The organism is Buttiauxella sp. B2, assembly GCF_006376615.1.
GTDB lineage: Bacteria > Pseudomonadota > Gammaproteobacteria > Enterobacterales > Enterobacteriaceae > Buttiauxella.
The window spans coordinates 1-57,671 of the sequence record NZ_VEXQ01000021.1; the positions used below are offsets into that span (position 1 = coordinate 1).

The window sequence follows — 57,671 nt, forward strand, 5'->3', positions numbered from 1 at the left end:
AGGCTACTTAGCTCAGCTGGTTAGAGCACATCACTCATAATGATGGGGTCACAGGTTCGATTCCCGTAGTAGCCACCATATTTTTGGGGTATCGCCAAGCGGTAAGGCTCTGGTTTCTGATACCAGCATTCCGAGGTTCGAATCCTCGTACCCCAGCCAATAAGAAAAGCTCGCTCCGGCGAGCTTTTCGCATTTCTGTATCTGAAAAAAGCAAATAGAGCGGTTCTCCCGCTCTCGTTTATCTCACCGAATCATAATCCTAACGCATACTTCAACGCCTTACGTTTTAACACACCGCCGCGTTCAGCAGCCATTAATCCTAAGTTACGAATTACTCGCAACGGCCCCAGGCTATTGCTAAAACCGGCGTAGAACAGATCCATACCGCTTTGCATAAGGAAGTTATCCGCCTGCCTGCGCGTCTGGTAACGTTTTAACACTCGTGCATCCGCCCAGTTTTCACCGTAGCTGCGAGCGTTGATCATCACATCAAGCAATGCTTCCACATCGCGATAACCGAGATTTACGCCCTGTCCGGCTAACGGATGGATGGTATGTGCTGCATCGCCAATCAACGCCAGTCCCAGCTGGGTATAATGCAAAGCATGGCGGCGAGTCAGTGGAAATGCTCCGCAGGCAACTGGCGTAACTTTGCCCAAACGCTCGGGGAAATTAGCTTCAATCGCCTTTTGCAGTTGTGACATCGACATATTCTGCAACTGGCGAATACGTGCCGGTGTGTCATACCAGACCAGCGAAGCCCAGTTATCAAACAACGGCAAAAACGCGTGCGGCCCTGTTGGCGTAAAATGCTGCCAGGTGCTGTCACCAGGCGCATGCTCACTCTTCACCGTGATTAACATGCATGCCTGGCGATACTGCCAGGCATGAATCCCAATTCCCGCCCAACGACGAACCTTAGAATTCGCGCCATCTGCGCCAATTACCATCGGCACCGTTAATGTCTGCTCATCGGCAAGCTGTAACGTCCATTGCCCTTCGCCACCTTGCATGCCGGTAATTTTCGCAGGGCACAACAGCGTAACGTTAGGATGCGCTTCAAGCGCCTGCCACAACGCGAGCTGCAACACCTGGTTTTCAACCATATAACCAAGCTCGGGTAGCCCGAGTTCTTGCGCATTGAAGCTAACGTGCGCACTTTCCCATTCCCAGGTTTCAAGTTGGCGATAAGCATGACAGCGCATTGCCCGAATCTCATCCCAAACGCCGAGAGATTTAAGTAAACCGACCGACGCACTGCTGATGGCCGAAATACGCACATCGGGTTGGCTTGCAGGGTCAAATGCAGCTGGAGCCTGATGCTCAACTACCGCTACTTGAAAACCATTTTGCGCAAGTCCAAGGGCTGCGGCCGCACCAACCATTCCCCCGCCGACTACCGCTACATCAATTGGCTGATTCAACATGATGATTTTGTCCTTAAATTGTCTATCCTGATTCTACCGGATTTTCACCCAGGTTTCGTAGGCTGGTCACATCAAGGCCAAAGCATTACAATACGCCGCCTGAATTCCTGGCTTTAACTGAGCAATGGCAAGTCGATGACAAAAAAACTCCATATAAAAACCTGGGGCTGTCAGATGAATGAATACGATTCATCGAAGATGGCCGATCTGCTGAACAGCACACATGGCTATATCCTTACGGACAACCCAAAAGAAGCGGATGTATTGCTGCTTAATACCTGTTCGATTCGTGAGAAAGCCCAGGAAAAAGTCTTCCATCTGCTAGGCCGTTGGAAACTCCTAAAGCGCAAAAACCCCGACATCATTATCGGTGTCGGCGGCTGTGTCGCTTCCCAGGAAGGTAAGCTGATTCGTAGCCGCGCACATTATGTCGATATCGTTTTCGGGCCGCAGACACTGCATCGTTTGCCTGAAATGATCAACAAAGTTCGTGGCAATCGCAGCCCGATCGTTGACGTCAGCTTCCCTGAAATAGAAAAGTTCGACCGCCTACCAGAGCCAAAAGCTGATGGCCCAACAGCTTTCGTTTCTATTATGGAAGGCTGTAATAAGTATTGTACTTACTGCGTGGTGCCTTATACCCGTGGTGAAGAAGTGAGTCGCCCAGCCGACGATGTGCTATTCGAAGTCGCGCAACTCGCTGCACAAGGCGTGCGTGAAGTGAACCTACTTGGCCAGAACGTGAATGCTTATCGTGGTCCATCTTTCGACGGCGGAATTTGTTCTTTTGCTGAATTGTTGCGTCTGGTTGCGGCGATTGACGGTATCGATCGCATTCGTTTCACCACTAGCCATCCAATTGAATTTACTGATGATATCATTGAAGTTTATCGTGATACGCCTGAGCTTGTAAGCTTCCTGCACCTGCCGATTCAATGTGGTTCTGACCGCATTTTGAATTTAATGGGTCGCACTCATACCACGCTGGAATATAAATCGATTATTCGCAAACTGCGTGCGGTACGCCCTGAGATTCAGATTAGCTCTGACTTTATCGTAGGATTCCCAGGCGAAACCCAGCAGGACTTCGAGCAAACGATGAAAGTCATTGGCGATGTGAGTTTTGACGTGAGTTACAGTTTCGTATTCTCAGCACGCCCTGGTACGCCTGCCGCCGATATGGTTGATGACGTCCCCGAAAAAGAGAAATTGCAGCGACTGTATATTCTGCAAGAACGCATCAACCAACAGGCAATGGAGTATAGCCGTAAGATGGTTGGCACAACCCAGCGCGTCCTGGTGGAAGGCACGTCACGCCGAAACATTATGGAGTTGACCGGACGTTCCGAAAATAATCGCGGTGTGAACTTTGAAGGCTCACCGGAAATGATCGGTAAGTTTGTTGATGTAGAAATCACTGAGGTTGCTACTAACAACTCACTGCGCGGTAAAGTGGTTCGCACCGAAGACGAAATGGGGCTACGCATTGCTCAGTCTCCTGAGTCGGTGATTGCCCGCACCCGTAAAGAGAACGAAATCGGCGTAGGTATATACCAGCCTTAATTCCGCTCTGCTTTGCCTGTCGATTCGCTAACGCTGTGAGCCGACAGGCATTTTCATTGTTTGCACTTGCATTCTGAATCAGCCACCCAAATATCAAAAACCAGGCTTGCGCCATCAGCCCTTGCCGTAAATAATCTTTTTATGGCCAGCCCTTTTTATGGCCGGCAATAAATAGTGCAGCAATTTCTTCTACTGGCCCTGTGTGACCCCGAGGATAAGTTTGAATATTGAAACTCGTGAAATTACGCTAGAACCCGCAGACAATGCGCGTCTGTTAAGCTTGTGCGGCCCATTTGATGACAACATCAAGCAGCTGGAACGTCGACTGGGTATCGAAATCAACCGTCGTGACTATCACTTCAAGCTCTCGGGCCGCCCAATTTTGGTGAACGCCGCCGCAGATATTTTGCGCAATTTGTATGTTGATACCGCGCCGATGCGTGGCGAAATTCAGGATATCTCTCCAGAACAAATCCATCTCGCCATTAAAGAAATTCGCGTGCTGGAACAGTCAGCCGAAAGCGTTCCTGAGTACGGTAAAGCGGTGAACATCAAGACCAAGCGTGGCGTTATCAAACCGCGCACGCCGAATCAAGCGCAATATATCGCCAATATTCTGGACCACGACATCACCTTTGGCATTGGCCCTGCGGGGACAGGTAAAACTTACCTTGCGGTTGCTGCGGCTGTTGATGCGCTGGAGCGTCAGGATATTCGCCGCATTCTGCTGACCCGCCCGGCCGTTGAAGCAGGTGAAAAACTGGGTTTCCTACCCGGAGATTTAAGCCAAAAAGTTGACCCTTACTTGCGTCCTTTATATGACGCACTGTTTGAAATGCTTGGTTTTGAACGCGTTGAAAAGTTGATGGAGCGCAACGTTATCGAAGTCGCGCCACTGGCTTACATGCGTGGCCGTACGCTAAACGACGCGTTTATCATTCTGGATGAAAGCCAGAACACCACCATCGAACAAATGAAGATGTTCCTGACGCGTATTGGTTTTAATTCCAAAGCCGTAATCACCGGTGACGTCACCCAGGTTGACCTGCCACGTAGCACGAAGTCGGGGCTACGCCACGCTATCGATGTTCTGGCAGAAGTTGATGACATTAGCTTTAACTTCCTTAGTAGCGAAGATGTAGTACGCCATCCAGTTGTGGCACGCATTGTGAATGCCTATGAAGCGTGGGAAAACGCGGAACAGGTTCGTAAAGATGAACTCGCGGCAGAACGCAAGCGAGAAGCGATGGCGATTAACGCTGCCGCTCAGGAGAGCAAATGAGTCAGGTCATACTGGATTTACAGGTCGCGTGTGAGGATGCAAACGGCCTACCAACAGAAGTGCAGTTTCAGACATGGCTCGACGCGGTCATTCCACAATTTCAGGAAGAATCAGAAGTTACGATTCGCCTGGTGGACGACGCAGAGAGCCACGATCTGAACCTCACCTACCGTGGTAAAGATAAATCCACTAACGTGCTGTCTTTCCCGTTCGAAGCACCTCCGGGCATCGAACTGCCGCTTCTAGGTGATCTGATTATTTGCCGCCAGGTTGTTGAACAAGAAGCGAAAGAGCAGCAAAAACCGCTGGATGCACATTGGGCACATATGGTTATCCACGGCAGTCTGCATCTGCTTGGCTATGATCATATTGAAGATGAAGAAGCCGAAGATATGGAATCCCTGGAAACAGAGATAATGCTTGCTCTTGGGTATGCTGATCCGTACATTGCCGAGAAAGAATAGTCTCCGTAGGGATTAATACCGCGGAGCAAACACTAGCAGGCAGCGTACCATCAAGCCGCCTGCTATCGACTAATTAACCGAGGGGCCAAAAACCTAACGCCATGAGCGACGACAACTCACAAAACAGTGACACGCCTGCCAGTAAGAAGGGATTCTTTTCCCTGATTCTCAACCAGCTATTCCACGGTGAACCTAAAAACCGTGACGATCTGCTGACACTTATCCGTGATTCTGAGCAAAACGATCTTATCGATCAAGATACCCGAGACATGCTCGAAGGCGTTATGGATATTGCCGACCAACGCGTCCGCGACATCATGATCCCTCGCTCTCAAATGGTAACGCTCAAACACAACCAGACGCTGGACGAATGCCTCGATGTCATCATCGAATCGGCACACTCCCGCTTCCCGGTGATCAGTGAAGACAAAGATCATATCGAAGGGATTCTGATGGCCAAAGATCTGCTGCCGTTTATGCGCAGCGATACTGAGCCATTTAGCATGGAAAAAGTGTTACGTCAGGCAGTTGTTGTGCCGGAAAGTAAGCGTGTTGACCGCATGCTCAAAGAGTTTCGTCAGCAACGCTATCACATGGCGATTGTTATTGATGAGTTTGGCGGCGTCTCCGGGCTTGTCACCATCGAAGATATTCTCGAACTAATTGTTGGGGAAATTGAAGATGAGTACGACGATGAGGAAGACAGCGATTTCCGTCAGCTCAGCCGTCATACCTGGACAGTTCGTGCTTTGGCCTCAATCGAAGATTTTAACGATACCTTCTCTACCCATTTCAATGATGATGAAGTCGATACCATTGGTGGTTTAGTGATGCAGGCGTTTGGTCACTTGCCTGCCCGTGGCGAAACTATTGAAATTGATGGTTATCAATTCAAAGTCGCGATGGCAGATAGTCGCCGTGTTATTCAGGTTCATGTCAGAATTCCGGACGACTCGCCGCAACCGAAACTGGAAGATTAATTCAACGATGTCTATAGCCCTACTCCTTCAACGCCAGCGCATTCGTCTGCTGCTGGCGCTGCTTTTTGGTGCCAGCGGCACGCTGGCTTTCTCCCCCTACGATTTTTGGCCTGCTGCAATTATTTCTTTAGCCGGTCTTCAGGGGCTGACTCTTAATCGCCGCGCTATTCAGAGTGCCTGGATTGGTTTCTTCTGGGGGTTGGGGCTATTTGGTTCAGGTATTAACTGGGTGTATGTCAGTATCGCGCAGTTTGGCGGCATGCCTGGCCCAGTTAACATCTTTTTGGTGGTGTTGCTTGCCGCTTACTTGTCTTTGTACACCGGCTTGTTTGGCGGAATACTCAGTAAACTATGCCAAAAAACGACCTGGTGGCGCGTGGCGATTGCCGCCCCGATGCTGTGGCAACTCACCGAGTTCCTGCGCGGTTGGGTGTTAACCGGCTTCCCATGGCTCCAGTTCGGCTACAGCCAAATTGATGGCCCGCTGAAAGGCATCGCCCCTATTCTGGGCGTTGAAAGCGTTACGTTCTTGCTGATGATTATCAGTGGTCTGTTAGTGTATGCCTTGCATGAGCGTAACTGGCGTCCTGCTGTGATTGGCGCTGCATTGCTGGTGTTGCCGTGGCCACTGCGTTCCATCCAGTGGTATCAGCCTCAGCCTGAGCGAACCGTCGATGTGGCAATGGTTCAGGGTGATATCCCGCAATCCCTGAAATGGGATGAGAACCAGTTGCTGAATACGCTGAAGATTTATCTTGATAAAACTCAGCCGCAGATGGGGATATCCCAACTGATTATCTGGCCTGAATCTGCAATTCCTGACCTTGAGATAAACCAGCAGCAATTCCTGACGATGATGGATGACCTGTTGCGTTCTAAGCACAGTTCACTGATTACCGGTATTGTCGATGCACGTTTGAATAAACAGAACCGCTACGATACCTACAACACCATTATCACGTTGGGTGAAGGCAACCAGTACAGCTACAACAGCGCCGATCGCTACAACAAAAATCACCTGGTTCCGTTTGGTGAGTTTGTACCGTTGGAATCCATTCTGCGCCCGCTGGCCCCGTTCTTCGATTTGCCAATGTCTTCATTCAGCCGTGGCCCATATATACAGCCGCAGCTTGCAGCCAACGGGATCAAATTGACGCCAGCTATCTGCTACGAAATTATTCTTGGCGAACAGGTGCGTGATAATTTCCGCCCGGATACTGACTTCCTGCTGACTATTTCAAACGATGCGTGGTTCGGTAAGTCGATTGGCCCATGGCAGCATTTCCAGATGGCGCGTATGCGGTCGCTGGAACTGGGTCGTCCGCTGCTGCGTAGCACCAATAACGGTATTACCGCTGTGATTAATGCCAATGGTGATGTTGATGCGATGATCCCGCAATTTACTCGCCAGGTTCTTGAAGCGAAGGTTACACCAACGCGCGGTATTACACCGTACGCCCGCTTCGGTGACTGGCCGCTGTGGATTGCCACATTGGTATTTGGTTTCGCCTCTGTTCTGTTGGCACTGCGTACACGCCGCAAATCTTAATTTCCTACCCCCCTAAAAAATGGCCAGCTAATGCTGGTCATTTTTATTTCTGGCATAACCTTTGCAAAGATATTTGCGAATAGTTACTCATTAGAAGACGACAAAATGCTATGCCTGCAACCTGCGGGTAGCACGAAGCATTGGGTTGCACCAAACAATGACAGAGCGAGCACCAAAGTAGTGCAACGGAGTATTTTTGCCTTTAAACGGTGCGGCGCGCTTCGCAAAAACAAACATTTTGATAGCAAAATCTTTACATCAAGCTAGGTTAAATGTTAACAAAAAGGCGAAGATTTACCCTGATTTCGTAACACACAACAACAAAACAACACTCACAACGAGTATCAGTGCCAGATGGCACGAAGAATAAGGAGTTGGTAATGCAATTACGTAAACTAGCCTCAGCTTTGCTGGTTATCGGAATGGGTGCCGGGATCGCGCACGCAGAAGATGCCAAACCGGCAACCGCACAACAGGGTACGCTGGAAAAAATCGCTGCTAACGGCGTCATTGTGGTCGGTCACCGCGAGTCTTCCGTTCCTTTCTCTTACTACGATAACCAACAGAAAGTGGTCGGCTATTCACAGGATTACTCCAACGCCATCGTTGAAGCCGTGAAGAAAAAACTCAACAAGCCTGACCTACAGGTTAAGTTGATCCCGATTACTTCACAAAACCGTATTCCATTACTGCAAAACGGCACCTTCGATTTTGAATGTGGTTCAACCACGAACAACCTTGAGCGCCAGAAACAAGCCTCTTTCTCCGATACCATCTTCGTGGTCGGTACTCGTTTACTGGTGAAAAAAGGTGGTCCGATTAAAGACTTCGCTGACCTGAAAGGAAAAGCGGTTGTTGTGACCTCCGGTACTACTTCTGAAGTTCTGCTGAACAAGCTGAATGAAGAGAAGAAAATGGATATGCGCATTATCAGTGCCAAAGACCACGGTGATTCGTTCCGTACTCTGGAAAGTGGTCGCGCTGTTGCCTTTATGATGGACGATGCGCTACTGGCAGGTGAACGTGCCAAAGCGAAAAAACAGGATAACTGGGAAATTCTTGGTACTCCGCAATCTAACGAAGCTTACGGCTGTATGCTGCGCAAAGACGACCCAGAGTTCAAGAAGCTGATGGATGACACCATCGCACAGGCACAAACATCCGGCGTTGCCGCCAAATGGTTTGATAAGTGGTTTAAAAACCCAATTCCACCAAAGAATATCAACATGAACTTCGAACTTTCCGAAGACATGAAAGCCTTGTTCAAATCACCAAACGATAAAGCACTAAACTAATTAGAACCACAGGGGCCGGGATGACCCAGCCCTCTCGATTGACGAACCGAAGCTCGGACAGACTATGCGTCGGATGGCCGTTCCCCATCCGGCGTGAAAGTACCCCATAAATTTCAGGCTATGACCTGATATCGGGGTACAAGCTTCTCATCAATCTTCGAGGGTAGCGCAACTCGCTACCCTCAATTTTTTCCTGGAGTATGTTATGTCTATAGACTGGAACTGGGGGATATTTCTACAGCCCGCCCCGTTCGGCAACACCACCTATTTGGGCTGGATTTGGAATGGTTTCCAGGTCACCGTCGCCCTGTCCATCTGCGCCTGGATAATCGCTTTTCTCGTCGGCTCGCTGTTTGGCATCTTGCGTACTGTCCCTAATAAATGGCTTTCCGGTCTAGGCACACTTTACGTAGAACTATTCCGTAACGTGCCACTCATCGTGCAGTTCTTTACCTGGTACTTAGTGGTGCCGGAATTGCTGCCTGAAAATCTCGGGATGTGGTTTAAATCTGAACTCGACCCGAATGTGCAATTCTTTGTTTCGTCGATGATTTGTCTTGGCTTGTTTACCGCCGCTCGCGTCTGTGAGCAGGTTCGTGCTGCCATTCAATCACTGCCTCGTGGGCAGAAAAATGCCGCGCTGGCGATGGGCCTGACGCTACCGCAAGCGTATCGCTATGTTCTGCTGCCTAACGCTTATCGCGTCATCGTGCCGCCAATGACATCTGAAATGATGAACCTGGTGAAAAACTCGGCGATCGCGTCAACGATTGGCCTGGTCGATATGGCTGCTCAAGCGGGTAAATTGCTGGATTACTCCGCCCACGCCTACGAATCCTTTACTGCAATCACACTGGCATACGTGCTAATCAACGCCGTGATTATGCTGGTGATGTATGTGGTTGAACGTAAAATTCGCCTGCCTGGCAATATGGGAGGCAAATAATGTACGATTTTGACTGGAGCTCTATTCTCCCCGCCATGCCATACCTGATGCAGGGGCTGGTTATCACCCTGAAAATCACAGTTACGGCGGTTATCTTCGGTATCGTGTGGGGAACCCTGCTCGCAGTGATGCGTCTGTCGCCCATTAAGCCGATTGCCTGGTTTGCCAGCGCGTACGTCAACGTTTTCCGTTCTATCCCGCTTGTCATGGTACTGCTATGGTTCTATCTGGTAGTGCCTGGATTCTTACAAAAAGTACTGGGCCTTTCACCGCAAACGGACATTCGTCTGATCTCCGCAATGGTAGCGTTTTCTATGTTTGAAGCGGCCTACTATTCAGAGATTATCCGTGCAGGTATTCAGAGTGTTTCACGCGGACAGTCCTATGCCGCACTGGCGTTGGGAATGACCCACTGGCAGTCGATGAAACTAATTATCCTGCCACAAGCTTTCCGTGCCATGGTGCCGCTGCTGTTAACTCAGGGCATCGTGTTATTCCAGGATACTTCTCTGGTGTATGTTTTGAGCCTGGCTGACTTCTTCCGTACCGCTTCCACTATTGGCGAGCGTGATGGAACCCAGGTCGAAATGATCCTGTTTGCCGGTCTGGTGTATTTCGTAATCAGTCTTAGTGCCTCGCTGTTGGTCAGCTACTTGAAGAAAAGGACAGTGTAATGATTTCCCTGAAAAATGTTTCTAAATGGTATGGTCACTTTCAGGTGCTAACCGACTGCTCAACAGAAGTAAAAAAAGGTGAAGTGGTGGTGGTTTGCGGGCCATCTGGTTCTGGTAAATCGACGTTGATTAAAACCGTAAACGGCCTGGAACCGGTGCAAAAAGGCGAGATTGTGGTTAATGGTACGCAAGTGAACAGTAAGAAAACCAACCTTGCTGAGCTGCGTTCTCACGTCGGCATGGTGTTCCAACACTTTGAGCTTTTTCCACATCTGTCGATTATTGAAAACCTGACACTTGCACAAGTGAAAGTATTGAGACGCAACAAAGATGAGTCGCGAAAAAAAGGGCTTAAATTACTTGAACGCGTTGGGCTAACGGCGCATGCAGACAAGTTCCCAGCTCAACTTTCCGGCGGCCAACAGCAGCGTGTAGCGATTGCCCGTGCATTGTGCATGGATCCGGTGGCAATGCTGTTTGACGAGCCTACTTCGGCGCTTGATCCGGAGATGATCAACGAAGTGCTGGATGTCATGGTTGAGCTGGCAAATGAAGGGATGACCATGATGGTGGTGACGCACGAAATGGGCTTTGCCCGCAAAGTAGCGAACCGCGTTATCTTTATGGATGAAGGGAAAATTGTTGAAGACTCGAATAAAGAAGATTTCTTCAATAACCCGCAATCCGAACGTGCTAAAGACTTCCTGGCAAAAATCCTGCACTAACTCAGTGTAAATGCTCGCGCAATCACGGTTTCTTACAGTGATTGCGCGGCATAAACCATACCGCTTTACTTCATTGTCTCTTTCAACAGCGCGGTGACTTTTTTCATCGTCTGGCCAGCATCTTTCACATCTTTACCCTCTTGTTCCTTGACCCGCTTCTCCTGCACTTGCTGATAGTTGACCGAGGTTTCCCACTGAGCAACTTCACTCGCGTTCAGCTTGCGAATATGTGCACTATTATTCCGTAACTCTTCCACAACCGCATCAAAGCTACTATCCATTACCGAACCTAAGGTTTGATAAGCTTTTTCAGCAGCACTGCAAATGGCTTGCTTATCTTCTTCTGCAAGCTTATCCCAAGTGTTTTTGTTCATCACCAGCAGGTAAACATGCCCCAACCACAGATCTTTGGAGATCAATACATTTGGGGCATAGCGGTTCCTTCGCTGTGTAGTGAGGTTTAAGGTTCAAACGGTCGACGGCTGAATTGGTTATGCCCGCACTTAGGACAAACTGGCAGCACATCTGGGGTATAAATCGCAAGGTGGAAGTGACAGTTCTCACAGACCAGATTACCAAGCCCCACAACTTCACCACTGTGGTAAACACCGTGGTGATTGAGATCCTGAAAAACTTCACGCCATTCAAGCTGCGTTTTGTCGGTGATATCCGCCAGTTCTTGCCAGATACTCTCTTTAATGACGCGCATAAAAACGCTGTCTGTAAATTCATCCTGGCTTTCGTTGTAACTGCGAGCAAACTCTTCTAAATCTCGACGGACTGCACGCGTAACTTCGTCAACTTCGGTACGAGTTAGTTCGCCGGTTTCGTTCATGCGTTTGCGCGCACTGGCGACCAGTTCATCTATATCTCGCTCTCCATTGCGTAAGCGCTCGGTGAGTGAAGCCACCAGTTCACGGTAAAATTGAGCAACCTTGTTCATCGTCTGCCTGCCTCCTTGAAGAGATTCCTGCATTCAGTGTCATGTAACCTACTCTAATAGTAGACCTTAATCGGCCATCGCTTTGTTAGATTGCCCACATGCAACGTAAATAACTGCAAACGAGAAATGGCGCCACCGGCTGTTGAAAGGCTGTTTTGCCGCAGTCTTATCGGCTATGCTATGCGGATCTGAAATCTAATACGTAAAAAGCTACAACCTGTAGCTGTCTTTCATCACAGGACCACTGGCTGCCATGCAAGAGCAATATCGCCCGGAAGAGATAGAATCCAACGTACAGCTTCACTGGCAAGAGAAGCGTACTTTTGAAGTTACCGAAGACGAAGGCAAAGAGAAGTATTACTGCCTCTCGATGCTCCCCTATCCTTCTGGCCGACTACACATGGGCCACGTTCGTAACTACACCATCGGTGACGTTATCGCACGCTACCAGCGCATGCTGGGCAAAAACGTTCTTCAGCCAATCGGTTGGGATGCGTTCGGTCTGCCTGCGGAAGGGGCTGCGGTAAAAAACAACACCGCACCTGCACCATGGACTTACGACAACATCAATTACATGAAGAACCAGCTCAAAACGCTGGGCTTTGGTTACGACTGGAGCCGTGAGCTGGCGACCTGTACCCCGGAATACTACCGTTGGGAACAGCAATTCTTTACCCAGTTGTATAACAAAGGGCTGGTTTACAAAAAAACCTCCGCTGTTAACTGGTGCCCGAATGACCAAACCGTTCTGGCAAACGAACAAGTTATCGATGGCTGCTGCTGGCGTTGTGATTCCAAAGTTGAGCGTAAAGAAATCCCACAGTGGTTTATCAAAATCACTGCCTACGCTGACGAACTGTTAAACGATTTGGATACGCTTGACCATTGGCCTGATCAGGTCAAAACCATGCAGCGTAACTGGATTGGCCGCTCCGAAGGCGTTGAGATTACTTTCGACGTTGAAAACAGTGCCGAGAAACTAACTGTTTATACCACCCGCCCGGACACCTTTATGGGCGTAACCTATCTGGCAGTAGCTGCTGGTCACCCACTCGCGCAGCAAGCGATGGTGAACAACCCTGAACTGGCTGAATTCGTCGAAGAATGCCGTAATACCAAAGTTGCCGAAGCAGAAATGGCAACGATGGAGAAAAAAGGCGTAGCCACCGGTATTAACGCGATTCACCCACTTACCGGCGACACGGTACCCGTTTGGGTCGCTAACTTCGTGTTGATGGAATACGGTACCGGCGCCGTTATGGCAGTACCCGGCCATGACCAGCGTGACTGGGAATTTGCGACCAAATACGGTCTGCAAATCAAACCGGTTATTCTTCATGCCGATGGCAACGAGCCAGACTTGTCTGCATCAGCAATGACTGAAAAAGGCGTGCTGTTTAATTCCGGTGAATTTGACGGCCTGGATTTCCAGTCTGGCTTCAACGCCATCGCGGATAAACTCGCCGCTAAAGGTGTAGGTGAGCGCAAAGTTAACTATCGTCTGCGCGATTGGGGTGTTTCCCGCCAGCGTTACTGGGGTGCACCAATCCCAATGGTGACACTGGAAGATGGCACTGTTATGCCAACGCCTGCGGATCAACTGCCGGTTATCCTGCCAGAAGATGTTGTGATGGATGGTATCACCAGCCCAATCAAAGCCGATCCTGAGTGGGCAAAAACCACTATTGATGGCAAACCTGCACTGCGTGAAACCGATACCTTCGACACCTTCATGGAGTCGTCCTGGTACTACGCGCGTTATACCTGCCCGCAGTACGATAAAGGCATGCTAGATTCCAAAGCTGCTAACTACTGGCTGCCGGTTGATATCTATATTGGTGGCATCGAACACGCCATCATGCACCTGCTCTACTTCCGCTTCTTCCACAAACTGATGCGCGATGCAGGCATGGTGACCTCTAACGAGCCAGCTAAACAACTGCTGTGTCAGGGTATGGTTCTGGCTGACGCCTTCTATTACACCGGTGTTAACGGTGAGCGTAACTGGGTTTCCCCGGTTGATGCGATTGTTGAGCGCGACGAGAAAGGCCGTATTACCAAAGCCACTGACGCGCAGGGCAATGAACTGGTCTATGCTGGCATGAGCAAAATGTCGAAGTCGAAAAACAACGGCATCGACCCACAAGTAATGGTTGAACGCTACGGTGCTGACACCGTTCGCTTGTTTATGATGTTTGCATCACCTGCAGATATGACGCTGGAATGGCAAGAATCAGGCGTTGAAGGGGCAAACCGCTTCCTGAAACGTGTCTGGAGACTGGCATACGAGCACACCAGCCGTGGTGCGGCACCAGAGCTTGATATCGCTGCTCTGAACGAAGATCAAAAAGCATTACGCCGTGATGTTCACAAAGCTATCGCGAAAGTGACCGATGATGTTGGTCGTCGTCAGACCTTTAACACCGCAATCGCTGCCATCATGGAATTGATGAACAAACTGGCGAAAGCACCACAGGATGGTGACCAGGATCGCGCTCTGCTGAACGAAGCACTATTGGCGGTCGTTCGCATGCTTTATCCGTTCACCCCACACGTCTGCTTCGATATGTGGCAGTCTCTGGGCGGTGAAGGTGATATCGACAACGCGCCATGGCCACAGGCTGATGAAAAAGCGATGGTCGAAGATTCTGTGCTGGTTGTGGTGCAAGTGAACGGTAAGGTTCGCGGCAAAATCACTGTTCCGGCTGATGCAACGCAAGAACAAGTGCAGGAACGCGCAGGTCAGGAACATCTGGTTGCGAAATATCTTGAGGGTGTGACCGTGCGTAAAGTGATTTACGTTCCGGGCAAACTGCTCAATCTGGTTGTGGGCTAAGCGCAGGAGGAACCGTGCGACATCCCTTTGTCAGCTTGTTAGTTACTTTGGCGGTGCTTGTCACCGCTGGGTGTGGTTTTCACCTGCGTGGCAACACGCAGGTTCCGGATCAGATGAAAACCTTGATCCTGAACTCCAGCGATCCCAACGGCCCACTGACGCGTGAGATTCGCTCTCAGTTGCGACTTAACGGCGTAACGATTGTGGATGATACCGGGACGGGTGTACGCAAAGACATTCCTTCTCTGCGTATACTGGGAAGTACGATTGGTCAGGATACGGCATCCATATTCCAGGATGGGCGTACTGCTGAGTATCAAATGGTCATGACCGTTTCAGCACAGGTGCTGATTCCAGGCCACGATATCTACCCAATCAGTGTAAGAGTGTATAAATCATTCTTTGATAACCCTCTGACTGCTCTGGCAAAAGACGCCGAGCAAGACTTGCTTGTCAAAGAGATGTACACCACAGCGGCACAACAGCTTATTCGTAAGCTGACGACTGTGCACAGCGCTGACGTAGCTGAAACCAAAGACGCCGAGAAGCCGGTAAACAGCGCGACTTCGACACCGACTTCAGCAACGTCTGCTGGCCGTACGTCGACCACCCTTTCGGTCACATCTGGTAGCCAATGATTCGGTTGTACCCTGAACAACTCCGCGCGCAGCTCAATGAAGGGCTGCGCGCAGCGTATCTTCTGCTAGGCAACGATCCTCTATTGCTCCAGGAAAGCCAGGATGCAATACGCCAGGTGGCAAACACCCAGGGTTTCGAAGAACATCATACCGTTCAGATTGATGCCAGCACTGACTGGCAAGATCTGTTCTCGATTTGCCAGGCGTTAAGCCTGTTCGCCAGTCGCCAGACTCTCCTGCTACTGTTGCCAGAAAACGGCCCAAACGCCGCGATTAACGCACAGTTCGATATTCTGGTGTCGCTACTGCATGACGACATTCTGCTGCTAGTGCGCGGTAATAAATTTACCAAAGCCCAAGAAAACGCAGCATGGCTGGGCAAACTGGCCGATCGCAGCGTGCTTGTCACTTGCCAGACCCCAGAGCAGGCCCAATTACCACGCTGGGTTGCTCAACGCGCCAAACAGATGAACCTCACGCTAGATGATGCGGCAAACCAACTACTGTGCTACTGCTACGAAGGCAACTTGCTGGCGCTATCACAGGCTCTGGAACGCCTGTCGTTGATTTGGCCGGATGGTACCCTGACGTTGCCGAGGGTAGAGCAAGCGGTAAACGACGCGGCTCATTTCACCCCGTTCCATTGGGTGGATGCGATTCTGGCAGGGAAAAGCAAGCGTGCGCTGCATATCTTGCAACAGCTCAGGCTTGAAGCCAGCGAACCGGTAATTCTACTCCGTACTATCCAACGCGAACTACTGCAACTGGTTAATCTAAAACGCCAGTCGGCTCACACCCCGCTGCGTGCTTTATTTGACCAACAACGCGTATGGCAAAACCGCCGGGCACTGGTGACTGAAGCGCTTAATCGCTTATCCGTAGAGCAGCTTTATCAAGCCGTTCTTTTGCTCAGCCAAATAGAGCTGACGCTCAAGCAAGACTACGGACAATCGGTTTGGGCTGAACTTGAAGGGCTTTCCTTGCTGCTTTGCCATAAAGCCTTGCCGGAAATATTTATCAATGGCTAAGACTACGTCGCGTTTAATTGCATTGTATGGAGGGACATTTGATCCCATCCATTACGGGCATTTAAAACCGGTCGAAGCGCTGGCAAAACAGGTGGCTCTGCATCAGGTCACTATCATGCCAAACAACGTGCCACCGCATCGCCCACAACCGCGGGCAGACAGCCAGCAACGCAAAACTATGGTTCAGATTGCCATCGCAGGAAACCCGTTGTTTAAGTTAGATGACCGCGAGCTTCAGCGTGAAACACCATCGTATACCGTTGAAACATTGGAACAGTTGCGCGCAGAAATTGGATCTGAGCAGCCGCTGGCGTTTATTGTGGGCCAGGATTCTTTGCTGAACCTGCAGCGCTGGCACCGCTGGGAAACGTTGCTAACGTTATGCCACCTGCTTGTTTGCCAGCGTCCGGGCTATTCTGTGTCAATGGATACCATAGAAGAACAACAGTGGCTTGATGCGCATCAGGCTTCATCGGTTGAACAACTTCATACCCAGCCTGTGGGTAAAATTTACCTGGCACAAACGCCGATGTACGATATTTCGGCAACAGCCATCCGCCAGCGTTTAGAGCATCATCTGCCTTGCGACGACCTAATTCCCTCGGCAGTTGCGGAGTTTATTCGCCAGCATCATCTTTATAGTTAAGCACTCGCTGCAACGCACCTAATAACTTGTCGTTATCTGTCGGGCTTTTAATTGCCACGCGATAATAACTCGCATCCAGCCCAGGATAATTCGCGCAGTGACGAATCAAAATATTCTCTTCCAGCAGCGCCCGTTGAAGATCTAATCCGGCAACGTCACAACGCAGGAAAATATAATTCGCCCGCGGAGGCCAAACTTTAATTCCATGCAACTCATTCAAGCCGTTAAACAAACGTGGCTGTTCAGTGCTTAACCAACGATAACTCGCTTCAATATAAGTCTGATCGCTAAGGATCACTTCCCCAGCCAGTGCCGCAAAGGCATTAATAGTCCAGGGTTCTGTGCGTTCGCGAATACATCCAACGGTTGCGGTATCCGCACTCACCAGATAACCAAGCCGCAGCCCGGCAATGGCAAAAAATTTAGTGAGCGAGCGCAAAACATAAAGCTGAGTGAAACTCGAGAGGTGAGGAATTAAGCCTGATTCTTGCGGTAAAAAATCGAGGAAAGCCTCATCCACTATCAGCGCAATTTGGTTTTCGCGGCAGTGATGTGCGATAGCCAACAGCAACGGTTTATCGAACATCAGTCCAGTGGGATTATTCGGCGTACACAAAAACAGGCAATCAAGGTCGGGCGTTAATGCGCAAAGCAACGATTCATCGGGTTGCCAGCCCTGCTCTTCACTGAGATGGAAATCAGTTATCTCGCAGCCGACACGGGCTAATGCACGGCGATATTCAGCAAAACCCGGTGTCAATAATAAAGCCTTACGTGGCGCGAGCTGTTGCACCAAATTAAATATCAGCTCTGTTTCGCCATTACCTGCCAATACCCACTCCTTTGGGACTTGATGATGATTAGCTAAAGCCTGATGCAAGGCTCGATATTCAACGTCAGGGTAACGCTCAGCCAGCGCCAGGTTATCGGTGATCGCACGCTTTAATGAATCAGGCATGCCAAGCGGATTAATATTCGCACTAAAGTCGATAAGTAAATCTGCATCCACACCCATCATGGTTGCAGCTTCAATAATATTGCCACCGTGCTGACTACTGAACGCCATATCTTCCCCCTTAAAACAGACTTCAGAATTTGAGGTGCAATGATACACTTATGACCGTGTCAGCCACAGCCAACGTTTTCCCGGGGATTATATGAAATTATGGTTAGTGCGCCATGGAGAAACCCAGGCGAATGTAGACGGTTTGTACAGCGGTATTTCAGAAACCTCACTGACCGCAAAAGGCATTGTTCAAGCTGAAGCAGTCGGCAATATGTTAAACAATGTTGCCTTTGATAAGGTACTTTGCAGCGAATTGAGCCGTGCACAACACACGACTCAACTTATTCTTCAACAACGCAACGTTCCCGTTGTTACCGAACCCCGCATCAATGAAATGAATTTTGGTGACTGGGAAATGCGCCATCATCGTGACTTGCAACGCCAGGATGGCGAAAATTATGCGGCCTGGTGCAATGACTGGCAGAACGTCGTGCCCAAAAATGGTGAAGGCTTCCAACTATTTTCTCAACGTGTCAGCGAATTTGCCGCGTCACTACCTTTGCTGTCCAAACAAGAGAATGTTCTGATTGTTAGCCATCAAGGCGTACTAAGTTTGCTTATCGCGACCCTGCTCAACATGCCTCCAGCCTCACTGTGGCATTTTGTAATAGAGCAAGGGGCGTGGAGTTCTATTGAGATTAAGGATAGTTTTACCACCCTTCGGACCCTTAATAATCGCGCTATTTACACTCCTGCATCGTAAGTTGTATGTGTTGCAGTTATCGTCAACCATTGACACTACAGTCCAGGCTGTTATGCTCCGCTGCCATAATTTCCTGCCCGCAAGCATGACTTTCCAAAATAGTTTTACAAAAATGGCGATGCAAACCAGGTCACTCGGTGGGATGATATCCCGCTTTGAGCACCGCATTGCCGATTTGTCGGTAAAACTGCCCCATTTAATTTAATGGGTTTTAACGCGGGCTAAATCGAACACACTCTACTTTTCCCAGGGGGAACACTTGCAGGGTAAAGAATTTCAGGATTTCATCGTCGATAAAATCGACGACCTCAAAGGTCAGGACATCATTACTCTGGATGTTCAGGGTAAATCAAGCATCACTGATTGCATGATTATCTGTACTGGTACTTCTAACCGCCACGTTATGTCTATCGCAGAACACGTCGTAGAATCATCCCGCAAAGCAGGTTTTGATGCGCTGGGTGTGAAAGGTATTAACGCGACTGACTGGGTAGTTGTTGATCTTGGCGAAGTTATCGTCCATGTGATGCAAGAAGAAAGCCGTCAATTGTACGAATTGGAAAAGCTCTGGGGTTAATGCGTGAAGCTGCAACTAGTCGCAGTTGGCACTAAAATGCCTGACTGGGTACAAACCGGCTTTACCGAGTACCTGCGTCGTTTTCCTAAGGATATGCCATTTGAACTGGTAGAAATTCCTGCGGGAAAACGCAGCAAAAATGCCGATATCAAACGCATTCTCGAAAAAGAGGGCGAAATGATGTTGGCAGCGGCCGGCAAGGGCAACCGAATTGTCACGCTGGATATCCCGGGGCAACCATGGGATACGCCGCACCTTGCCGTGCAGCTTGAACGTTGGAAACAAGATGGTCGAGACGTCAGCTTGCTGATTGGCGGCCCGGAAGGTCTCGCCCCTGCGTGCAAAGCTGCCGCAGAGCAAAGCTGGTCGCTTTCCAATTTGACAATGCCACACCCCTTGGTTCGGGTGCTGGTCGCTGAGAGCTTGTACCGCGCGTGGAGCATCACGACCAATCATCCTTATCACCGTGAGTAGATATCGTCAGGTAGAACAAAGCTGCGGATGAAATTACAGAATTCTTTTCGTGACTATACAGCCGAGTCTGCGCTTTTTGTGCGCCGGGCGCTGGTTGCGTTTCTCGGTATTTTGGTGCTAAGCGGTGTGCTTGTCGCCAACCTTTATAATTTGCAAATCGTCCGTTTCACCGACTACCAAACTCGTTCCAATGAAAACCGTATAAAACTGGTTCCGATCCCGCCAAGCCGCGGGATTATCTACGATCGTAACGGCACACCACTGGCCCTCAATCGCACCATTTATCAGGTGGAAATGATGCCGGAGAAAGTGGATGACGTGCAGGCGACGCTTGAAGCGTTGCGCTCGGTGGTAGATTTAACTGATGACGATATTGCCAACTTTAAGAAAGAGCGAGCCCGCTCGCATCGTTTCACCTCTATTCCGGTAAAAACCAACCTCACCGAAGTGCAGGTTGCGCGTTTTGCCGTTAATCAGTACCGCTTCCCGGGCGTTGAAGTGAAAGGCTATAAACGCCGCTTCTACCCGTATGGCTCAGCGCTGACGCACGTCATCGGCTACGTTTCCAAAATCAACGATAAAGACGTTGAGCGTTTGGATAAAGACGGCAAACTGGCAAATTACGCTTCCACGCATGACATCGGTAAACTCGGCATCGAACGTTATTACGAAGATGTTCTTCATGGTCAAACCGGTTATGAAGAAGTTGAAGTCAACAACCGTGGTCGTGTTATCCGTCAGCTCAAAGAAGTACCGCCGCAAGCTGGACACGATATCTATCTGACTATCGACCTTAAGTTACAAAATTATATTGAAACTTTGCTAGCAGGGAGTCGTGCTGCGGTGGTAGTCACCGACCCTCGCACTGGTGGCATTCTGGCGCTGGTTTCAATGCCAAGCTATAACCCGAACTTGTTTGTCGATGGTATCTCAACCAAAGACTATTCCGGTTTACTTAACGACCCAAACACGCCGCTTATCAACCGTGCGACTCAAGGGGTTTACCCTCCTGCTTCTACGGTAAAACCGTATATGGCAGTTTCCGCACTTAGCGCTGGCGTGATTACCCGTAATACCTCACTGTTTGACCCAGGTTGGTGGCAATTGCCCGGTTCTGAAAAACGCTACCGTGACTGGAAGAAATGGGGCCACGGCCGCCTTAATGTGACCAAAGCCCTTGAAGAATCTGCAGATACTTTCTTCTACCAGGTCGCTTATGACATGGGCATTGACCGCATGGGCGAATGGATGAACAAATTTGGCTATGGCCACTATACCGGTATTGACCTCTCGGAAGAGCGGTCCGGTAATATGCCTACGCGCGAATGGAAACTTAAACGCTTTAAAAAACCATGGTACCAGGGCGACACCATTCCTGTGGGTATCGGCCAGGGTTACTGGACAGCGACGCCAATTCAAATGAGCAAGGCGATGATGATCCTGATAAACGATGGCGTTGTTCGCGTTCCTCATTTCCTGATGAGCACCACCGAAAATGGTAAGCAGATCCCATGGAAGCAACCGGTGCAACCGCCAGTTGGTGACATTCATTCTGGTTTCTGGGAAATTGCCAAAGATGGTATGTATGGCGTTGCCAACCGTCCTAACGGTACAGCACATAAATACTTTGCCAACGCACCGTATAAAGTTGCAGCGAAATCAGGGACTGCGCAGGTCTTTGGCTTAAAAGCCAATGAAACCTATAACGCTCATAAAATTGCTGAACGCTTACGCGACCATAAATTGATGACGGCGTTCGCTCCTTACGACAATCCGAAAGTTTCCGTCACCATGATTCTGGAAAACGGCGGCGCAGGCCCTGCTGTAGGCACCATCATGCGCCAGATCCTCGACCACATTATGCTCGGGGATGACAATACGGTACTGCCTACTGAAGCACCTGCTCCACCGGGAGCTGAGGATCAATAATCATGACTGATAATCCAAACAAAAAGTCGTTCTGGGATAAAATCCATATCGACCCGCTCTTCCTGGTCACCGTTCTGGCGCTGCTTGTCTTTAGTGCGCTGGTTATCTGGAGCGCCAGTGGCCAGGACATGGACATGATGGAGCGAAAGATTGGTCAAATCCTGATGGGGCTGGTCATTATGATCGTGATGGCGCAGATCCCCCCTCGTGTTTACGAAGGTTGGGCGCCCTATCTGTACATCGTCTGTATTATTCTGTTGGTGGCAGTTGATGCGTTTGGTGCAATTTCCAAAGGTGCACAGCGCTGGCTTGACCTGGGTATCGTACGTTTCCAGCCGTCAGAAATCGCCAAAATAGCGGTACCTCTTATGGTGGCGCGCTTTATCAACCGCGATGTCTGCCCGCCAACGTTGAAAAATACCGCGATCGCGCTGGTGCTCATTTTCATGCCGACGCTACTGGTTGCTGCTCAACCTGATCTCGGAACATCGATTCTGATTGCCGCATCCGGTCTGTTCGTTCTGTTCTTATCAGGTATGAGCTGGAAACTGATTGGCGTTGCTGTCCTGCTGGTTGCCGCCTTCATCCCGATTCTGTGGTTCTTCCTGATGCATGATTATCAGCGTGCTCGCGTGATGATGCTACTTGATCCAGAAACTGACCCACTTGGTGCGGGCTACCATATTATCCAGTCTAAAATTGCTATTGGTTCCGGTGGATTGCGTGGCAAAGGCTGGCTACATGGAACACAGTCGCAGCTTGAATTTTTACCCGAACGCCATACTGATTTTATCTTTGCGGTACTCGCCGAAGAGCTAGGTCTGGTGGGTGTTTTGGTATTACTGGCGCTCTATCTGCTACTCATTATGCGCGGTCTTGTCATTGCCGCTCGCGCGCAAACTACCTTTGGCCGTGTTATGGCCGGCGGGTTAATGTTGATTTTATTCGTATATGTGTTTGTTAACATTGGCATGGTTAGTGGTATCTTACCGGTGGTCGGCGTACCTTTGCCGCTAGTGAGCTACGGGGGCTCGGCCCTCATCGTTCTGATGGCCGGGTTTGGTATCGTAATGTCGATACATACCCACAGAAAAATGTTATCAAAAAGCGTGTAAGTGGATGAGGTGCGTAATGATTAAGCGTTGGCTTGGGATCTGTGTAGTCACTGCAATACTGGCTGGCTGCTCGTCTGATGATGGCGACCAGCAGCAGGTAAATCAGCAACCGCAACCGGCTGTTTGTAATGGCCCGACGGTTGAAATCAGCGGCGCAGATCCGCGTTTTGAGCCGTTGAATCCTTCGGTTAATCAGGATTACGAGAATAACGGTAAGAGCTACAAAATCGTGCAAAACCCGGCTAATTTCAGCCAGGCAGGTCTTGCTTCAATTTATGATGCCGAACCGGGTAGTAACCTAACCGCATCTGGTGAAGCCTTTGACCCATCGGCTATAACCGCCGCGCACCCTACGCTGCCTATTCCAAGCTATGCGCGTGTCACAAACCTCGCGAATGGCCGTATGATTGTCGTGCGCATCAACGACCGTGGCCCTTATGGCAATGACCGTGTGATTTCATTGTCCCGAGCCGCAGCCGATCGCCTGAATACATCAAATAATACCAAAGTGCGTATTGACCCTATTCTGGTAGCGCAAGACGGCACCATGTCAGGGCCTGGTACTGTATGTACGACTATTGCCAAGCAAACCTACGCCCTGCCCGCGCGTCCTGATTTAAACGGTGGAATGGGAAGTGCTTCTTCTGGAATGCCAGCAACAACGCCAGAAGGTGATGTGCGTGCTATCAGCAATTCAACACTGCAAAGTGAAGATACAACTGGCGCACCGGTCAGCAGCAGTGGTTTCTTAGGTGCTGCAACACCGCTGGCTTCAGGCGTGATTGAAACGGAGCAACCGCAGGTAGTGGCCGCTCCAGCTGCATCCGCAACGCCTGCTCAAACAACGGCTCCTGTGCAACAAACTGCACCGGTCACAGCACCTGGTTCAGTTCAAGGTAGCGTACACTCTGCTGCACCTGTTGCTAGCGCCGCAACCGGGCGATATGTGGTTCAGGTTGGTGCAGTAAGTGACCAGACCAGAGCAACACAATGGCAGCAGAAACTGAGCCAACAATTTGGCGTACCGGGTAAGGTTTCCAGCAATGGCACCATGTACCGGGTACAGCTAGGGCCATTTGGCAGCAAAGGTGAAGCCACTGCGCTGCAACAACGCTTGATGAGCGAAGCCCAGCAGCAATCTTTCATCACTAACGCACCCGCTATGTAAGTGGTTGTGTCTGGCATCCGCAGTGCGTCAATTAATGTAAATACCATTAACAAATGATGCGCAAAGACGGATGCCAGCAAAAATCGCTTTTGCTATAGTAAGGCACTTTTTTTATTCCCATCATGGATGTCGTTGTTCTAATCATGAAAACAGCCCCTTCTTTTCGTTTTGTTAAACGCCTGGCGCTATCTACGGCCCTAACTCTTTCGGCGATCGCTGCCGCACACGCTGACGACCTGAACATTAAAACCATGATTCCAGGCGTGCCGCAGATTGATGCAGAAGCGTACATTCTGATTGATTACAATTCCGGTAAAGTTCTGGCTGAATCCAACGCCGATACCCGCCGTGACCCTGCCAGCTTGACCAAAATGATGACCAGCTACGTTATCGGTCAGGCAATGAAAGCAGGTAAATTTAACGAAAGCTCAATTGTGACTGTTGGACAGGACGCATGGGCAACCGGCAACCCAGTATTTAAAGGCTCATCGTTGATGTTCCTGAAACCGGGGATGCAAGTACCAGTATCTCAACTGATTCGTGGTATTAACCTGCAATCAGGTAATGATGCTTGCGTTGCAATGGCCGATTTCGTCGCCGGCAGCCAAGATTCGTTCGTCGGCCTGATGAACAGCTATGTTTCTGCTTTGGGTCTGAAAAACACTCACTTCCAGACTGTACACGGCCTGGATGCAGAAGGTCAGTACAGCTCGGCGCGTGATATGGCTCTGATTGGCCAGGCGCTGATTCGTGACGTTCCAAACGAATACTCTATCTACAAAGAGAAAGAGTTCACCTTTAATAATATTCGCCAGACAAACCGTAATGGCTTGCTGTGGGATACCAGCCTGCAAGTTGACGGTATTAAAACTGGCCATACCGATGCTGCTGGCTACAACCTGGTGGCATCAGCTACTGAAGGCCAGATGCGCCTGATTTCCGCAGTATTAGGTGGACGTACTTACAAAGGCCGCGAAACTGAAAGCAAAAAACTGCTGACCTGGGGCTTCCGTTTCTTTGAAACTGTTTCTCCACTGAAAGCCGGTAAAGAGTTTGCTTCAGAGCCGGCCTGGTTTGGCGATAATGACCGTGCATCTCTGGGTGTTGATAAAGACGTCTACCTGACTATCCCACGCGGCCGTATGAAAGACCTGAAAGCCAGTTATGTGCTTAACAGTACTGAACTGCACGCGCCACTGCAGAAAAACCAGGTTGTGGGCACTATCAATTTCCAACTGGATGGCAAAACAATCGAACAGCGTCCTTTGGTCGTCCTCCAGGAAATGCCAGAAGGTAACTTCTTCAGTCGTATCATTGATTACATCAAACTGATGTTCCATCATTGGTTTGGTTAATAATTGAACACTTGAAAGAGTGGAAGTCGTCCCCATATACTATGAATCAAAGCAACTCCCGCCCCTGCTGGCGGGAGTTATCATTTTTAATGCCGTAACGCTGGAGCTACCATGAAAACCAATCTGAGAGAATTGCTCGAATTCCCGACTTCCTTTACTTACAAAGTGATGGGTCTGGCGAAACCTGAGCTGGTTGATCTGGTCGTTGAGGTGGTGCAGCGCCACGCACCAGGTGACTACACCCCGCAGGTTAAACCAAGCAGCAAAGGTAACTACCATTCTGTGTCAGTTACCATTAATGCGACCCACATTGAACAAGTTGAAACGCTGTACGAAGAACTGGGTAAAATCGAAATCGTTCGTATGGTGCTGTGATTTGTAAACTGCCCGGTCCCGTGGCCGGGTAGTGCTTTTCCTGCTGTGGTATACTCCCTCAACTTTCTAACCTGCCGGAGACGATGTTTTGTCTCAAGATACTATTCAAATCCGCCAACTCGGCCTGCGACCCTATGAACCTATTTCGCAGGCGATGCATGACTTTACTAATACCCGTGATGAAACCACCGCCGATGAAATTTGGCTCGTAGAACATCAACGTGTATTTACCCAAGGCCAGGCAGGTAAAGCTGAACACGTATTAGTTCCTGGTGATATCCCGGTAATCCAAAGTGATCGTGGCGGCCAGGTGACTTACCACGGGCCAGGCCAGCAAGTTATGTATGTGTTGCTCAACTTGAAACGTCGCAAGCTCGGGGTTCGGGAACTGGTCACCATCCTTGAACAAACTGTGGTTAACACACTTGCAGAGTTGGGTGTCGAAGCTTATCCACGTGCTGATGCGCCCGGTGTCTATGTCGATGGACGCAAAATATGCTCACTGGGTTTACGTATCCGGAAAGGTTGTTCATTCCATGGATTAGCATTGAACGTTGACATGGACCTCAGTCCATTTTTGCGAATCAACCCTTGCGGCTATGCGGGTCTTGAAATGACACAGGTCAGTGCATTACGACCGGGCGTTTCACTTGAAGATGTTCAGCCATTGCTTATTAATAAATTCATTGAATTGCTGAATAACCCCCCTATTAAATACACCTCCATTTAATACATTTATTATTCCAGTGGCTGCATCTTATTCAGATGCAGCCATTAATTCCTCATACCTCAATATCACTTTATGCTTTGTTTTATAAAATTTTAATAGATTAAGTAATAGGTTGTTTTTTATGCATTAACCAACAATGGTATCAACTCATTAGTTATCATATATTCAGGCTGAATATATTTATGGGTTCCCGTTTTTTGACCAACCAAGGATAGATGTGTCATGGGAAAAGACAAAAAATGATTTTCCACTTTCAATATGCTACGAAATATCAACCTCTCGGGAGCCGCTACAAGGTCGGTTCGCCAATTGTTAACGTTGAAAAGCGCACATTCCAACAACTCATTTACAATTCTTTCCCCATTTACTGCTCTGTCAGGCTGATTTATCCCCTTCAGTGATGATATACTTCAGGCGTTGTTAAAAAATAGTTGATAAATAAAACATTCGATTAGCCTGACTTCGTTATCAGCAACTGGAATACGTACGATATGAGTAAACCCATTGTAATGGAACGCGGCGTCAAGTACCGCGACGCCGATAAAATGGCTCTGATCCCGGTTAAAAACGTGGTGACAGAGCGCCAGGAGCTGTTAAGAAAGCCAGAATGGATGAAGATAAAACTTCCGTCTGACTCGACCCGAATTCAGGGTATCAAAGCGGCAATGCGTAAAAATGGTCTGCACTCTGTGTGTGAAGAAGCCTCCTGCCCTAACCTGGCAGAATGTTTCAACCACGGAACGGCAACCTTTATGATACTTGGTGCAATCTGTACACGTCGCTGCCCGTTCTGCGATGTTGCCCATGGACGTCCTGTTGCGCCAGATGCCAATGAGCCCGTTAAGCTTGCCCAAACTATCGCTGACATGGCATTGCGCTATGTGGTTATCACGTCTGTTGACCGTGACGATCTGCGCGATGGTGGTGCTCAGCACTTTGCCGATTGCATCAGTGCAATTCGTGAAAAAAACCCGAGCATCAAAATTGAGACTTTGGTACCAGACTTCCGTGGACGTATGGATCGCGCACTGGAAATTCTTACCGCAACGCCTCCAGACGTGTTTAACCACAACCTGGAAAACGTACCGCGTGTTTACCGTAAAGTCCGCCCTGGCGCTGATTACAATTGGTCGCTGAAGCTGTTAGAGCGCTTTAAAGAAGCACATCCTGACATCCCGACTAAATCAGGGCTGATGGTAGGTTTAGGCGAAACTAATGCCGAGATTGTGGAAGTCATGCGCGATCTACGCAGGCATGGCGTCACGATGTTGACGCTGGGCCAATATTTGCAGCCAAGCCGTCATCATTTGCCAGTACAGCGTTATGTTAGCCCTGACGAGTTTGATGAAATGAAAGCGGAAGCACTGGCGATGGGCTTTACCCATGCCGCTTGTGGCCCGTTTGTTCGTTCGTCATACCACGCTGACCTGCAAGCTAAAGGTATGGAAGTCAAATAACGATGTAACAAATCGTTACCTTTAATCTGCTATGAGCGCGCAAAAAACCGGTATAAAAATACCGGTTTTTTTATGTCTGGTCGAAAATTGAAGTCGGTATTAGTCTTTGTGCGTAATACGGTCCGCTGCTTCATCCGTATTGTTGGCAGACTTCGCGCTAGTCTCATCATCATTCATAGCTTTCTTGAAGCCCTTGATTGCCGAACCGAGATCGCCACCGAGAGTGCGCAACTTCTTGGTCCCAAATAACAAAACAATCAGCACACCGACTACCAATAACTTCGTAATACTAATCTCACCCATAGCAACCTTCTTTAATCACACTGGCCGTGAATACGGCGAATAATACACTGAGACAATTAACGGTCATTTTGTCGTGCGATACAATAGCAACCTGTAACAAGTTGAATCAAGATCTGGTCAAAAAACAATCACAACAACTGCGGTAAAGCAAAACGGCGATTTTTGAGCACTGGTAACATTGCCCGCACTTGGGTGAGATATTGGCTTTCCAGTTCAGCATATATCAAAGTCGGTTGCTGATTTGCTGCTGCAATCACAACACCAAGTGGGTCCACGATTCGACTGTGACCGATATTCTTATTACCGCATTCACCGGAAGCCACAACGTAACATGTAGTATCTAGTGCCCGGGCCGCAAGCAACGTTGACCAGTGCATCTCTTTATTCGGGCCACGTAACCACGCGGCCGGCAATACTAAAACATCCGCACCCGCCAGCGCCAGACTCAACGCCATCTCTGGGAAACGTAAATCGTAGCAGGTCATTAGACCTACTTTAAAACCTGCAACCTCAATCAATGGTGGCAAACAATCTCCCGCATCGACCAGCCGTGATTCTTGTACATTAAACGCATCGTAGAGATGAATTTTCTGATAGCGAGCAATCACTTCACCGCCGCGAATAGCCAGTAAGGTATTTGCCGCCCGCCCCGGTGTGGTTTTGATATGCAAAGTTAGTATGGTTGTCAGTTGATCATTACTGCTTTGCCCGCAAAGTCGTTCGATAAACTCTTCGTTCATCGTCTGCGCAAACTTCACCGACAAATCTGGGTCGTTATCATCACGAGCCAACACCGCCTCGGGCAACACAAGCAACTGCGCCCCTGCAGCTTGAGCTTGTGTCATATGGCTAAGACATGTTTGTACATTTTCCTGCCAGACCTTGCTCACCGCAAATTGACCTACTGCAACTTTCATTATTAACCCTCAAAAGGCTATGAATAATTTCAGTATATCGGGTGTGAAACTTTCCGTGCTGACGTTACACTCAAACACTTTCGAATTATAGCGAACAGGAATCTATCGTGTTGCAGATGCTATTTGCCGTATTTATTGGCGGTGGGACGGGGAGTGTTGTGCGCTGGTTGCTCAGTATGAAACTGAACCCACTCCATGGTGCCATTCCGATCGGAACGCTGACGGCAAACCTGGTTGGGGCTTTTATCATCGGGCTTGGGTTGGCACTTTTCACCAGAATGACTCATCTTGATCCCGTATGGAAGCTTTTGATTACTACCGGTTTTTGTGGCGGTTTAACCACGTTTTCAACCTTCTCGGCTGAAGTTGTGTTTTTACTTCAGGATGGGCGTTTAGCATGGGCTGGATTAAACATGCTGCTAAACCTTGCAGGCTCACTAACGATGACCGCTATCGCATTCTGGTTAGTTTCTTTGGCCTATGGCCAGTGATTAGCAACGCGTTAAGGTTAGCTTAATTTTTGTCTGCCACTCTGGACAAAAATTAGCGTGAGGCAAAATGATGAAAGAACGAGTTGCAGGTTGGACTGCGGTGCTGATGAGTACGCTGATTGTGATGTGCTTTGTGAAAGTTTATCTATTCCCCTGAATTTAGAGCAAAAAAAACCCGCCTTAGCGGGTTTTTATATTCTACTGGTAATGCCTTAGATAGGCATTACGTTTGCAGCAGATGGGCCTTTGGCACCGTTAGTGATTTCAAACTCAACGCGCTGACCTTCAGCCAGGGTTTTGAAACCATTGCTCTGGATTGCAGAGAAGTGTACGAACACGTCTTTGCTACCATCTTCCGGAGTAATGAAGCCAAAGCCTTTTGACTCGTTAAACCACTTAACGTTACCTTTAATCTTAGACATCTAAATTACCTTTACATGAAAAAACGACACAAATGCTGTGTCGAGCATCAGTACACCAATTGTGATGGATTTTGTCCAGCCCAGATTTGCTAAAAAGTGATAAAAACTGCAACCTCTTTTAAAATCTGTGCAGCAGCCCGTATTTTTGAACAGTGGATAGCAAACATCAGCGTTTTGTTTGTTTCCGGCCGGTTAGTACTTATCAGAATTGGAAGCGAAACCAAGCAAAGTAAACGTTACCGTTGTTATAAGTCCCTGGAATATAGGTCATCTGGAACGTTGCCGGGCCATAACCGACAGACGCTAAAGGTAGAATCACAGGAATCGGAATATAGTTCCAGTTATCACGTGCAGTCGCACCTAGCGTATAACCCAGACCCAGACGGAAGTTATCGTCTGTTAGTGGTCGCCAAATTTTCTCCCAACCATAGCCACCAATCGGTTCCCATTTATTAAAGGAATCTTTAAACACCATCAGATATAAACCGTGCCAGTTACCGCTGTCATCCCATCGCGTTTGCCCAAACCCAATGCCCCACGGGCGTTCGTTATAACGGTCTGTTTTTTCTTTGTCGTAGGCAAAACGGGCATGCCAGGTTATTGCTGGTACGTACAAATCATAATGTTGCGGTTCATTCCACGTTTCTGAAACGTTATCAGTCAACGTGTCCCAGGCATCACTTAATACACCATTTTGGCTTGCCATCGCAGCAGGCATTGCCATAAGCGGTGAGACAATAATAATAAGAGAAATGATAATTTTTTTTGTTAGAGTCACATTAATTTCCACACCAAAATCCAATATATAAGCTAGCAAATTATATATTAACAAAATCTCAATAAGCTTTTAGTAAATTCCTAAAACAGCTTCAACTTTGTCATTCGGACTAAAGAGAATGCTATTTTTGAATGTTTTCAGTACGAAAATAATTACCATAACAATTTTCTGAGAATCAAAAATGTTTGTATAACACACTGTTATTTATAGTATTTTCAATAAATCGCACATTACCTGGCTCACATGCATTGACAGCAATGGTGCAGTAATCATGCCACCCATCATCGGAGCGACTATGCGGTGCATCATTTCTGAACCGGTGCTATCACCCCTCATAATCGACAACAAGCGCGCCAAATTCGAAGCACTTCCCCCATTAATGCAATAAAGCCAACAACGACTGCTACGAACAAATTATGCCCCTGCAGATAGAGTACCCAGACTCCACCAATGAGTGAGAATAGCAAAACCCCCATTATTAATAATGCATTACTCAAGCGAGAAAATGTTACGTAGAGCAAGACGAAATTAATAACCAGCGTAAATGGTAAGACTATTCTCAATTAGGTGCTCGCACGTTGCAAATATTCAAATTGCCCGGACCACGATAATGATACTCCATTTGGTAATTTTACCTATTGAGCAACGGCACGTTGCATATCCTCTACGGCAGATTTTAAATCCCGCCCGCGTAAATCAACATAAATACAATTCGATAAAAATGTCACGCCCCGCTTTGCCAAACACGGTTACAACTTCAGGCACAGTTTTGATTCAGATGTCAGTTTGTTGCAGCAAAAGTGTCGGTGCCAGCAGCGCTATACGAAGATCCACTACGCTTGATGCAAGAGTACTGCCGCTGGCAACCGTTGCCTTTCTTCACAACACGGTGGCTATGGAAATCTCAGCGGCTGTTTGTTGGGCCATTGGCATCGACATTTCATGAGACATATCGGTCGAGGCGGCAGTATAAGAATCAGACTCTTTTATTTTAAAAGCTTTTTTAGCTGCTTTACACTCAGCCAGTTAATTAACAATTCCATAATATTTATTTAATTTAATAGCCTTCAAATGATTATTAATAGAACGATAAAGTGTATAAATATATAACGCCTATCAATAAGTAAATGCCATAATTGCCATGCTGCCTGCAAAAGTGTCATGGCAGCGTGACGAAACTTACTAAATTTGATGCTCATCAGGAATCTCTGCCAGCGATTCAGGCAGATTGGCACCGTTTTCGCTGACGACTGCAAAGCGTCTTATTATTTTTCAGGCATGGCGTTACGTTCAGGCTCGGTCAAAAGATGCCGACAGCCAAACGCAACAGGGGGCTTTAATGCTGACTATCATGGAATTACTTATTGGGGTTGTGGTTATTGTTGGTGTAGCTCGCTACATCATCAAAGGCTACTCCGCGACCGGCGTATTATTTGTCGGTGGTTTATTACTGCTTATTATCAGTGCATTGCTGGGTCATAAAGTATTACCGTCCAGTGCGGAAAGCACCGGTTATACCGTCACAGATATTTTTGAGTATGTAAAAATCTTGCTGATGAGCCGTGGTGGCGATCTTGGCATGATGATTATGATGCTATGCGGTTTCGCGGCTTATATGACGCATATCGGCGCGAATGACATGGTGGTAAAACTCGCGTCAAAACCGCTGAAGTTTATTAACTCACCGTACATTTTGATGGTTGCCGCCTATTTCGTAGCTTGCCTGATGTCACTGGCGGTTTCCTCTGCCACGGGTCTTGGCGTGTTACTGATGGCAACCCTGTTCCCGGTCATGGTTAACGTCGGTATTAGCCGTGGCGCCGCTGCCGCGATTTGTGCCTCCCCTGCTGCGATCATCCTGTCACCTACATCTGGCGATGTAGTGCTGGCGGCAAAAGCGGCTGAAATGTCACTGGTTGATTTTGCATTCAAAACAACAGTACCGATTTCTATCGCAGCGATTATTGCCATGGCGATTGCCCACTTCTTCTGGCAACGCTACCTGGATAAAAAAGAAAATATCAGCCATGAAATGCTTGATGTCAGCGAAATCCAGACCACTGCACCATCGTTCTACGCCATCCTGCCATTCGCGCCTATTATTGGCGTGTTGATTTTCGATGGTAAATGGGGCCCGCAGTTACACATCATCACCATTCTGGTTATCTGTATTCTGATTTCGGCAATCATTGAATTCTTCCGCGGTTTCAATACCCAAAACGTCTTCTCTGGCCTGGAAGTTTGCTACCGCGGCATGGCTGACGCCTTCGCAAACGTCGTGATGTTATTGGTTGCAGCAGGCGTATTTGCCCAGGGTCTGAGCACTATCGGCTTTATCCAAAGCCTGATTTCAATTGCCACATCATTCGGTTCTGCAAGTATCATTCTGATGCTGGTGCTGGTCGTTCTCACCATGTTGGCTGCAATGACTACTGGTTCAGGTAATGCACCGTTCTACGCCTTTGTTGAGATGATCCCGAAACTGGCTCACTCCTCAGGCATTAACCCTGCGTACCTTGCCATCCCAATGCTGCAAGCATCCAACCTGGGCCGTACGATTTCCCCAGTTTCCGGTGTAGTCGTGGCGGTTGCAGGTATGGCAAAAATATCTCCATTCGAAGTCGTCAAACGCACTTCAGTGCCGATTGCAGTAGGTCTGGTTGTGGTGATTATTGCCACCGAGATCCTGGTGCCATCTGCAGCCATCGTTGTTGGCGGTTAACATCTTTAGCTAAAAAATCACAGCGCACGAATGTGGGTTGTGGCGCTAACCAAGAACTTATTCAGAACAAAGCGTCTCATCGAGGCGCTTTTTTTATGATTTAATAAGGAATCATCATCAAACTAAATGAGAAAGGCATGAAATTTATCTGCCAAACCGCACTGCTATCTCTTGCCTGTATCACCAGTGTCGCGACCCACGCTGATCCCCTCCAGCCCAAACAATATGCCGATTTCGACCGCTATGTGCTGGCACTTTCCTGGCAAACTGGCTTCTGCCAGAGCATGCATGAGCGCAATCGCAACGAACCTGTTGAGTGTAAAACGCAGCAGGAGCAGAACGACAAACGCGCATTTTTGACCGTGCATGGCCTGTGGCCTGGCTTACCAAAATCAGTTGCCGCAAAAGGCGTGGATGAAAAACGGTGGATGCGTTATGGGTGTTCAACCCGCCCAATACCTAATATGGCGGAGGTTCGCGGCTCGCAAAAGTGCCAGGCACCTGCCCCTGCGTTATCCACAGATATCGCCACTAAACTCGCGGGTGTCATGCCCGGTGCTGGCGGCCAGTCCTGCCTCGAGCGTTATGAGTTCGCCAAACATGGCGCATGTTTTGGCTTTGACCCTAATGCCTATTTCGGCACCATGGTTCGTCTGAACAATGAATTCAAACAAAGCGCTTTCGGTGCGTTTTTGGCAGAAAACTACGGCAAAATGGTTACGCGAAAAGCATTCAATGAAGCACTGGATAAAAGCTGGGGAAGTGATGCCGTCAAAGCGGTGAAGTTAACCTGCAATGGTAATCCTGCATATCTGACGGAAATGCAGATCTCGCTTAATGCCGCCAAAATTAACAGTCCGCTAAACGAAAGCTCATTTGCGGTACAAAAAAATCCAGGCAACTGCGCTAAACAGTTTCGCCTGGATGCTGTAGGTTATTGATTAGCTTGTGACACTCGCTACATCTGCGACTGACTTACTGTCTTGATTCGGAGTCAGATCGCAGTTCTTTGGCAACGTCAGGGTAATCAGGGCTGCGATCACAAGTGATCCTGCCAAAGCGCATACCGCAACGTTTTGCCCATAGAGATACATCATCATCCCCACCAGCCATGGGCCGCAGAAACCGCCCAAATTCCCTAAACCATTAATCACACCGCGCGCACCACCGGCAACTTCCGGCGATGCAATTCGGCCAGGAATAGACCAGAAAGGACTGGTTGCCGCTTTCAGGAAGAATCCGCACACCACTAACGCGATATAAGCTGCCACAATGTTATGACGTAAAACTACCGAGGCCAGAAGGGCTGCGGCAAAGCACAACAGTGAAACCATCACCCATAAACGTCGTTTACCTGTCTTATCGCTGAGCATCGAAATCACGTAGATCCCAATAATCGTTGCAATGAACGGGACTATTGCCAACATCCCAACACCTGCCATGTTCGCGCCGGTAAGATTCTTCAGAATAGTCGGCAGCCACAGCGTGTAGCCGTAATCTCCGGTCTGATAAAAAAAGTTAAGCGCCACCAGCTTCATCAAACTGCTGTTACGGAACACATCTCGCAACGGCGCTTTGCTTACTGGTTGTTTCAGGCTGCGAGCCTGGCGGTCACTTTCCAGTTCTGCCAACAGGTATTCACGTTCTGCCGCCGGTAACCAGCGAGCCTCCTGAGGGCGATCGCTAATCAGTACCCACCATACCGCCAGTACTACAATCGACAACAAGCCTTCGATGATGAACAGCCAACGCCAGTCCAGCCCCTGAATAATAGCGCCAGAAATTGGGGCGGTAACCATCCCACCAATCGGTGCAAACATCATCACAAAAGCATTTGCACGCCCGATTTCCTTGTCCGGGAACCAGTTACTGATCATCGTCAGCACCACGGGTAACATGCCGCCCTCAGCAACACCGAGCACAAAACGCAGAACTAAAACTTGATAGTGATTCGTGACAAAACCTGTAGCAACGGACACTATCGCCCAGGCCACCAGTGACCACGCAATAAAGCGCTTACCGCTGCCGTTCACTGCTGCGCGCCCACCGGGGATCTGCAAAAAAAGATAGCCGATGAAAAATATCCCACTGGTGAGACCCGCCATTTGGCTGGTAATAGCTAAATCAGCTTCCATTCCACCAGGAAGTGCAAAACTAATATTCACTCTGTCCATAAAGGAGATAATGCAGGCGATTAAAATAGGCGCAACCACACGCCACCAACGAGTGCCGGGGATTTTCTTTTCCATGGTATTGTTCCGTGACAATAAAAGTCATTGCCCTTTTTAAATAAAGGGCGCCGGTATTATTAATTTATACGATGAGGTAATGACTGTCCGTTTAAATAAGCCTGAACATTTTCAAACACGATATTACTCATACGCTGACGGGTTTCATGCGTGGCGCTGGCGATATGTGGTTGCAATACCACATTATCCATTTCAATCAGTTCAGCAGGGACATTTGGTTCATTAACAAAAACATCAAGCCCGGCGCCTGCAATATCGCCATTTTGCAACGCAGTAATCAAATCTTGTTCATTGATAATACTACCGCGGGCAATATTAATAATCAGTGCGTGTTTGGGTAACGTCTCAAATACCTGACGGTTCACTATTCCCAGGCTTGCTTTTCCCCCTGAAACGGCGACAACAAAAAAGTCGCTATGCTCGGCAAGGCTCAAAACATCATCGCACCAGTGATACGGCAGCGAGTTATCCACCTGGCGGTCAGTGTAGTAAATATCCATATCAAATCCACTGGCGCGACGGGCAATGGCGCGGCCAATATTCCCCATACCGAAAATACCGATGCGTTTGCGGCTCACCTGTGTTGCTAATGCCGGGCTTTCTTGTAACCAGCGCCCTTCACGCACAAACCGGTCGCCCTGACAAAGTTGGCGGGCGCTGCTCAGTAACAATCCGAATGCCAGATCGGCAACATCATCAGTTAGCGCTCCGGCTGTAATGGTAATGGCGATACCGCGCCGGCGAGCATAATCCAAATCCACCGCGTCCGTACCAACACCGAAGATGGCAATCACGCCGACATGAGGTAGATTTTCCAGCACGGCAGTGGGCACACCAACGTCGCCTCGCGTCACTACCGCACCTATTTGCGCACCGTTGTCGGCAAGCCAGGCAGCAGCATCAAGCTGCTGGTAAAGACGATGAACAGTGTAATGCGCGTCCAGTTGTTGCTGGAGCGCATCCATCACAGGAGCAATCAATAATACGTGCTGGGTAGGTTGTGACATCGGTCCCCCGGTTAAGTCAGTTAAGTCAAAATTTCTGCTTAACATCAAAACCGTTTTAAGAGCAGGGTTTTGCGACGCAGGTCACGTGAATTCATGTTAGAAAACCGTGTTACCGTTAGCGTGATCGCCTCAGCACTTTGGGAGCTAAAGCGTGCCGCCCAGTGACAGACGGTAGTGCAAGTCAACCTGTTCAATAGTGGGCTGTTTATTGATTTTCTTGAGTAAAATTTCCGTGGCGACTTTGCCCATTTCAAAACGAGGCGTAACAACACTGGCGAGTTTAGGCACCGTCACCTGACCAATTTCTAGCCCATGGAAACCGGCAATGCCTATCTGTTCCGGGACACGAATATTGGCAGCCAGGCACTCCTGCAACACACCGGCAGCAAGGTCATCATTGGTACACAAAATACCGTCCATATCTGGGTACATCTGGCGAGCCATTGCCATCATTCCTGTGCCAATACTTACGGAAGAAACTTTGTTTGGCAACAACCTTCCATCCGTTAAACCCGCGTCAGCCATGGCTTTGCAATAACCTTCGTATCGTTTGATATCACGCACATCGGCCATCGAACCCAAATAGATTATCCGCTTCTTGCCGCTGGCAATCAGCATATTGGTCATATCGAATCCGGCACGAAAATTATCAAAACCAACGTTGATACGCTCGCTGCCTGCCACTAAGTCCATCACTTCTGCGATGGGTATTCCGGCGGCAGTTAAATATTTTTCGGCCCGCAAGGTGTGCACCGTTTCAGTCAGAATTAACCCTGCGACATTAAATCCCAATACCGTCGCTATTTGTTCTTCTTCACGCTCGCGATCGTAATCATAGTTAACCACCAGGGTCTGGTAACCCATTTGCTTTGTTACCGATTCAATACCCGCCAGTAAATCAGCAAAAATCTGGTTATTAAAGGAAGGAATAATGACACCGATACGCGGCTGCATATTGCTCGCCAATGCCCTGTTTTCTGGGTCCGGTATATAATTAACTTCAGCCATAACTTCGGCAATGCGAGCAGCTGTTTCCGGGGCGACTTTATCCGGTGTGCGCAAATAACGGCTTACGGTCATTTTTGTCACCCCCGCAAGGGCGGCAATGTCCTGCAATGTAATGCGCTGGTACTTCATCTGGCTTTCCTGATATCCCCGCAGAAAAGTGATTATGCCTCGCATCCTCAAGAAAAGAAAAGCCGCGGTACTTCACACTCCAGGTATCATGCGGGCGTAACACGATTCATAGTGATCAACTTCACAGTTTTGAATGACCCGAACCGCTTTGATAGGAGGTACTAAATACTGCATAGAAATAACAGGAATTCACCATGACGAATTTATTTACGCTCGATAATAAACGCGTACTAATTACCGGTTCAGCCCAGGGAATAGGCTTTTTACTCGCACAAGGTTTGGCAGAGCAAGGGGCAGAAATTATTATCAATGATATTACCACTGAGCGCGCCGAACATGCAGCTATGAAATTACGCGACAGCGGCTATACCGCCTGGACATCTGCATTTAATGTTACCGATCCTGATGCGGTTGAAACGGCCATCGAGAATATTGAACAAGAAATTGGACCCATTGACGTATTAATTAATAATGCTGGCATTCAACGCCGCCACCCATTTACTGAATTTCCGGTTAACGAATGGAACGATATTATTGCCGTAAACCAGACGGCGGTGTTTTTAGTTTCTCAATCCGTTGCACGACGCATGATGAGACGCCAATCCGGGAAAATCATCAATATTTGCTCCATGCAAAGCGAGCTAGGGCGCGACACCATTACACCGTATGCCGCAGCAAAAGGTGCGGTGAAAATGTTAACCCGTGGCATGTGCGTTGAACTTGCGCGGTACAACATTCAAGTTAATGGCATCGCACCGGGCTATTTCAAAACGGACATGACCAAATCTCTGGTCGATGACGAAGCATTCACTCAGTGGTTATGTAAGCGCACGCCAGCAGCGCGTTGGGGTGATCCTGAAGAACTGATCGGTGCAGCCGTATTCCTGTCGTCAAAAGCATCGAACTTCGTTAATGGCCATCTGCTGTTTGTTGATGGCGGCATGCTGGTTGCAGTGTAAAGGAGGACATATGATTATTGATAAACTCGACAATGCGGCCCATAACCCAGTGTATCCGCAGGTTATTCGTCATGCGCTACAGGCGATAATCGCCAACCAACCCCAGAAGCTTGCCAACGGCAAATACCCTATTGAAGGCGAACTCATTTACTTTTCAGTGTTTGATGGAAAGTCCAAACCTCTGGAAGAACAGCGCCCTGAGCTACACGCTCGCTATATAGACGTGCACATCGTTCTGGAAGGTGTAGAAATTATCGGTGCCGCACCTGTGGAACAGCAGCAATCGACAGACGGTGAATTCGACGAGCAAAATGACATTGGTTTCTACAAAGGTATGGGCTGCGAAACATTGATAAAACTGCTGCCAGGTGACCTGGCCATTCTTTTCCCCGGTGAACTTCATCGCCCAATGGCCACGTTAAATGAGCCTGCTGCACTAAGGAAGATTGTGGCGAAGATAGATGCAAGTTTGATTAGCTGAAAGCGATAAATACGGAAGACAAAAATAAATCAGTTCACTATTAGTTCCGGGTTTGTGGGCATATGCTTTGCTTATCAAATACGGAGGTCATTATGAGCACAACAAAACGTTTGTTAATACAGTTAAAAAATCAATTTGAACGCGAAGATAAGAAACATAAATTGCTGGGTTTGATTTGGCTATCCCCACAACAACGCTATGAAATACTAAAAGAAATTATGCTTCCCATCGCGAAAAAGGCTTAATGCGGTGGCGGAAAATAAACCGCCCTTACCCTGACGCACTTGCAAGAGAGTCAAGGATTAAGGGCGGTTTTCAAATATGATGTACGCCGAAAATTACGCGGTGATAAACGCCAGCAGATCCGCATTCACCCGATCTTTCTCCGTGGTACAAATGCCGTGTGACCCGCCTTCATAGACCTTGAAAATCGCGTTAGGTAATGTCGCCGCAGTGGCTTTTCCGCAGGTTTCAAACGGCACAATTTGGTCGTCGTCACCGTGAATAACCAGCGTCGGGATGGTCATTTTTTTCAGATCTTCACGCTGATCTGTCTCAGAAAAAGCTTTGATACAGTCGTATAGAGCTTTAATGCCACCTTGCATGCCCTGCTCAACAAAACTTTCCCGTACGCCTTCAGAAATTTTCGCCCCTGAGCGGTTATAGCCGTAAAACGCCATGGTCAGTTCTTTGAAAAAGTCTGCGCGGTTAGCTCGCACACCTTCACGGATGCCATCAAACACATCAATAGGTACGCCGTTGGGGTTGAAATCGGTTTTCAGCATAATTGGCGGAACGGCGCTTATCAAAACCGCTTTAGCCACGCGACCCGTACCATGGCGGCCAATATAGCGCGCAACTTCCCCACCGCCGGTGGAATGCCCAACATGAATCGCCTCTTTCAGATTCAAATGCGCAGTCAGTTCCGCCAGGTCATCAGCGTACTGGCTCATGTTGTTGCCGCCCCAGGTTTGCGATGAGCGCCCGTGCCCTCGCCTGTCATGAGCAATAACCCTGAATCCTTTTTGTCCAAGGAAAAACATCTGATCTTCAAACGCATCCGCCGTTAATGGCCAGCCATGGCTGAATACTACCGGTTGCCCTTCTCCCCAATCCTTAAAGTAAAGAGAACTGCCGTCCTTCAACGTGAGTTTGTCGTAATGGCTCATGATATCTCCTGTTCAGGTGATGATGACCGCACAAGGCGCATAGGTGAAACGTGCCTATAAAGGGTAATGCAAATTTTTCACCTGACAGGTTTATTTACGCTGGGCAATTGATTCACTGACGTTAGTAAGGGTTTATTTCGATAGTTTGACCTCGCTCTCAAATTGTTAATAAACATGAGGTGGTCCATTCCCGATAGCGTCATGTTACCAGTATCATGTTACCGGTATCAGAAATACGGTGAATTATGCTTAGTGTGCAATTCACCTACAAATTCGGCGCAGAGGATAAATATATGACCGAAATAACCGCCCATTACGGTGCAGGAACCCTGCTAGGGATCGCAGCCTGTTCAGTAGTACTCCTGCTCATTCTCATCATGCGCTTCAAAGTGCATGCATTCTTAGCATTAACACTGGTGAGCATTGTCGTCGCCCTGGTGACAGGTGTTCCGTTTGACAAAATCGTCCCAACTATTTTGGGCGGTTTTGGTAGTACTCTGGCAGGCGTTGCTCTGCTGGTTGGCCTCGGCGCAATGATTGGCCGTTTGCTAGAAATCTCCGGCGGTGCCAAAGTTCTTGCCGACACGCTGGTGGGTAAATTTGGTTCACAGCGCGCTCCACTGGCGCTCGGCGTTGCATCGTTGCTGTTCGGCTTCCCGATCTTCTTTGATGCGGGTCTGGTCGTTATGTTGCCAATTATCTTCAGCGTGGCAAAGCAATTCGGCGGCTCTACGCTGAAATATGCTCTGCCAGCTGCGGGGGCATTTGCGGTAATGCACGCATTGCTGCCACCACATCCGGGTCCGGTTGCTGCCAGCGAATTGCTGGGCGCAAACATTGGCCTGCTGGTGGTTGTTGGCCTGGTAATCGCGATTCCGACCTGGTATCTCGGTGCCTATCTGTTTGGTCAGTACGCGGGTAAAAAATTCGAAGTCCCACTGCCTTCTTCTTTCCTTGGCAATATAGAAGCTGACCCTAAACACCAGCCACCTTCATTTGGCACAGTATTAAGTATTCTTCTGCTGCCACTGGTGCTGATTTTCCTCGATACCGGTCTGAACACCGCGACCGTTCTCGGTTGGGTTAGCGCGGATAACACCGTAATTCAGTTCCTGCGTATGCTGGGTAAAACCCCTGTTGCGCTGCTGATCACTGTGTTCTTCGCTCTTGCAGTATTCAGCGGCCGCCATAGCCGTCAGCATCTGGAAAAAGTGTGTGATGGTGCGCTTGGTCCAATCTGCGGCATCATCCTGGTGACAGGTGCGGGTGGCATGTTCGGTGGTGTACTGCGTGCGAGTGGCATTGGTGATGCACTGGCAGGTATCTTGTCTGATACCGGTATGCCTGTCATTGTCGCCGCGTTTGTTATCTCTACCGCTCTGCGTGTGGCGCAAGGTTCTGCAACCGTAGCACTGACTACAACTGCCGCATTGATTTCACCAATGGTTGCTGCAACACCGGGCCTGAGCCAGTTCGACCTGTGCTTCATCGTGGTTGCGATTGCGGGTGGTGCGACCGTACTGTCTCACGTAAACGACTCCGGCTTCTGGCTGGTTGGCCGTTTCCTTGATATGGACGAGAAGACCACTCTGAAAACCTGGACCGTGATGGAAACGCTTATCGGGACTATCGCATTCCTGTTTGCTCTGGTTGGCAGCATCATTCTGTAAACTGTGGTTATTAAAATGTGACTGAAGTCGCTTTAAAGTAAGCGTTAAGCTCAGTATCATCACTACAGACCAAACCCTCACTCTTACCGGTGAGGGTTTTCTTTTGTAAGGTCCGCCATCAGACACAAGAGTGCCTGTTTTTTTACATGGAGAGAAATATGTCCAGACCAGCCATTATCATCAATGAACTCGATGCCGAGCGTATCGATCGTTTGCTGGAGCAACCACAATTTGCCAACCAGCCTGTAGCTATGGCGCTGAACGCAGAACTGGACAGAGCTGAAATGCGTAAGCCTGCTGATATTCCGGCAGACGTCGTAACAATGAACAGCCGCGTAAAATTCCGCGATTTGGCTTCGAAAGAGGAGCATGTTCGCACACTGGTTTATCCGGTAAACCTGACTGACAGCGACAATCAGCTTTCAGTGATGGCCCCAGTTGGTGCGGCATTATTGGGTTTGCGTGTCGGTGCAGTTATTAACTGGGCGTTACCGAACGGCAACCAAACGCATCTGGAAGTGCTGGAACTTCAATACCAGCCAGAGGCTGCGGGCGAATACCACCGCTAGAGAAATAAGGGCTTAATAAACATTAAGCCCTTAGTGCATCACTATTCTGGATTACTCTGCATCAACGGCTAGTTTATTTTCTAACACCAACGCGTCTTCCCGTACAAAAAGACCTTCGTCGATAAGATTATTCAACACGTCTACTATTGTTTTTCGCAAAGAACTACTGGTTGATTTAAAACCAAGCATTCTTGAAATTGATACGACAATCTCATCATCTGTTGCCCCCAAATTGTTCTTAACGACTTGAGCAACACCAATAGCAATTTCTTTTGGGGGAAGCATTTCAATCTTTCGAAGCCCCAACGATTTGACATTTTGCCGATTTCTCAGAGAAATAGTCGATTTTTGGTGAATTAAAAATTGTCCCTCTCTAGTAACTTCACCTTTATTACAGACAAGATTGATTGCTCTATCTACTACCGCCTCAATCCTTGCTCCTGAGCGCTGTAATCCCCAGGCAGTTCTGATTCGAGTAATAACTTCACTAAAATGCACAGGAGATTCAGTTTCAATAATTTGTTCAACTATTTCTGTAAGAATACCTAATGGTGTTTCATGCAGTTCATAGTTAAGGTGCCCCGCCGGGGTGGCTTCGATGTAATCTTCCGTTGTTGCCGCCACAACGTCGGCGTCTACCAGTCCAATCTCGACAACTGGGCCTCTATCAACCGTGATGATGTCTACTGGTACCGCACGAGTGCGCCGCTGGGTATGCTCTGCGCGTTCAGACAGTTCGCGTTTTGCTGACTCAATTGCCAATAGCGTCCGTTGCAATTGTTCCGCTGGACGCTGGAACCAGTCAGTACTCCAAATCCGGTGAATAATCCATCCGTGATCTTCAAGCACTGCCTGACGCAAGCGATCTCGCTCACGCGCAGAACGGGAAGAATGGTAAGCGCGACCGTCACATTCAATCCCTAACAAATAGCGACCAGGCATTTCGGGATCGGCAATCCCTATATCAATAAAGAATCCTGCAATACCGACTTGAGGATGAACCTGATAACCCGCTTTTTGAAGTGCATTAGCAACCTGTTCTTCAAAGATACTGTCCATCTCTTTTTCAGTACGCTGGGCTAAAGAGATTCGACCTGTTCGGGCATATTGTAAAAAGAGTTTGAAGGCAAACACGCCCTTACCTTTCGCGCGTTCTAAATCGATATCTTCATCAGTTATAGAAGCGAAAACTTCACAACGTCGTTTTGCACGACTAATCAAAACATTAAGTCTTCGCTCACCACCTTCTGACCCTAAAGGTCCAAAACGCATCGCCATATAGCCCTGAGTATTTCGCGCATAACCAACTGATATCATAATGACATCACGTTCATCACCCTGGACGTTTTCAAGGTTTTTGACAAAGAATGGTTCGCTGGGATGGGCGTTAAAGAATTCCTCTAAATCAGGATTCAATCGTCGTAATAGTTCAAGTTCATCCTGGATCACTTTACGCTGTGAAACTGAAAATGTTGCTACACCCAAAGACTGCTCTGGATACTTACGAGCATGTTCCATTATGGCCAAAGCGACTTGTTTAGCCTCAACAACATTTACGCCTTTTCCTGTTTCAAAAAAGCCCTCTGGTACATGCCGGAATTGCAGTCCCATACCTGCTTCCTGAGTGTAGGGGCTCGGAACAATGAAGAGTTTATTTTCATAAAATTGAGTATTTGAAACGGCGATCAAAGATTCATGTCGACTACGATAGTGCCACCTTAACATTCGTTGCGGTAAGCCCCGCGCAACAAATAACCCAAGTATGCTTTCAATATCAGAAACTTGAGCGACATCATCATCGTCATCATCATTCACTGACTCAGTCATTTTGGCAAAGAAGCGCGTCGGTGGAAGTTGACGCTCATCTCCAACTACGACAACTTGTTTACAACGTGCAATGGCACCAATAGCATCAACGGGCTGTATCTGGCTAGCCTCATCCATAACTAGAAGGTCAAATTTCTGTTTTCCTGGGATCAGGAATTGGGCAACCGATAATGGACTCATCATCATCACTGGTTTTAGTGCTTGAATTGCCGATCCCGCCTTCGACATCAATTGACGGATAGGCATATGTCCTCTTTTTTTCACCATCTCGGAACGCAAAATCCCAATGGGACCAAAACCGGCATTTTTTGATGGGATCTGTCTGTGGTGTGCCCGCACAACTTCAAGGCTTGCAGCCTTGATTCGTTTAAGATCGAGGTCAGCAAAGCCCGCCACCTGACGGGAATGCAACTCTCCATCAAAACGTGCTAATTCGGGTTCTTTCATGACCATCGTTCTTAACAAAGATTCGAAATATGTTCTTTCCACCGACGAGAGGCAGGACTCCAGGTTGAGTTGCCCAATGGCTAGCCTGGCAACGACCTCACCCAGACCAAACTGGTGCGCTAAAGAAACACGATGGCGGTATGCAACCCATTTAGAAAGCTGCTCTGAATGGGATATCCAAGTTTGTAGCTTTTGAGCAACACAATTAAAAGATAATTGATCAAAGCTTGCTGCCCCGAAGAGCAACTCAGGTTTAGAACGCAGTTCCTGTGCAATCAGAAGAATATGATCTGAGATTTGCTTGCCGGAATCCACAGCAGCTATTGCCGATAAAAGCACTGCGTTGCGATCTGTAATTTTCGCGGCAACAAAGCGTAAATCTGAATATTGTTCAATCCAGTTGTACGCATGACTGAGTATTTTCACATCAGATGATTGTGCTTTCCATTGAGTACCAAACGCATTTTCACCAATCGTATTTTCAGAATGGATCTGAGAAGCCAGTTCTTGAAGCTCTATAATCCTTAGTATTAGCTGGCTTCGTTCATCAATACGCAGTGGTGGATTAATCAGAACCTTTCTCGATATTTCATCGATCCAATTCAGCTTCTGTACGCGCTGCTCAATGAAGATTAAAGGCACACGAGAGATAGACAATTGATTCGAAAAATACTCTTCCGGTGAGAGTCCAAACGCATGCCAGAGCGTATCTAGCTCTAGTCTGACTTGCTGTAGCAATATATTTAATTGTTGGGTTCGAAGCTTTATACCTTCACGATCTGCAAGACGACCAGCTAATTGCCGAGCTTCCACTCCAACACCACGCAACGTTCTCATCCATTCAACAAGAGCCATCAAAGAAGTACTATCGCTTTTTTCTCCTCGCCAATCACCTCCAAAAGCTGAAAGACCAAACTCATTGTTTTCTTTGATTATTTTTTTCGCTACCTGACCGCGAATGATTTCATCGAGCAATGCTATTTGTTGTGGTATCGGTTGAGCTGGGTTTTTAAGGATAGAACCGACTAACGCTTTCGCCTTTCTCCAGTCAGAGTTGAAAAAGCGAAAAACCCCGGTATGGCTTGCAAGGTGATTTCTGGCTATCAATAAATCCATTTCCCAGGACGATTCATTAATCTTGTCATTAATTGCGCTATATATGGTATCGAATGTTGCTATCGAATCGACTAATTCAGCAGCCTTCTCTACACCATGATCCCAAACAGAAGCAATGAAGGCATCCGGGCATGCATTCGGGGCAGCAGCAACTCTTTCCCCTAATGTAATAAGTCGTTCTATTTCCTGAGTAGAACTGAATCTCTCATGAGTACCGAGCTCTTCATGCAACCGCATCGCATCTTGAGAGAGTTTCTGCAAGGGTTTCAGTAAATTCCGTGATGCTATAAATCCCTTTGAATTAAAATCTTGAGGCAATTTGGCTAGTTCGTTATCCAGTTCAACTACTGGCATTTCTAATTCACTTGCAACAACGTCTTGTTCTAGCTCTTGATAAGAATCTTGGTATCGCCTGATGCTATCAATAAGTTTCTTAACTGAAGTTATGTTTTCTTGCCAATCAACAGAGGTTAAAGCTTCAGCAGAAATATCAGGTGCGTCAACTACCGACCCAGCAACATGTACTAATCGCCCCAGATCTGAAAATATGAGTGGCAATGGCGTAATAGCGAGTTTTTCAGCAAGAAAATTGGTATCCGATTGCAGCTGTATAACCATTGTTTGCACATTGCTTAATCGAGGTATTAACCTTTCAACCTCTACTGGTAATATTTCCTCAAGATTTACACCGTTCCATGGATGACTATCGGGTAATCCAATATCCGTAATTCTCTCAACAATCTCTTTGACTAAATCAATACGTTTCGCAAAATCGTTTTGACTCCATTGCTCAAAGCCATGAAGTTCAAAATTTGTTGGGGCTTGCCCTGAATGACGCAAACGAACCAGATGTCCCATAACCTGGTATGGCGAGAGGTCTGAAGGGTAATAAACCTCATGGAGGCGCACGGGATGCTGGTTTAAGGAATCCCTTGCAGCAGTTAAGTTTTCTACCAGCACATCTGGAAATTCACCCCTTGGAGAACCGAGTTCCCAAACTCGCTTCAGCTCCTCAAGAAAGCCACGTTTGTTAGCTTTGTTGCTGTGTAGTTCCAGGCAAGCATCGCCGACACCAGACTGATCTAAACGGCGTTTTACTACCTCAAGTGCTGCTAATTTCTCAGCCACAAAGAGAACCGTTTTACCATCAGCTATGGCCGACGCAATAATATTAGCGATAGTTTGAGACTTGCCTGTACCTGGCGGCCCCTGGATGACAAGACTTTTCCCTTTACGCACATCATGAATCGCCAATGTTTGGGAGGTATCACTGTCCATGATATGGAGCATATCGCGAGGAGAAATAAATGGATCTATTGGCGTATCATCGGGGAGCAGATCATCACTGTAACCAAATCCATCAACCATCAGAGATTGAATAATTAGCTGATCGGTTATACGTTCATTTTCAGGCCAATTTGCAGGATCAAGATCTCGATACATAAGAAATTTTGAGAATGAGAAAAAACCTAGCGTAATGTCATTCTTTAATACTTCCCAATCTTTTTTTATTGCAACAGCATCGACGATATTAGACATATAATCTAAAATATCAAAATCATCATCCATATTCATTTCAGGCAAAATAATTCCATGCACTCGATCTAAATAAGTTTCTAACGATAAATTAGGGATAATTTCATCTTGTCTTATTTTTAATTTAAATCTATCTCTGGCATTCCCACGTTCAAGTGAGACGGGTAAAAGAACTATCGGCGCATAACGGATATTTTCTTTATTGTTTGGATCTATCCATTTAAGCGAACCTAGCGTTAAAAACAGTATGTTTACACCTTGATCCTCCTCAAGAGTCCTGGAATCATGATGCAAGTCAAGTAAACGTTTCTGCAGGCCTTTAGGTGTCAGGCGAGTTTGAAGCTTTGTGTCTTGATGTTCTGCTTTTAGTACGGAGCTATTGTAATCTTCATTGAAGTCATATGTCTGTTCTTCACCTTCTTCATCCCCCATGTCCGTATCATTATCTTCTATTCCATCACTCTCCTTTCCCGCTCGACCAGGTATGAAAGTAAATACTTTCCCCTCTTCGACTAGCAATCGATAAATTTCATCAGAACGTTCATCAACAATCTCGAGTTGTTTGGCCGTTTTAGTGCGTGGAATATTGAGAAGCTTATTACGTGCGGTTAGATCGAGTAGCTCTGTACGAGCTCGATCTAACTTTTGCTCTAACGATAAACTGCCGCTTTGAAAAGGTGAACTTTCATTCTCAGACATATACATAGATTCCAGTACGTTGTCGGGAATGTCATCCCGCACGCTACGCAGTTAGTGGGTAAATTAAATAGGATTTAGTCAACAGGGTATGTTACTCCTCACTGATGAAAAATTGTAATACATAATAATAATTAATGTTTCATTCTAATTGAATGCATATGATATTTAAATTTCACTTAATCGAAACATTCACTAAATAAATTTAAAGCAAATAACAGGAAATATCTCCCCAAAAAAACGAAAGATGCCTGCATTGTAGACTCACTATACAGCGGTAGACTTTACCTTGATTTTCACGCAAGCGTTACGCAGATTCCCGCTGAACCAACTCCCCGGAAATAATGATCTTCTGTGACGGCAACGTCGGTGTTTTAATTTTATTCACAATCAATGTAGCCGCCTGTCGGCCCGCTTCTTCGCTCGATGACGACACATAAGTAAACCGTGGCGAGGTTAAATTAATGTGCATCATGTCTTCAAAACCAATCAACGAAACCTGCTGAGTTAAAAACACGTCTTTCCCAACGGTTCGCCCTACCTGCTGAATCCCATTAAGACAGCCAATAATGGCTGACGGTGAATGGCAAAGCATTGCGGTGATTTTACTGTTTTTTTCAAGCAACTGACGCGTTAAACGTGCCGCAGTCTCCGTATCATTTTCACAAACTGGAGCCCACTCCTCACGAAACGGTAAGTCGTATTGCGCAAGTGCAGTGCGATAGCCAAGCAAACGTTCTTCCCGCATCAGGTTTGTCGCTGTACCCCCTAAATAGGCGATATTTCGGTGCCCCCGGTCAATCAAATAGCGCGTCGCCTGGTTTCCAGCCTGGCGGTTATCCCGCCCAATGACATCTCGATGGCTGCTCACCGTCGATTCGGCAATAATTACCGTAGGTAGCGGGCACTGCGCAATCAGGGAGGGTATGGACGCTAAACGATGGTTAGCATCCATATAAATCACCCCCGCCACCCCTTGCTGAGTGAACGAGGTCAAGCATTGCTGTAGCTGTTGATCGTCATCTTGTGGATGCCCAAGAAAAACCATAAACCCCTGTTTTTCAAGATAATGAACAACACTTGCCATCACATTTACGCAAAAGGAATCATTAAAATCGCGGATAATCAGGCCGATGAGATTGGAAGTATTGGAACGCAGATTGGCTGCTGCCACATTATGAACATAACCAAGCTGTTTAATTGCAGCGTTAACTTTGTCGATGGTCGCTTCCGAGATCTTTCCTTTTTGGCGCAGCACCAACGAAACGGTGGAAACAGAAACCCCAGCCAGTTGTGCCACATCAATAATATTGACCTTTTTCATCCTGTTCCTGTCACCGATAATCCATAAAATTCAGCCCCCTGAAACATACAGGAGGCTGAGTCCTTTGCCTATCTCCGCTATAGCATTTGAGTTGCAGGGATGCTGGCTGCAACTCAAAGGATGACGCGGAGATCTACTTACCAATCATCGTCGACATAGTCTGCGCGATGAATTGTGCTCTGGCACCGAAAATCACCTGAATACCCGAGTCACCGACGAATACTACGCCGCGAGCACCAAGGCTATTAAGGCCGTCTTTGTCTACATGTTCGCTTTTATCGACTTCCAGACGCAGACGCGTAATACATGAACCGACAGAGTTAATATTTCCCGCCCCGCCCAGCAGGCCGATAATATCCCCAGCAAGTTCGGAGTCGGATTTATCGTTAGCGTTAGTTGTCACATCTGCACGCCCTGGTGTTTTCACATCAAAACGACGAATCACGTAGCGGAAAGTGAAGTAATAAATCAGCGCCATTGGCACACCTACAATCACTGCCGACAGGAAGTTGGTCTGGTACCCGTTGAACGAAGGCAAAATGCCAAAGGAAATGTAGTCGATCATGCCCGCAGAGAACGACTTAGCGATATGCGCATGCAGCAAATACATACACATATAAGACAAGCCAGCCATAATCGCGTTAAAGACATAAAGAATTGGCGCAACAAAGATAAAGGTAAATTCAACCGGTTCGGTAATCCCCGTCAGGAAACAAGTCAGCGCCGCTGAGAACAAAATGCCGGAGGCAATTTTCTTATTTTTGGTATTAGCTTCGTGATACATCGCCAGACACGCAGCCGGCAGTGCAAACAACATCAGAGGGAATTCGCCCTGCATGAATTTCCCTGCGTTCTGGTAGCTGTCGCTACTAAAGGATTTTACGCCCTCTTCGAGCATTTTGAACCAGATTGTCTGATCACCGTGAATCACCTGGCCTGCACTCGTGGTGAATTCACCAAACGAATACCAGAATGACGGATACCAGATATGGTGCAGACCCAGTGGGATCAGCGCACGCTCAACCAAGCCAAAAATAAAGGTCGAAAGCGCCTGGTTATCACCATTTACCACCACCGACAGCGAATCAATCCCCGACTGGATGTATGACCAAATCCACGGCAATATCATGCCCAGCAGGAACGATAAGAACGCCGTTGCAATGGCAACAAAACGCTTACCGGAAAAGAAACCGAGGAACTCAGGCAGTTGCAAGGTATGGAATTTGTTGTAACACCACGCGGCAAGAATGCCCGAAATCAAACCACCGAACACCCCCATCTGCAACGTTGGGATGCCCACAACCATGGCGTACTTCCCACCCGCAGCCGCCATTTCTGGCGTGATGTGCATTACCGTGCCAATTGTGACGTTAATGATAAAAACAGACACCGCCGCCGACAGCGCAGCAATTCCCGATTCCGCAGCAAGGCCCACCGCAGAACCTATCGCAAACAGCATTGGCAGGTTATCGAAAATCACCCCGCCTGCATTCATCATTAACGGTAAATGGAATTTATCGCCAAAAGCCAATAGCAGGCCCGCAGCCGGTAACAATGAGATAGGAAGCATTAATGCACGCCCTATCATCGACAACTTAGATAACGATTTTGTAATGCTTGATAACAAACTCATAGACAATCCCCCGCAGTTGACGCCGCCATCGCGTTTTCTGTATTTACGCGTTTTTATGGTAGGTAGAACGTTCTAGTAGAACGTTCTACCTATACTGACGAAACGTTTTTTTCGCGGCAACAAAAATATGCGTTGTAGCCATACTGTTATCAAATATTTGAAGTTGAGCAGGTTTTAACCTGCATTTTGAAGGGAATTACGCTTTATTAACGCAGGTTTTTGCGCATCACAAACAACAAGAATGCCATAAACAACCCCGGCAGCCAGACCCATTGCACCTCAGACCAAATAACAGCCTGGCCGCGTGGTTCGAGATAACGCGAAAGCGCAAAAGGTGCCACACGAATAACCTGCCAGGGAGCGAAAAATCGTTCATCTGACCACGGCCAAAGCCAGCCTACCCCCTTGCCGCCCGTTGTCACAGAATCTAGCAAACTGTGTGACAGCAAAGACACCGTCAAAAATAACCAGACGCGTACTATCCCTGCCCGAAACCAGCGATAACCGAATAAACACAGCAACGGAACCACAAAGGCAAACAACAACGAGTGGGTAAAACCACGATGCCCAAAAGCATTACCGTACGCCACGCCAAATTTGAACGCCAATACATCGGCATCCGGCAACATCGCTAATACAATCCCGCCCAGTAATAAGCGCGGAGGAATGATTTTTTTGCCAAACCCCAATCCTAAACAAATGGGGACAGCGGCGTGGGTAATAATGGTTGGCATAGGATGTGTGGGTTAAGGGGTGAGAAAAGAAGAATAAACCCAGAATGATGAAAAAGAAACGGCCCGTAGAGGGCCGTTATCGGAGCGTGATTAAGCTTGAACCGTAATGCTCAGACTTTCAAAAACAACAGTCTGACCAGCAACAATTTTGCAGCGTTTACGGGTTTCAACAACACCGTCAACTTTCACCAGCCCTTCGGCAATCACCGCTTTCGCCTGCGCTCCGCTTTCACACCAGCCTTCCAGCTTCAGCAAATCGCATAATTCAACGTGTGGGTGTTTACCTAATGAGAAGGTCGCCATATTACTCTCCATCGACATCGTGATATTCCTCGCAAGCCTGCAAGGTATTCTGAATAAGAGTGGCGACGGTCATTGGGCCAACGCCACCCGGAACCGGCGTAATATACGAGGCTTTGGCAGCGGCTTCATCATAATTTACGTCGCCAACCACTTTACCGCTCTCAAGACGGTTAATACCGACGTCTACTACGATAGCCCCTTCCTTGATCCACTCGCCTGGAATAAAGCCAGGTTTGCCGACCGCGACTATCACTAAATCGGCGTTCTCAACGTGCTGGCGCAGGTTTTTGGTAAAGCGATGGGTGACCGTAGTGGTGCAACCTGCCAACAGCAGTTCCATACTCATCGGGCGGCCAACAATGTTAGATGCACCAATCACTACGGCATTCAGGCCGTAAGTATCGATATTGTAACGCTCAAGCAGTGTCACGATGCCACGTGGCGTACAAGGACGCAGACGCGGCGAACGCTGGCACAGACGGCCCACGTTGTACGGATGGAAACCATCGACGTCTTTATCCGGGTCAATACGCTCCAGAACCTTCACGTTATCGATACCCGCAGGCAGCGGCAACTGCACCAGAATACCGTCGATTTCGTTATCTGCATTAAGCGTATCAATCAGCTCCAGCAGTTCCGCTTCGGAAGTGGTGTCAGGCAAATCGTATGAGCGGGAAATAAAACCAACCTCTTCACATGCCTTACGTTTGCTACCAACATAAATCTGCGATGCAGGGTTCTCGCCAACCAGTACAACGGCAAGTCCTGGCGCACGTTTTCCAGCGGCAATTCGGGCTTTCACTTTTTCAGCAACTTCAAGCCGTACCTGCTGCGCAATCGTTTTACCGTCAATAATCTTTGCTACCATCAGTCAGATGATTCCGTCTGTAATCGAAAAGGGAGGGGATTGTTTCTATTTTGTCAGAAGCGCGGCTCGCTGTCAGGCATTGTTAGCGATTATGCTCAATTCTCGCGCAGGTAACTGAAAAGCCATTGACTAGAAAGGTACTGACCGTATAATCCGAGTCCGCAATGCTCCCGAAAGGGATTCAGTGCGCCCTTAGCTCAGTTGGATAGAGCAACGGCCTTCTAAGCCGTAGGTCACAGGTTCGAGCCCTGTAGGGCGTACCATTCAAATCAATGAGCTACGCAAATCACTTCAACAGTAATCGCACAAAATAAAAATTCATTTAACGACTGGTATAAGTAAAATTTCTCAACGCCAATCAATATTAGCGTGGATTAGCCTGCATTCCCGAATAGTACTTAGCTATGATGTCATTCATCCCTTCAATCAGATCCAGGTGTTTAAACGTCAAATGAGCAGTTCCCTTCTGAAAATAACGAATGCCCAAGAACTCATCCTCGTAAACATCCTTAGCCGGGTTATCACGAATATGCTCTAACAACCGGGTAGTGATATCGCCACGGTTGTCAGGTATCGGTTTACCAACGAGTAAAACAGCATTCGTTCCAGGTCTGCCCGTTGATCCCGGCTTCAGAAATTAATTTTTAGCATTACAGCCATTCAACTGTGAGAACCTCAGAACCATTTAATTCTCCAGCTGTAATATCTTTTGACGCGATGAGTTTTGAAGAAACAGTGACATCAACAGAAGCATCTTGAGCAACATCAATTTCAGTCTCTGAAAGGTTTACTTCGCTCTGAACACCATGCCCCAAATTAATTGTAGATTTTTCTGTTCCTGTTGAAAGTCGTAGTTTCGCTTTACCTTTCCCTCCCCCCCCGCATTCCAAACGGACATCTGATGAAACAGTATTTCCGTCAACGGCATCCGGAGTCATTGTTTTATGATCCAGATTTATGCTTTGATTCATAACCCGACACCAGGCTGTAATCTCATATTTGGATGAAACTTCTTTCGTCGTCTGGTATCCGGCAAGTGGCCCCATATTTCCCCACATACTTCCTTTTTCCCTTCGAGTAAAATAGCTATCAACGGGAAGTGAGATGTTATATTCCCCTGAGACTGGCAATTTCCTTATTTTATATACAGCAGAAAATGTTTTACCTGAGCCATACCAACCTGAGACCACTTGACCAATATTTGCATAGGAATTATAATATGAACAACTATATTTAGAGGGTGTAGTAGCAACAAGACCAATTCGTCCATCGGGCATATTTACTACCTGTGCTAAATCCCCCTCCGCGCGCACATAATCAAAATCAACCCCATTGGAAGTAAAACTTCGAGGAATTGCAAGAATGTCCTGAACCTCCATCGTACTGACACCATCACAGTTACCACTAGTCAAATGTGTTGAGGCAGAGAAGAATGGAGCATTGGGAGCAAACATAGAGATAATGACTTCTGAACCATCATACATTATTGATGGCGTCTTTATTGAAACCTGATAATCCTGATTCCAGGATGCAACTTTTAATGCAAAAATCGGTTCAGCCGCAAAACAACTGTTAGACAGGCCTAATAAGAATAATAAAATTTTCTTCATCACTCTTCTCCCAATACTTTTAAATTTAAAACTGGCATCGCTATGATTTTTTTGACACCCTGGCGGATATCATAAAACTAAAATCATCAGAAATAATTCCAGAACAGCCTATCCTTTCCTCCCGCCTCCTCAATAGAAGAATCAACGAATAAACATATTCGGCATTACCTTTACCCAGCGCAGAGATCTGGCTGCATGCTCAGAATCTGTATTTGATATATTGTGACGTATTTAAATTCCCCGCTTGTTACCAGAGTACTCTCTTATATTATTGGTAACTTATGCTCATCGTAATTGACGCACTGAATGTGCCAGCATTTAAATCTGCACTTCCAAGTTTGTAAGGCACAGCCGTAAAAGTAAACTGGCTTTTCTGAGTATTCGAGGCGGAAAGTCCTTTTTTGATTTCATATCCAAGCTGCCCCTGCTCACCTGCACCTATTTTCAGCGGACTGGAGGTATCCACAGAGTCTCCCTGATACAATGCAATCCCCAGTGTTTCTGGATTCGCCCCCGTGGTTTTCAGCACATTATCCGGGGCACCGGAAAGTTGTCCAGTTCCTCCTGACAGACGAATATAAGGTCTCCCCTTAAAATATTCACAACTGACTTCCACCGTTGTCGGTTGGGCGTAATTTCTGCCGTCGACTTTCTGTAGCGAAATTTTCCCGAAGGGGACATTAAAGTCAGTATTGTTATTAATTTTACAAGGAGGGACCTGTACTGTGCCTGTAATTTTAATAGGAATATCCTCTGCCCGGATCGGGGACGACAACAGCGTTAATCCACCTGCAAGTGCTGATAATATCAGCGTCATTCTGGTTTTCATTTATTCACTCCTTGTGTCCGGCCTGCGCTGTAGCACAACCCCATCCGACACAGCCCATATCTGTCCGTTATTCATAGAACAACTCAAAGTTTGCTACCGATGAGTACTCACCCGGCTGTACGCTTTTTTGTGCAATAGCGTCAGGTGTCGCCTGTACAAACGCCTTGAAGTTCAGTGTCACGGTATTGCCCTCAATAAGCGTACCCTGCTTATTATTGTGCACCTCACCCAGTTTCAGTGGCGTTACCCCATCGGTATCCAACAGGCCAACAGCAAGTTTTCCCTGGTTTCCACCGGAAACACGAAGAAAATACGCCGACTTCTCCTTCATTTCGGGTTCATTGTCCCCGCTGAATTTCAACTTTACGGTCTTCCATACGGAGGAGGTGTCACAATCATTCAGACGGATACTGAATTTTTCCGCCGGCCCTTTGCCCGGAGACACATGAAAATATTGTGTCGAACGCTCCAAAAACTGCACGGTCTGATTAAGGCTGCCAGAATCTATCTGGCAGGGTCGATCAAGCAGTTCACCGTCAAACGTGACATTCACCGCGCCGGCAGACAACGTAAACAGTAATGGCAGACAGCCTGCCAGACGGAAAATACCTGTTCCCGGAATCGCTCCTCTCATTCTGCTTCTCCCTCTCTCATTCATAATCCAGTCGCAAGCGCAGGTGCGCACTATGATCACGCGGGTTCAGATACGGTTTTCCTTGCGCCCGGTCCGGGGATGGCCACCCTGTCAGGGCCTGCTGTTGTACCTCACTCAGGTAATATGTCAGCCGGTTAACCCCACCGTGCAGCACGGCCCGGCCCGTACTCACGCTCCGCTGACCAGGCTGCAGCGCGCCACCGTCTCCCCCGGCCAGCAGAGTGTTCTGCACAACCATCGTGCTGTCACGTCTTGCCTGAGCCGGGGCTGAAGTCACGGCCCCCCCGTCTCCACATCCCACCAGGTTCAGCGTCAGTACATAATGCTCCTGCATCCCTTCAACCTGTTTCTGCAGCGGCAACGCCACCTCATTTGTCTCCAGCGTGCACGGGGACGACAGCAGTGCACCACTGACTATCAGCATCCCTGTACGACCATTTTGCTCATTTACCCACTGATGGCGCTCTTCATCTGCCGTGAAAAAGTTATCCCGCATCACCAGTTCATCTGCCCACAGCGCAGTGATTAAGCTGCAACTCACCACCAGCGCAGCCAGACTGAGTCCTGCTGTCTTCTTCATACCGGTTCCTCCGGATTACGCCTACACTGACTCTCTTATTGCTTCACCGCTGTACAGCGCTCACCGCCGCAGGTGAATTTCAGCACCGGGCGACCACCGTAGTCGTTGATGTAACTCAGGTACGGTGTACTGTAACTGTCGGCCTTCACGGTCTGCGTGGATTTCGGTGCCAGCATCACCGCTTCAAATGTCCCTTCCTTCGCCTGATTCTCACTGCCCCCCAGGCCAATCACCGTCACGTAATACGGCGTCGGGTTTTCAATCCTGTAACCATCGCTGGTTTTATTCAGAACCAGTTGGTCCTGCCACACTGCATTCGGTTTCGCCTCAATGGCTTTTGGCCGGTAAAAGAGTTTGATTTTGGTCTGCAGGGCTATCTGGAGAATATTCGCCTTTTCACTCTTCGGAGGAATTTCGCGAAGATTGAAATAGAACAGGGACTCCCGGTCCTGAGGCAATTTGCTGATATCCGGGGTACTAGCCAAGCGCACCATGCTCTTTGCCCCCGGCTCCAGACGCTGTACCGGTGGTGTAACCACAATCGGTCCGGTAGTAATTTTTTCCTGCTTATCATTCTCTAACCAGGCCTGAGCCAGATACGGCAGTTGCTTGTTGTCATTAGCAATATTCAGCGTCATCGACTTCTCCCCGCCGTTAAAAATCGCACGCGTACGATCAAGGGAAATGGCAGCCT

Annotated in this window: 53 protein-coding genes, 3 tRNA genes and 3 pseudogenes (1 of these 59 running past the window's edge); 34 read left to right on the top strand and 25 right to left on the bottom strand. The window is 48.0% G+C overall.

The features are described 5' to 3' along the window. Position 1 precedes the first annotated feature (1 nt). Both FH968_RS18855 and FH968_RS18860 read left to right on the top strand, forming a co-directional pair. Positions 2-78, top strand: a tRNA-Met gene (locus tag FH968_RS18855). A gap of 6 nt (positions 79-84) precedes the next feature. Further along, positions 85-159 (top strand) — tRNA-Gln (locus FH968_RS18860). A 92-nt stretch (positions 160-251) separates the two neighbouring features. Here FH968_RS18860 and ubiF read toward each other — a convergent pair. Beyond that, positions 252-1,427, bottom strand: coding sequence for a 3-demethoxyubiquinol 3-hydroxylase (gene ubiF / locus FH968_RS18865; RefSeq protein ID WP_139882289.1), 1,176 nt, complete (start codon positions 1,425-1,427; stop codon positions 252-254). 135 nt (positions 1,428-1,562) lie between these two features. Here ubiF and miaB point away from each other — a divergent pair, with 135 nt between their 5' ends. The 9 genes from miaB (at position 1,563) to FH968_RS18910 (ending at position 10,905) form a co-directional block, all read left to right on the top strand. Continuing rightward, positions 1,563-2,990 (top strand): tRNA (N6-isopentenyl adenosine(37)-C2)-methylthiotransferase MiaB, encoded by a 1,428-nt coding sequence (gene miaB / locus FH968_RS18870; protein ID WP_139882290.1) that lies wholly within the window; start codon positions 1,563-1,565, stop codon positions 2,988-2,990. Between the two features lie 220 nt (positions 2,991-3,210). Continuing rightward, positions 3,211-4,272 carry a PhoH family protein gene (locus FH968_RS18875; protein WP_139882291.1) on the top strand — a complete coding sequence of 354 codons (1,062 nt, stop codon included), beginning with the start codon at positions 3,211-3,213 and terminating at the stop codon, positions 4,270-4,272. After that, positions 4,269-4,736, top strand: a complete 468-nt coding sequence (gene ybeY, locus FH968_RS18880) for an rRNA maturation RNase YbeY (protein ID WP_139882292.1) — start codon at positions 4,269-4,271, stop codon at positions 4,734-4,736. Before FH968_RS18875 ends, ybeY begins: the two co-directional genes overlap by 4 nt. 101 nt (positions 4,737-4,837) lie before the next feature. Further along, the gene (gene corC / locus FH968_RS18885; RefSeq protein ID WP_139882293.1) at positions 4,838-5,716 is read left to right on the top strand and encodes a CNNM family magnesium/cobalt transport protein CorC; all 879 of its coding nucleotides are present in this window, start codon (positions 4,838-4,840) and stop codon (positions 5,714-5,716) included. 7 nt (positions 5,717-5,723) lie between these two features. Further along, positions 5,724-7,265 (top strand): apolipoprotein N-acyltransferase, encoded by a 1,542-nt coding sequence (lnt, locus tag FH968_RS18890; RefSeq protein ID WP_139882294.1) that lies wholly within the window; start codon positions 5,724-5,726, stop codon positions 7,263-7,265. A gap of 380 nt (positions 7,266-7,645) precedes the next feature. Beyond that, positions 7,646-8,560, top strand: coding sequence for an amino acid ABC transporter substrate-binding protein (locus FH968_RS18895; RefSeq protein WP_139882295.1), 915 nt, complete (start codon positions 7,646-7,648; stop codon positions 8,558-8,560). A 205-nt stretch (positions 8,561-8,765) separates the two neighbouring features. Further along, the gene (locus tag FH968_RS18900; protein WP_139882296.1) at positions 8,766-9,506 is read left to right on the top strand and encodes an amino acid ABC transporter permease; all 741 of its coding nucleotides are present in this window, start codon (positions 8,766-8,768) and stop codon (positions 9,504-9,506) included. Beyond that, on the top strand, positions 9,506-10,180 hold the full coding sequence (gene gltK / locus FH968_RS18905; RefSeq protein WP_139882297.1) for a glutamate/aspartate ABC transporter permease GltK: 675 nt from the start codon (positions 9,506-9,508) through the stop codon (positions 10,178-10,180). The genes FH968_RS18900 and gltK overlap by 1 nt, the downstream gene beginning before the upstream one ends. Beyond that, a complete protein-coding gene (locus FH968_RS18910) occupies positions 10,180-10,905 on the top strand; it encodes an amino acid ABC transporter ATP-binding protein (RefSeq protein WP_139882298.1) in 726 nt (241 codons plus the stop codon). The genes gltK and FH968_RS18910 overlap by 1 nt, the downstream gene beginning before the upstream one ends. A gap of 65 nt (positions 10,906-10,970) precedes the next feature. Here the strand turns inward: FH968_RS18910 and FH968_RS18915 are convergent. Then, positions 10,971-11,354 (bottom strand): annotated as a pseudogene (locus FH968_RS18915) (ABC transporter substrate-binding protein); the annotation flags it as partial. Positions 11,355-11,365: 11 nt separating this feature from the next. Then, entirely contained in the window at positions 11,366-11,848 is a 483-nt protein-coding gene (locus FH968_RS18920) for a zinc ribbon-containing protein (RefSeq protein WP_139882300.1), read from the bottom strand. 253 nt (positions 11,849-12,101) lie between these two features. Here FH968_RS18920 and leuS point away from each other — a divergent pair, with 253 nt between their 5' ends. From leuS to nadD, 4 genes are read left to right on the top strand one after another with little or no spacing between them, the layout of a single operon-like run. Further along, positions 12,102-14,684 carry a leucine--tRNA ligase gene (leuS, locus tag FH968_RS18925; RefSeq protein WP_139882301.1) on the top strand — a complete coding sequence of 861 codons (2,583 nt, stop codon included), beginning with the start codon at positions 12,102-12,104 and terminating at the stop codon, positions 14,682-14,684. A 14-nt stretch (positions 14,685-14,698) separates the two neighbouring features. Next, the gene (gene lptE / locus FH968_RS18930) at positions 14,699-15,322 is read left to right on the top strand and encodes an LPS assembly lipoprotein LptE (protein ID WP_139882302.1); all 624 of its coding nucleotides are present in this window, start codon (positions 14,699-14,701) and stop codon (positions 15,320-15,322) included. Beyond that, positions 15,319-16,350 (top strand): DNA polymerase III subunit delta, encoded by a 1,032-nt coding sequence (gene holA, locus FH968_RS18935; protein WP_139882303.1) that lies wholly within the window; start codon positions 15,319-15,321, stop codon positions 16,348-16,350. Before lptE ends, holA begins: the two co-directional genes overlap by 4 nt. After that, the gene (gene nadD, locus FH968_RS18940) at positions 16,343-16,996 is read left to right on the top strand and encodes a nicotinate-nucleotide adenylyltransferase (protein ID WP_139882304.1); all 654 of its coding nucleotides are present in this window, start codon (positions 16,343-16,345) and stop codon (positions 16,994-16,996) included. The genes holA and nadD overlap by 8 nt, the downstream gene beginning before the upstream one ends. On the opposite strand, the gene cobD is transcribed toward nadD, so the two are convergent. Continuing rightward, complete coding sequence (gene cobD, locus FH968_RS18945; RefSeq protein WP_139882305.1) at positions 16,968-18,062, bottom strand: threonine-phosphate decarboxylase CobD; 1,095 nt, start codon at positions 18,060-18,062, stop codon at positions 16,968-16,970. The genes nadD and cobD overlap by 29 nt on opposite strands. 91 nt (positions 18,063-18,153) lie before the next feature. On the opposite strand from cobD, the gene FH968_RS18950 reads away from it, so the two are divergent. The 10 genes from FH968_RS18950 (at position 18,154) to lipA (ending at position 27,945) form a co-directional block, all read left to right on the top strand. Then, a complete protein-coding gene (locus tag FH968_RS18950; RefSeq protein WP_139882306.1) occupies positions 18,154-18,765 on the top strand; it encodes an adenosylcobalamin/alpha-ribazole phosphatase in 612 nt (203 codons plus the stop codon). A gap of 259 nt (positions 18,766-19,024) precedes the next feature. Further along, positions 19,025-19,342 carry a ribosome silencing factor gene (gene rsfS, locus FH968_RS18955; protein WP_139882307.1) on the top strand — a complete coding sequence of 106 codons (318 nt, stop codon included), beginning with the start codon at positions 19,025-19,027 and terminating at the stop codon, positions 19,340-19,342. A 3-nt stretch (positions 19,343-19,345) separates the two neighbouring features. Then, positions 19,346-19,816: a 23S rRNA (pseudouridine(1915)-N(3))-methyltransferase RlmH gene (gene rlmH / locus FH968_RS18960; RefSeq protein ID WP_034456714.1), complete on the top strand. Its 471-nt coding sequence runs from the start codon at positions 19,346-19,348 to the stop codon at positions 19,814-19,816. Between the two features lie 27 nt (positions 19,817-19,843). Beyond that, the gene (mrdA, locus tag FH968_RS18965) at positions 19,844-21,745 is read left to right on the top strand and encodes a peptidoglycan DD-transpeptidase MrdA (RefSeq protein ID WP_139882308.1); all 1,902 of its coding nucleotides are present in this window, start codon (positions 19,844-19,846) and stop codon (positions 21,743-21,745) included. Positions 21,746-21,747: 2 nt separating this feature from the next. Continuing rightward, the gene (mrdB, locus tag FH968_RS18970) at positions 21,748-22,860 is read left to right on the top strand and encodes a peptidoglycan glycosyltransferase MrdB (RefSeq protein WP_139882309.1); all 1,113 of its coding nucleotides are present in this window, start codon (positions 21,748-21,750) and stop codon (positions 22,858-22,860) included. Between the two features lie 16 nt (positions 22,861-22,876). Further along, a complete protein-coding gene (rlpA, locus tag FH968_RS18975) occupies positions 22,877-24,028 on the top strand; it encodes an endolytic peptidoglycan transglycosylase RlpA (RefSeq protein ID WP_139882310.1) in 1,152 nt (383 codons plus the stop codon). A 143-nt stretch (positions 24,029-24,171) separates the two neighbouring features. Further along, positions 24,172-25,383: a D-alanyl-D-alanine carboxypeptidase DacA gene (gene dacA, locus FH968_RS18980; protein ID WP_139882311.1), complete on the top strand. Its 1,212-nt coding sequence runs from the start codon at positions 24,172-24,174 to the stop codon at positions 25,381-25,383. A 111-nt stretch (positions 25,384-25,494) separates the two neighbouring features. Beyond that, positions 25,495-25,758 carry a DUF493 family protein YbeD gene (gene ybeD / locus FH968_RS18985; RefSeq protein WP_139882312.1) on the top strand — a complete coding sequence of 88 codons (264 nt, stop codon included), beginning with the start codon at positions 25,495-25,497 and terminating at the stop codon, positions 25,756-25,758. An 88-nt stretch (positions 25,759-25,846) separates the two neighbouring features. Continuing rightward, complete coding sequence (gene lipB / locus FH968_RS18990) at positions 25,847-26,488, top strand: lipoyl(octanoyl) transferase LipB (protein ID WP_139882313.1); 642 nt, start codon at positions 25,847-25,849, stop codon at positions 26,486-26,488. A 491-nt stretch (positions 26,489-26,979) separates the two neighbouring features. After that, positions 26,980-27,945 (top strand): lipoyl synthase, encoded by a 966-nt coding sequence (gene lipA / locus FH968_RS18995; protein WP_139882314.1) that lies wholly within the window; start codon positions 26,980-26,982, stop codon positions 27,943-27,945. Positions 27,946-28,044: 99 nt separating this feature from the next. On the opposite strand, the gene tatE is transcribed toward lipA, so the two are convergent. After that, positions 28,045-28,248, bottom strand: coding sequence for a twin-arginine translocase subunit TatE (tatE, locus tag FH968_RS19000; protein ID WP_139882315.1), 204 nt, complete (start codon positions 28,246-28,248; stop codon positions 28,045-28,047). A 128-nt stretch (positions 28,249-28,376) separates the two neighbouring features. Then, positions 28,377-29,165, bottom strand: a complete 789-nt coding sequence (locus FH968_RS19005) for a deaminated glutathione amidase (RefSeq protein WP_139882316.1) — start codon at positions 29,163-29,165, stop codon at positions 28,377-28,379. A 107-nt stretch (positions 29,166-29,272) separates the two neighbouring features. Here FH968_RS19005 and crcB point away from each other — a divergent pair, with 107 nt between their 5' ends. Beyond that, positions 29,273-29,656, top strand: a complete 384-nt coding sequence (gene crcB, locus FH968_RS19010; RefSeq protein WP_139882317.1) for a fluoride efflux transporter CrcB — start codon at positions 29,273-29,275, stop codon at positions 29,654-29,656. Between the two features lie 212 nt (positions 29,657-29,868). Here crcB and cspE read toward each other — a convergent pair whose 3' ends face one another. The 3 genes and pseudogenes from cspE to FH968_RS23930 form a co-directional block, all read right to left on the bottom strand. Continuing rightward, the gene (cspE, locus tag FH968_RS19015; RefSeq protein WP_004100146.1) at positions 29,869-30,078 is read right to left on the bottom strand and encodes a transcription antiterminator/RNA stability regulator CspE; all 210 of its coding nucleotides are present in this window, start codon (positions 30,076-30,078) and stop codon (positions 29,869-29,871) included. Positions 30,079-30,280: 202 nt separating this feature from the next. After that, positions 30,281-30,856 (bottom strand): lipid IV(A) palmitoyltransferase PagP, encoded by a 576-nt coding sequence (pagP, locus tag FH968_RS19020; RefSeq protein WP_223271343.1) that lies wholly within the window; start codon positions 30,854-30,856, stop codon positions 30,281-30,283. A 204-nt stretch (positions 30,857-31,060) separates the two neighbouring features. Further along, positions 31,061-31,605: pseudogene (locus FH968_RS23930) on the bottom strand (efflux RND transporter permease subunit); the annotation flags it as partial. Positions 31,606-32,195: 590 nt separating this feature from the next. Between FH968_RS23930 and dcuC the strand changes: the two are divergent. Together dcuC and rna are read left to right on the top strand one after the other, a co-directional pair. Next, positions 32,196-33,578, top strand: coding sequence for an anaerobic C4-dicarboxylate transporter DcuC (dcuC, locus tag FH968_RS19030; RefSeq protein WP_139882319.1), 1,383 nt, complete (start codon positions 32,196-32,198; stop codon positions 33,576-33,578). 137 nt (positions 33,579-33,715) lie between these two features. Continuing rightward, positions 33,716-34,519 carry a ribonuclease I gene (gene rna, locus FH968_RS19035; protein ID WP_139882320.1) on the top strand — a complete coding sequence of 268 codons (804 nt, stop codon included), beginning with the start codon at positions 33,716-33,718 and terminating at the stop codon, positions 34,517-34,519. On the opposite strand, the gene FH968_RS19040 is transcribed toward rna, so the two are convergent. The 3 genes from FH968_RS19040 to FH968_RS19050 all read right to left on the bottom strand — a co-directional run bounded on the left by FH968_RS19040 (position 34,520) and on the right by FH968_RS19050 (position 37,971). Continuing rightward, positions 34,520-35,827: an MFS transporter gene (locus tag FH968_RS19040; protein WP_139882321.1), complete on the bottom strand. Its 1,308-nt coding sequence runs from the start codon at positions 35,825-35,827 to the stop codon at positions 34,520-34,522. Between the two features lie 59 nt (positions 35,828-35,886). Beyond that, complete coding sequence (locus FH968_RS19045; RefSeq protein ID WP_139882322.1) at positions 35,887-36,834, bottom strand: 2-hydroxyacid dehydrogenase; 948 nt, start codon at positions 36,832-36,834, stop codon at positions 35,887-35,889. Between the two features lie 144 nt (positions 36,835-36,978). After that, complete coding sequence (locus FH968_RS19050; protein ID WP_139882323.1) at positions 36,979-37,971, bottom strand: LacI family DNA-binding transcriptional regulator; 993 nt, start codon at positions 37,969-37,971, stop codon at positions 36,979-36,981. A 194-nt stretch (positions 37,972-38,165) separates the two neighbouring features. Between FH968_RS19050 and idnO the strand changes: the two genes are divergently transcribed. From idnO to FH968_RS23695, 3 genes are all read left to right on the top strand, one after another. Continuing rightward, on the top strand, positions 38,166-38,930 hold the full coding sequence (gene idnO, locus FH968_RS19055; protein ID WP_139882324.1) for a gluconate 5-dehydrogenase: 765 nt from the start codon (positions 38,166-38,168) through the stop codon (positions 38,928-38,930). A gap of 10 nt (positions 38,931-38,940) precedes the next feature. Then, entirely contained in the window at positions 38,941-39,411 is a 471-nt protein-coding gene (locus tag FH968_RS19060; RefSeq protein ID WP_139882325.1) for a YhcH/YjgK/YiaL family protein, read from the top strand. Positions 39,412-39,503: 92 nt separating this feature from the next. After that, positions 39,504-39,656 carry a hypothetical protein gene (locus FH968_RS23695; RefSeq protein WP_189389230.1) on the top strand — a complete coding sequence of 51 codons (153 nt, stop codon included), beginning with the start codon at positions 39,504-39,506 and terminating at the stop codon, positions 39,654-39,656. 93 nt (positions 39,657-39,749) lie between these two features. Here the strand turns inward: FH968_RS23695 and FH968_RS19065 are convergent, their stop codons facing one another. After that, the gene (locus tag FH968_RS19065) at positions 39,750-40,580 is read right to left on the bottom strand and encodes an alpha/beta fold hydrolase (RefSeq protein ID WP_139882326.1); all 831 of its coding nucleotides are present in this window, start codon (positions 40,578-40,580) and stop codon (positions 39,750-39,752) included. Between the two features lie 293 nt (positions 40,581-40,873). Between FH968_RS19065 and FH968_RS19070 the strand changes: the two genes are divergently transcribed. Both FH968_RS19070 and rnk read left to right on the top strand, forming a co-directional pair. Further along, positions 40,874-42,250, top strand: a complete 1,377-nt coding sequence (locus tag FH968_RS19070; protein ID WP_139882327.1) for a GntP family permease — start codon at positions 40,874-40,876, stop codon at positions 42,248-42,250. 158 nt (positions 42,251-42,408) lie between these two features. Continuing rightward, the gene (gene rnk / locus FH968_RS19075; RefSeq protein ID WP_139882328.1) at positions 42,409-42,819 is read left to right on the top strand and encodes a nucleoside diphosphate kinase regulator; all 411 of its coding nucleotides are present in this window, start codon (positions 42,409-42,411) and stop codon (positions 42,817-42,819) included. Positions 42,820-42,870: 51 nt separating this feature from the next. Here rnk and FH968_RS19080 read toward each other — a convergent pair whose 3' ends face one another. The 6 genes from FH968_RS19080 to folD form a co-directional block, all read right to left on the bottom strand. Beyond that, positions 42,871-48,444, bottom strand: coding sequence for a DUF3320 domain-containing protein (locus tag FH968_RS19080; RefSeq protein ID WP_139882329.1), 5,574 nt, complete (start codon positions 48,442-48,444; stop codon positions 42,871-42,873). A 304-nt stretch (positions 48,445-48,748) separates the two neighbouring features. After that, positions 48,749-49,765: a Mal regulon transcriptional regulator MalI gene (malI, locus tag FH968_RS19085; protein WP_139882330.1), complete on the bottom strand. Its 1,017-nt coding sequence runs from the start codon at positions 49,763-49,765 to the stop codon at positions 48,749-48,751. Between the two features lie 133 nt (positions 49,766-49,898). Next, positions 49,899-51,398 carry a PTS transporter subunit EIIC gene (locus FH968_RS19090; RefSeq protein ID WP_139882331.1) on the bottom strand — a complete coding sequence of 500 codons (1,500 nt, stop codon included), beginning with the start codon at positions 51,396-51,398 and terminating at the stop codon, positions 49,899-49,901. Positions 51,399-51,604: 206 nt separating this feature from the next. Next, positions 51,605-52,132, bottom strand: coding sequence for a metal-dependent hydrolase (locus tag FH968_RS19095; RefSeq protein WP_139882332.1), 528 nt, complete (start codon positions 52,130-52,132; stop codon positions 51,605-51,607). A 90-nt stretch (positions 52,133-52,222) separates the two neighbouring features. Beyond that, positions 52,223-52,435 (bottom strand): ribosome-associated protein YbcJ, encoded by a 213-nt coding sequence (gene ybcJ, locus FH968_RS19100; RefSeq protein ID WP_034456754.1) that lies wholly within the window; start codon positions 52,433-52,435, stop codon positions 52,223-52,225. A 1-nt stretch (position 52,436) separates the two neighbouring features. Continuing rightward, complete coding sequence (folD, locus tag FH968_RS19105) at positions 52,437-53,303, bottom strand: bifunctional methylenetetrahydrofolate dehydrogenase/methenyltetrahydrofolate cyclohydrolase FolD (RefSeq protein ID WP_139882333.1); 867 nt, start codon at positions 53,301-53,303, stop codon at positions 52,437-52,439. Positions 53,304-53,489: 186 nt separating this feature from the next. Between folD and FH968_RS19110 the strand changes: the two genes are divergently transcribed. Then, positions 53,490-53,566: transfer RNA gene (locus FH968_RS19110), tRNA-Arg, on the top strand. A gap of 101 nt (positions 53,567-53,667) precedes the next feature. Here FH968_RS19110 and FH968_RS19115 read toward each other — a convergent pair. From FH968_RS19115 to FH968_RS19140, 6 genes and pseudogenes are all read right to left on the bottom strand, one after another. Then, positions 53,668-53,930: pseudogene (locus FH968_RS19115) on the bottom strand (DUF4942 domain-containing protein); the annotation flags it as partial. 23 nt (positions 53,931-53,953) lie between these two features. Next, complete coding sequence (locus tag FH968_RS19120) at positions 53,954-54,913, bottom strand: hypothetical protein (protein ID WP_139882334.1); 960 nt, start codon at positions 54,911-54,913, stop codon at positions 53,954-53,956. Positions 54,914-55,181: 268 nt separating this feature from the next. Further along, entirely contained in the window at positions 55,182-55,742 is a 561-nt protein-coding gene (locus tag FH968_RS19125) for a fimbrial protein (RefSeq protein ID WP_139882335.1), read from the bottom strand. Positions 55,743-55,809: 67 nt separating this feature from the next. Further along, positions 55,810-56,376 (bottom strand): fimbrial protein, encoded by a 567-nt coding sequence (locus FH968_RS19130; RefSeq protein WP_139882336.1) that lies wholly within the window; start codon positions 56,374-56,376, stop codon positions 55,810-55,812. A gap of 16 nt (positions 56,377-56,392) precedes the next feature. Further along, positions 56,393-56,977: a pilus-assembly fibrillin subunit gene (locus FH968_RS19135; RefSeq protein ID WP_139882337.1), complete on the bottom strand. Its 585-nt coding sequence runs from the start codon at positions 56,975-56,977 to the stop codon at positions 56,393-56,395. Between the two features lie 35 nt (positions 56,978-57,012). After that, a protein-coding gene (locus FH968_RS19140; RefSeq protein ID WP_139882338.1) for a molecular chaperone crosses the window boundary here: on the bottom strand, positions 57,013-57,671 show its 3' portion. It continues 73 nt past the right edge of the window; only the last 659 of its 732 coding nucleotides appear in the window; its start codon lies beyond the right edge, outside the window; it ends in the stop codon at positions 57,013-57,015.

Bases quoted from the DNA above. Each gene is read 5' to 3' on its own strand.
- FH968_RS19095 (WP_139882332.1), bottom strand. From the start codon at position 52,132: ATGCCAACCATTATTACCCACGCCGCTGTCCCCATTTGTTTAGGATTG.
- FH968_RS19130 (WP_139882336.1), bottom strand. From the start codon at position 56,376: ATGAGAGGAGCGATTCCGGGAACAGGTATTTTCCGTCTGGCAGGCTGT.
- mrdA (WP_139882308.1), top strand. From the start codon at position 19,844: ATGAAATTACAGAATTCTTTTCGTGACTATACAGCCGAGTCTGCGCTT.
- ybeD (WP_139882312.1), top strand. From the start codon at position 25,495: ATGAAAACCAATCTGAGAGAATTGCTCGAATTCCCGACTTCCTTTACT.
- malI (WP_139882330.1), bottom strand. From the start codon at position 49,765: ATGAAAAAGGTCAATATTATTGATGTGGCACAACTGGCTGGGGTTTCT.
- FH968_RS18900 (WP_139882296.1), top strand. From the start codon at position 8,766: ATGTCTATAGACTGGAACTGGGGGATATTTCTACAGCCCGCCCCGTTC.
- FH968_RS19090 (WP_139882331.1), bottom strand. From the start codon at position 51,398: ATGAGTTTGTTATCAAGCATTACAAAATCGTTATCTAAGTTGTCGATG.
- FH968_RS19040 (WP_139882321.1), bottom strand. From the start codon at position 35,827: ATGGAAAAGAAAATCCCCGGCACTCGTTGGTGGCGTGTGGTTGCGCCT.
- rlpA (WP_139882310.1), top strand. From the start codon at position 22,877: ATGATTAAGCGTTGGCTTGGGATCTGTGTAGTCACTGCAATACTGGCT.
- dacA (WP_139882311.1), top strand. From the start codon at position 24,172: ATGAAAACAGCCCCTTCTTTTCGTTTTGTTAAACGCCTGGCGCTATCT.
- cspE (WP_004100146.1), bottom strand. From the start codon at position 30,078: ATGTCTAAGATTAAAGGTAACGTTAAGTGGTTTAACGAGTCAAAAGGC.
- FH968_RS19065 (WP_139882326.1), bottom strand. From the start codon at position 40,580: ATGAGCCATTACGACAAACTCACGTTGAAGGACGGCAGTTCTCTTTAC.
- folD (WP_139882333.1), bottom strand. From the start codon at position 53,303: ATGGTAGCAAAGATTATTGACGGTAAAACGATTGCGCAGCAGGTACGG.
- ybeY (WP_139882292.1), top strand. From the start codon at position 4,269: ATGAGTCAGGTCATACTGGATTTACAGGTCGCGTGTGAGGATGCAAAC.
- FH968_RS19080 (WP_139882329.1), bottom strand. From the start codon at position 48,444: ATGTCTGAGAATGAAAGTTCACCTTTTCAAAGCGGCAGTTTATCGTTA.
- miaB (WP_139882290.1), top strand. From the start codon at position 1,563: ATGACAAAAAAACTCCATATAAAAACCTGGGGCTGTCAGATGAATGAA.
- corC (WP_139882293.1), top strand. From the start codon at position 4,838: ATGAGCGACGACAACTCACAAAACAGTGACACGCCTGCCAGTAAGAAG.
- FH968_RS19120 (WP_139882334.1), bottom strand. From the start codon at position 54,913: ATGAAGAAAATTTTATTATTCTTATTAGGCCTGTCTAACAGTTGTTTT.
- nadD (WP_139882304.1), top strand. From the start codon at position 16,343: ATGGCTAAGACTACGTCGCGTTTAATTGCATTGTATGGAGGGACATTT.
- FH968_RS19125 (WP_139882335.1), bottom strand. From the start codon at position 55,742: ATGAAAACCAGAATGACGCTGATATTATCAGCACTTGCAGGTGGATTA.
- FH968_RS19050 (WP_139882323.1), bottom strand. From the start codon at position 37,971: ATGAAGTACCAGCGCATTACATTGCAGGACATTGCCGCCCTTGCGGGG.
- FH968_RS18910 (WP_139882298.1), top strand. From the start codon at position 10,180: ATGATTTCCCTGAAAAATGTTTCTAAATGGTATGGTCACTTTCAGGTG.
- holA (WP_139882303.1), top strand. From the start codon at position 15,319: ATGATTCGGTTGTACCCTGAACAACTCCGCGCGCAGCTCAATGAAGGG.
- FH968_RS19005 (WP_139882316.1), bottom strand. From the start codon at position 29,165: ATGAAAGTTGCAGTAGGTCAATTTGCGGTGAGCAAGGTCTGGCAGGAA.
- cobD (WP_139882305.1), bottom strand. From the start codon at position 18,062: ATGGCGTTCAGTAGTCAGCACGGTGGCAATATTATTGAAGCTGCAACC.
- dcuC (WP_139882319.1), top strand. From the start codon at position 32,196: ATGCTGACTATCATGGAATTACTTATTGGGGTTGTGGTTATTGTTGGT.
- FH968_RS19045 (WP_139882322.1), bottom strand. From the start codon at position 36,834: ATGTCACAACCTACCCAGCACGTATTATTGATTGCTCCTGTGATGGAT.
- leuS (WP_139882301.1), top strand. From the start codon at position 12,102: ATGCAAGAGCAATATCGCCCGGAAGAGATAGAATCCAACGTACAGCTT.
- FH968_RS18950 (WP_139882306.1), top strand. From the start codon at position 18,154: ATGAAATTATGGTTAGTGCGCCATGGAGAAACCCAGGCGAATGTAGAC.
- mrdB (WP_139882309.1), top strand. From the start codon at position 21,748: ATGACTGATAATCCAAACAAAAAGTCGTTCTGGGATAAAATCCATATC.
- idnO (WP_139882324.1), top strand. From the start codon at position 38,166: ATGACGAATTTATTTACGCTCGATAATAAACGCGTACTAATTACCGGT.
- lnt (WP_139882294.1), top strand. From the start codon at position 5,724: ATGTCTATAGCCCTACTCCTTCAACGCCAGCGCATTCGTCTGCTGCTG.
- FH968_RS23695 (WP_189389230.1), top strand. From the start codon at position 39,504: ATGAGCACAACAAAACGTTTGTTAATACAGTTAAAAAATCAATTTGAA.
- FH968_RS19135 (WP_139882337.1), bottom strand. From the start codon at position 56,977: ATGAAGAAGACAGCAGGACTCAGTCTGGCTGCGCTGGTGGTGAGTTGC.
- FH968_RS19060 (WP_139882325.1), top strand. From the start codon at position 38,941: ATGATTATTGATAAACTCGACAATGCGGCCCATAACCCAGTGTATCCG.
- rnk (WP_139882328.1), top strand. From the start codon at position 42,409: ATGTCCAGACCAGCCATTATCATCAATGAACTCGATGCCGAGCGTATC.
- gltK (WP_139882297.1), top strand. From the start codon at position 9,506: ATGTACGATTTTGACTGGAGCTCTATTCTCCCCGCCATGCCATACCTG.
- ubiF (WP_139882289.1), bottom strand. From the start codon at position 1,427: ATGTTGAATCAGCCAATTGATGTAGCGGTAGTCGGCGGGGGAATGGTT.
- lipA (WP_139882314.1), top strand. From the start codon at position 26,980: ATGAGTAAACCCATTGTAATGGAACGCGGCGTCAAGTACCGCGACGCC.
- ybcJ (WP_034456754.1), bottom strand. From the start codon at position 52,435: ATGGCGACCTTCTCATTAGGTAAACACCCACACGTTGAATTATGCGAT.
- FH968_RS18895 (WP_139882295.1), top strand. From the start codon at position 7,646: ATGCAATTACGTAAACTAGCCTCAGCTTTGCTGGTTATCGGAATGGGT.
- FH968_RS18920 (WP_139882300.1), bottom strand. From the start codon at position 11,848: ATGAACAAGGTTGCTCAATTTTACCGTGAACTGGTGGCTTCACTCACC.
- rna (WP_139882320.1), top strand. From the start codon at position 33,716: ATGAAATTTATCTGCCAAACCGCACTGCTATCTCTTGCCTGTATCACC.
- tatE (WP_139882315.1), bottom strand. From the start codon at position 28,248: ATGGGTGAGATTAGTATTACGAAGTTATTGGTAGTCGGTGTGCTGATT.
- FH968_RS19070 (WP_139882327.1), top strand. From the start codon at position 40,874: ATGACCGAAATAACCGCCCATTACGGTGCAGGAACCCTGCTAGGGATC.